Here is a 52,757-nt window from a genome sequence, read left to right as displayed (position 1 = left end):
GACCTACCGTTATTAGGTTTCAGTATATTGAATATAGTTCACCAACACTGAAATACAACACAGCCATACTTAATCAGTTGTATTGATCTGTATATTTTTAACATGTATAAAGTTAATTGAAATTCCTAATCAAGGAAATTGTATGAATCTTGATCCAAAAATTGAAGCCAATAAGGTATTTGAAACACTCTGGGCAAGTAATGATTTTCCTGTTGATCCTGTATCTATAGCACAACAAATGGGTTTACAGGTTTTAGACACGGATCTGCCTCCTAGTGTATCTGGCGCTTTAATAAAAGAAGTTGGTGAAGAGCCAATAATAGCATTACATCATACTGATCATAGTAACCGAAAAAGGTTTACGTGCGCACATGAGTTAGGTCACTACGTTTCACGTATTGAGTCCGAAGATGAAGGTATTGAGTATGAATATGTGGACTTAAGAGGGTTAAGTGCGTCGGCTGGCAGTGATCCTGAAGAAATTTTCGCAAATAAATTTGCGGCTAACTTGCTGATGCCTGAAAGAATAGTAAAAAAGTTATTTAAATCAAGAAAAACCCATTTTGATATGGCAATGTTTTTTGGGGTTTCTAATGAAGCTTTAAAGCATAGATTAAAAAGTTTAGGCCTTTTATAATGGCAGACGAGGAGAAGAAAGCTTTAGCGTCTTTAATTAAAACAAATCTACAAGATAAGAATAAAACGACTCCTACAGACCCTTTAGTGAGAGAAAAGGTCGAAGACTTTAAAGCAGATCGAGAATTAAAAAAATTTTATGCTAATTGGTTTATTAAAATACTGATAGCACAGTTGGTAGTAATGAATTTACTATTTTTTTGTGTCGGATTTCAATGTTTAGCTTTTGATGAATGGTCACTCAATTTATATATGGGTGGTACACTAGCTGAAGTTTTTGGTGTTATTTTTGTTATAACCAAGAACCTATTCCCAACTAAATAATTGGCAGTAGGGATTTTTAGCTTATTTCTTTAGATAAGCTAGTTGCTGGGATCTTACTTTACCAAGACCCCAGCATTTTTGTTTATTTATAAGTCAATCATTTCAATTTTAACCACAACATTTTTCAACCCTGCTTTTTCTAAGTCTTTTTTTAGGTTTTCAGCATTGGATTGCTCAATACTTGCAACACTGCGTTTACTGCGCTGGTTGCTTGGCAACGGGGTTTCGTCGCCAAAATATACATTACCAGCAAATTGACTTTCTGCAAAAAAGTGACCAGTTAACGTTGTTTTTTTAGGTCGTAAAACATTACTTAACTCATATTGCATGGTTGATAAATTTGTTTGCTCTATCATCCAAGGCCAATCCCACTTTTTATTTTCACCGGGAATATATCTATGCTCCCATTGATATTGGATGCTTTTTTCTTGACCTGCCCAACGGCCAATTACAAAGTTTGCATTCTCAGTTGGTCTGTTGTCAGGATGGCTTAATAAAGCATTCCCGCTCCAACGCATAAAACCATCGATTGATACATCATATGTAATATCAGCATCAAACTCATAAGGATAAGATATAGAAGATTTAAATAGGTCAACTTTTGCATTTAAGCTGGTATTAGCAGGAATGTTTGTTCTTGCTTGCACAACAACTCGTTCTCCCTGTGAGCCGCCGTTGCTTTCTCCCCACGCTTGATCTGCAGAAATTGTGACTGATAACGATGTATCTGAGCCTCCTGTGACAGACGGTGACTTCCAAGTGTTTGATAAAGTTACAGATTCAGAAATACTGTAATCATTTGTTTTTGACCAGTTAGTCGATGCATCATATTCGATAGTGACCACTGACATTTGATCTACTGAGGTATTATTAACCGCTGGTACTGTCAGTGTTCGAATAAGTTCTTTATCAGCAGAAACAATATCACCTGTGATTCTATATGATCCGGTATCCATTATATATTCAAAATTAGAAACGTAAATTGAGCTCTTCTCTTCACATCGATATCCTGAACAACTACCACCATTATAACCTTGAATTTTCCATCCAGCTCCTGATTTGGTTACTTCCATATCTTCACCAACGTAATTCGAGCGATTACCGCCTACCCATGCAAAGCCCATATAATGTGCAAGGTATGAAAGTGGTTTTATAAACTGTTCTTTTTTATTAACTAAATTCCATTCAATTTGGCTTTGACTACCGGGTGCAATTTTAAGGGCGCTTAGTGATGGGATTTCATTGATCGGATTTTTAGGATAACACCAAGAATTTGAGGCCGTCCCTTGCTTTATTTCGCCTGCATAGCCAGAGCCCATAATTACCCAGCCATCCGCCAATCCTGTTATTTGCCATTTCCCCATTTTATTAACAATGTCACTTCTATAAACTAGTGCTTCGGATTGGGTGATTAACCTATTGTCAGATGAGCAGATCCCAGCCCCTAAATTTTCATATTGTAACTGATCAGGATAAATTATTGCGGAATTGGCGCTAACGATATTTGTATACCCTAAGAATAAGATTGGTAATGTTTTTTTCATTTAAATTACTTCCTTTAAAAAATTATCTATAGATTGAGCCCATTTATTAATTTAAAAGTTATTTAACTTTGGACTAATTTTGATTTTAAATAGTTATGTATTTATTTATATAGACATAAATGAAAGTTGATTTTTCAAAAATGTTAGTCGCTACTGAAGTACCCATTGGTTAAGCTAATATCTATGCAATTCAAGCAATAAGTGATTAAGGTTGAGCTATATCTCAATTCCACTGAGTGAGAGTCCTAAGAAATCAATTAAATACCGCGTGCTTTTAGGTATTAATTTATCAGGCCAAATTAAGTTAACATCGCGTTTGATAGGCTCAAAGTGTTCTAAAATTTTAACTAAGCTGTTGTCTTTAAAATGAGGTAATAAGCAATACGTAGGTCCATAATAGACACCTCTACCTTCAATAGCGGATAAAGCACACATTTCAATGTCATTAGACACAAAATCTGCTTGGGGCTTAAAAATAACCTTTTCGCTGTTAGTCGCTATAAAAGACCAGTTTTCAAATGGAGAACACGATATATGAGGTAATTTAGCTAAATCTTCAAAGTTAGTTGGCAAGCCATATTTTTCGATTAAGTTTGGTGAACAGGCTAAAACAAAATTCATTTGATTGATTACTTTACATATATTTTGAGAACTCTCTAATTGTCCTATTCTGATAGCTAAATCAAACTCTGTTTTTTTTAAATCTAGACGTTCATCAGATAACATCATATGAATCTTAATATTAGGGTATAATGTTGTGAATTGGTTTATTACACCAGTAAAATACACACTTTTAATGAAGTTTTGTGGGGCTATCAGTTTGATTATACCTACTTTATCTTCGCTAACGTCCTTAAAATCACATAAAATACTTTGTAAATGTTCAACATGAATAAAGCAATGACTATAAAAACTTTTCCCTGGTTCTGTTAATCGCAAGCAGCCTTTTTCACGATAAAATAACGCTAAAGATAAATTGTCTTCTAATTTTTTTATTCTTCTGAGTAAGGTGGGTAAAGGAATATTTAGCTTCACAGACGCTTCATGAAATGTTTTATATTGATTAGTCTTAATAAAAAGTGCGACGATATCAAGCAAGATAAATCTCCTGTAAAAATTGAACGGCAGTGATAAACCGATTCTTATATTTGCAACTTTATTTTTTACAAAACTAGAGCATTAATTCAACATACGCAATAGTACTTTTTATAGCAACAAGTATATCTAAGTCACAATTAAGCATGTTGATATATTCAAAATAAATTTACAAACGGGTTATCTTAAAGGTGCGTTAGCTTGCTAAGAAGATAACATGAAGATAATGAATGTAGTTATCGGGGGCTCTGTATCGTTAGCCATTTGCTCAACAGTCGGCTAATGTTTTTTGACTAACCAGTATTTCTTCACGTGCAGCATTTTGTATATTTAAAAAAGCGCTAAGCATAACTCAGCGCTTAACCACACTAAAAATCACTTATGACGACCTTGCAAACATGCAACGACGTCTTGTAGCTCTAGACCTTGGCGCTGTAGCAATACGATTAAGTGATATATCAAATCAGCGGATTCATTGGTTAGCTCTTCGTTATCATATTTCATTGCAGCTAAAGCGACCTCAACGCCTTCTTCCCCCACTTTTTGACAGCTGCGGCTTAAATCTTTAGCAAACAAAGAGGCGGTGTAGCTTTTTTCAGGGTCGTCGTTTTTACGCGATACAATTACTTGCTCAAGCTGCGCTAAAAAGCTTAGGCTTGGTTTTGCAGCATCACCAAAACAACTTTGTGTGCCTAAGTGACACGTTGGCCCGAGTGGGTTAGCCAGCACTAAAATAGAGTCATAGTCGCAATCAGTATGAACAGACACCACTTCTAAGTAGTTCTCAGAGGTTTCGCCTTTGGTCCATAAACGATTTTTTGAACGCGAGTAAAACGTCACTTTTTGCTTTTCAAAGGTGGCTTCAAGCGATTCTTGATTCATAAAGCCTTGCATTAAAATAACCCCAGTACGGGCATCTTGCACGATAGCGGGGATCAATTCGCTTTTAGCAAAATCAACTTGGGTAAGGTTTTGTTTGGTTAGTTGCATAGTCGCGCCGCCACTTGGTTATCTATTAAATATTGTTTTAATTCGCCGATATTGATCACATTTTTGTGAAATACGCTGGCTGCCAGTGCGCCATCAACGTGGCTTTGTTTAAATACATCGACAAAATCTTGCATGGTGCCAGCACCGCCTGAGGCGATAAGTGGAATATCACACAAAGCACGCATTTTAGACAGCTGCTGGTTATCGTAGCCATTGCGTACGCCATCTTGGTTCATGCAGTTGAGTACGATTTCGCCTGCGCCTAAGTCTTGCACGCGTTTTACCCACTCTTGCGTTTTATAACGGGTGCGGCTTGACGCATTAGGATCGCCAGTAAGCTGATACACTAAATATTCGCCTGTTACTTCATCGTAAAAGCTATCAATGCCGACAACGACACATTGTTTACCAAACTCATCATGTAGTTCTTTGATAAGCTCAGGGCGGGCGATAGCTGGGCTGTTTATACTGATTTTATCAGCACCGCGTTCTAATACGCGCGCTGCATCAGCCACTGATTTAATACCACCTGCAACACAAAATGGAATATCAATATGACGTGCGATGCTCTCTACCCAGTTTACATCGAGTAGGCGTTTTTCAACACTGGCGCTAATTTCATAAAATACCAGTTCGTCAGCACCGGCTTCGCTATACGCTTTAGCCATTGTTAATATGTCGCCAACCACTTCGTGGCCTTTAAATTTAACGCCTTTGACTACTTGGCCGTCTTTAACGTCTAAACACGGGATTATGCGTTTTGATAACATGCCAACGCCTCCTCTACATTAAATGCGCCATCAAGCAGTGACTTACCTAAAATAACACCACCTACGCCAAGTTCTTTGAGCTTTTTAATATCATCAAGCGAGCTTACACCACCAGAGGCTTGCACTTTAATGTTGCTATTGTGTTTGGTTAAATCTTCATACAATACAAACGAAGGACCAGTCATGGTGCCGTCCTTACTGATGTCCGTGCATAGAAAATCAATTACACCCAGTGCTACATAAAAATCGACTAATTCAAATAAGCTGAATTCTGATTCACTTAGCCAACCGTGGGTGGCTGGGGCCCAGCCATTGTCGGTTTTATTAACGTCGAGGGCGATAACAAAGTGCTTGGCACCGAATTTTTCAATCCAGCTTTTTACTTCATCGCGTTTTTCAACCGCCATAGAGCCAATTACTACTTGGTTAGCACCGGCTTTAAGCCAGTCGCTTACGTCTTGTTCTGTACGAATACCGCCACCAACTTGATACGGTACGTTAAGTGCTTTGGTGGCTGCTTGAATGTGTTGCCATTGTTTTTTGCTTGGATCGCGTGCGCCTTCTAAATCAACAAGGTGTAATTTACCTGCGCCGCTTTGTGCGTACTCTTGTAAGCGCGCACCAAGCTCAAACGGGTAAAACTGTGCGGTATCGTATTTACCTTGATATAAGCGCACAATTTGATTTTGTAGTACATCTAATGCTGGAATAATCACGTGAATCCTCTTTATTAATTTGTGTTGGTACGCTTTATTTATAGCTGCCAGTCTAAAAAGTTCTGCAATAACCGAGTACCGACTTTAGCGCTACGCTCTGGGTGAAATTGCATCCCCGCGTAATTGTTGTTGGCAACAATCGCTGAGAAGGTTTGCCCGTATTCACCGCTAACCAGTGTGGCGTCGTTAATCGTGTGGGCAAAACTATGCACAAAATATACTTGCTTGTTTACATCAAGGCCTTTGGTTAATGCATGCTCGCGATTAAGGGTAAGGTTGTTCCAGCCCATATGGGGTGATGTTAAATTACCAACATCCAGCGCTTTAACGTGCCCAGGTATTTTACCAAGGCATTGCACATTACCTTCTTCAGTGCTGTCGCACAGTAACTGCATGCCTAAACAAATACCCATGAGCGGGCGTTGGTATTCATTAATCGCTTGTTGCCAACCACCTTCAACTAAGCGTCTCATAGCGACAGAGGCATGGCCAACACCTGGTAAAATGGCGCGTTCAAAGTTTTTAAGTTGCTCTGGCGAGGTGATCACTTCTGGCATTTGCCCTAAGCGCTCAAAAGCAAAGCGTACAGAGTTTATGTTGGCACAACCGGTGTTAATTATGGCAATCATAAACACCCCTTAGAGCTTGCTGTTTGTTGGCTGGCGTCAGCGGCAATGGCCATACGTAAAGCGCGAGAAAACGCTTTAAATAAACCTTCAACTTGGTGATGACAGTTACCGTCGCTAACCGACAATATTAAGCTGATCGCTGCATTGTCGCTTAAGCTTTTGAAAAAGTGTTCAACCATTTGTACGTCTAAATCACCGGCTTTTTCACGGCTAAAGTTAGCGTTTAATACAAACGAAGCACGACCTGACAAGTCAATTTGTGCCTCTGCTTTGCATTCATCCATCGGTAGCGCAAAACCATAGCGAGCAATTTGTGATTTAGTACCAAGGGCGTGTTTAAGCGCTAAACCAAGGGCAATGCCGATATCTTCAACTAAGTGGTGTTCATCAATGTGTAAGTCACCTTTAGCTTGAATATCGAGGCCGATGTTAGCGTGAGTGCGAATTTGATCAAGCATGTGATCAAAAAAGCCAAGGCCGGTGCTGATCTCGCCATTTTTACTTTGATCTAAATTGAGTTTTACATCAATTTGCGTTTCTTTAGTGTTGCGAGTCACGCGGCCTTGTCGATCAGCGGTGGTAAGTTTAGTGACAATTGCATTCCAATCACCGTCATACAAAATACCTTCGCAACACAAGTTTTGTGCAAGGCCAATATCTGTTTGGCGATCGCCAATCACAAATGAGCGTGCTAAATCGACTTTACCTGAGCGCATTAACTCGGTAAGCAACCCTGTTTTTGGCTTACGACAATCACAATTTTGCTCATTAAAGTGTGGGCAAATTAATACGTCGTCAAATTTAATACCTTGGCTTGATAAAATAGCCATCATCTTATCTTGGGCAATATCAAAATCAGCCGTTGGAAAGCTGTCAGTGCCTAAGCCATCTTGGTTTGACACCATCACTAAACAATAGCCTGCGCCTTGTAATTGCAAAAGAGCAGGGATCACGTTTGGTAAAAACGCTAACTTTTCAAGACTGTCTACTTGCTTGTCGGTGATTGGCTCTTCAATAATAGTGCCATCACGGTCGATAAATAAATACGGGTTGCTCATGATACTTCCTGCTCTTTAAAAGTGGCTGATTGGCTTAGGCCATCTAACCATATTTTTACTTGTTCTAGTTCTTGCTCACTGCCGATTGAAATACGTAGCCAATCGTTTTCGCCGTATAAAGTAAAAGCACGCATAACTAAGCCTTGCTCAAGTGCGATATTAAAGCTGTTTTTATCGGCGAGCTTTAGAGTGACAAAGTTTCCTTCGCCACTGAGCACTTGTAATACGGCAGGGGAGGCTTCAAGCCACTGCTTTAGCTTTGCCCTTAGTGCATTTAAAATACTTACTTGGCGACGCATTGAAGTAATGGCATCAGGGCTGAGTGCATTTGCAGCAATGCTTGCCACTACCGTTGATACCGGATACGGTGCAATCACTTTACGTATTGGCGCAAGTACCGACGCTTGTGCAAGAGTAAAGCCTGTACGTAGGCCTGCTAACGCAAACGCTTTTGAAAGTGTCCGCAGCACAACCACGTTGGCAAATTCATTGATGAGTTTGCTTGCACTGTGCTCTGGGCAAAATTCAATATAAGCTTCATCCACAACGACCAGTGCTTTATCTTCAAGTGCTGTTGCAATAGCCTTTATTTTTTCAAGCGGTGTTAAGCTGCCTGTTGGGTTATTTGGATTACAAATAAACACTAATTTGCTATTACCAACAGCGTTGACTATTTGATCAACAGTACCATCGACTAATAATGCTTGGCTTAAGCCATTTATTGCTACGTTGTGGGTGTCGGCGGTGACTTTGTACATGCCGTACGTAGGTAAAAATAAAGTAACCGAATCTTGCTCTGGTTGGCAATAGGTGCGTACCAGTAGCTCAATACCTTCATCCGCACCACGGGTCATAAGTACTTGTTCAGCAGTGAGTCCTGCGTAATCAGCATAGCGGTTAATAACATTCATAGGTTGCGGATCAGGGTAGCGATTTAAATCATTAATGCTGATATCGATACTTTTAACATACGGGCTTTCATTTGCATTAAGCCACGTTGTGCCGGTTAGTTTCTCACTTTTTGCCGAGCTATATGCTGCTAATGCATTAATATTGGCTGGTAATAAGGGATTATTACTCATTGTTCATTACCTCGATTTATGGCCTCTAAACGTACCTTTACAGCATTTGCGTGGGCATCAAGTCCTTCTGCATCAGCCAATGGTAAAATTGCTTTTGATAAGTTTTTTAAACCATTTTGAGTAATGGTTTGTACCGTATAAGTGCGAAAAAAATCAAGTAAGTTTAAGCTTGAATAAGTGGCACTGTAGCCATAGGTTGGTAATACGTGATTAGTACCCGAGGCGTAATCACCGGCTGACTCTGGCGTGTAGTCACCCACAAACACAGATCCAGCATTTTTTATTTTACCCAAATACGGGTTGGCATCAGCCAGTTGCAAAATTAAGTGTTCAGGGCCGTATTGTGCTGATACAGCAAATGCTTGCTCGATTGAATCAACCAAAATAAGCGATGAATTAGCCAATGCTTTTGCGGCAATATCTTGACGCGATAGTTTAGCTAATTGGCGTTCAATGGCTTGCTCGGTGCGGACAATCATACCTTCACTGTTACACAGTAGAATTACTTGCGAATCAGCGCCGTGCTCAGCTTGAGATAATAAATCAGCGGCAATAAATTCAGGGTTAGCGCGTTCATCGGCAATCACTAACAATTCAGATGGGCCCGCAGGCATATCGATCGCCATGCCTGGAATGGTCTGAGCGACTAGTTGTTTAGCCATAGTCACAAAGCTGTTACCAGGGCCAAAAATTTTATTCACCTTGGGCACAGAGTCTGTACCATAAGCCATTGCGGCGATTGCACCGGCGCCGCCACTTTCTACGATTGTTTTGATACCGCATAGTTTAGCCGCATATAAAATTGCTGGGTTTATCGGTAAATCACCTTGCACCGGTGTTGCTAACACTACGGTTGTCGCGCCACTTAGCTGCGCCAGTACACCTTGCATGATCACTGATGAAGGCAATGGGGCACTGCCACCTGGCACATATATTCCAACGGCTTCAATGGTTTGGTATTTTAGCTCACATAACACACCGGGCTGAGTCGACAATTTAATATCTTTGGGTAGCTGTGCTTGGTGAAAACGTTTTACATTAGCGTAGGCTGTGTCTATCGCATATTTAAGCTCAGCGCTTAACTGCTGCTCAGCGGCATTGATCTCACTTTGCGGCACTAATAAGCGCGGATTTTCGCGGTTATCATATTGCTTAGCCATGTCGAGTAAGGCTGTGTCGCCTTGCTCTTTTACGTTTGCCATAATAGCTTGGCAAATAGCTTCTACTTCCACACTTGCACTAACAGCAGGGCGCATTAGCGCCGCTGCTTGTGCATCTTTGGAAACCTCACTCCAGCGCAACATTGACTTACTCCATCATTTTTTCAATTGGCATAACGAGGATAGAGTTGGCGCCTAGCGCTTTTAATTGCTCCATTGTTTCCCAAAATAATGTTTCACTGCTCACCATGTGCAGGGCTACGTACTCATCAGAGCCAGCAAGCGCTAATACCGTTGGTTGACCAGAGCCTGGTAGAATATTGCAAATTTCATCCAGTTTATCTTTTGGCGCGTGCAGCATGATGTATTTGCTTTCTTTGGCTTGTCTCACGCCGCGTAAGCGTGGCATAAGTTTATTGATAAGCGCTAGTTTGTCAGCATCTTGTAAGTCTTTATTTTGGATAAGGCAGGCATTTGATTCTAAAATAGTATCACCTTGCATAAGGCCATTGGCTTCAAGTGTGGCACCGGTAGATACTAAATCACAAATTGCATCAGCCAGTCCTGCACGAGGTGCGACTTCTACAGAGCCTGTCAGCATGACTGTGCTGGCGTTTATGCTTTCGCGCTTTAAATACTGAGTTAAAATTTCAGGGTAGGTGGTAGCAATACGTTTGCCTTCAAACCAGCTTTTATCTTGTTTACCGAGTTCTTGTGGCCATGCAAGTGCTAGGCGACAGTAGCCAAAATCTAGTTTAGACAACTTAGTTATTTCGCTTTTCACGCCTTGGCGCTGGCGTTCAGCTTGTACTTCAACGAGTACGTTTTCACCTACTATGCCTAAGTCACATACGCCGTCCATTACCAGCCCTGGGATATCGTCATCGCGCACACGTAGTACATCAATTGGCATGTTAGTTGAGTGGGCGATTAAGCGTTGTTCACGTAAATTAAGCTTAACACCTAGCTGTTTTAGTAAGTCTTGGCAATCTTTAGAAAGGCGGCCACCTTTTTGAATGGCGATACGTAGACGGTTGCTATTACTCATTATTCATTTTTCCTTTAATTTAAAAACTAAAAACCCCGAGGGAACCTCAGGGCGAAAAATGAATCATAGTATGTTGACTCGCCAGAGGTTCCTTTTAGGAATAACCTCTCAGCGAAAGACCTGACAGGTTATTCCGGTGAATGGTGGTGATGTACTGTTGTCAGGTTTAAGCGCATTATACTATTTCCTAAGTAACTTCCGTTTTATCATTGTGTAATGTAAACAAAAGTGTTTAATCTGGTTAAGTAAATTTCACACATAGAAAAACACACTTGTAGGGAAGCTGGCAAGTTTTTTTTGCATAAATTAAAGAATAAGCTATAACGGCCGATGATAAGAGTAACCAAAGGAGGAACGTATGGATATTATGATCCCTTATTTAGGGCAGATCACTCGTTTGCAACTTGAATCCAAAGGCGCTTTTCATATTGCGGGTCTAAAAGATTCGAACGCGCAGCGAATTGAGCGTGAAAAGCGGCAAAAACGTCAGTTGGAACGCAAGGAACTACTCGCAAAAGAAAAGCTTGAAACAGCTAGAAAAGAGCGCGAAACAAATGAGGATGACGAAACTCATTTAGACACATGGGCGTAATACGTTTAGGAGCTTATACATAGAAAATGCGTAACTAATTCTAGCACCGTCAGCATTAGCTCACGGCGCCAGAAGTAAGTTTAAATGTTAGTTTTGTTGTTTGGCACTAATGCTACTGTGAATTAATGGCGAAATAGTGAGTCCTTGCACAATAATCGAAAATATCACCACAACGTAGGTAACAATAACAAGCAAGTTGTGTAAATCAGAGCCGCCTACAATTACCTGATCACGAGGAATTGCAGCAGCCATTGCTAAAGCAAGGCCACCGCGCAGGCCACCCCAAGTTAAAATTTTAACTGAGTGCTTGTCGTATTTTCTAAATTTCTTAAAGACTACAAACGGTGTGCCAACACTGATAAAGCGAGCAAGTAATACTACTGGCACCATCAGTAGGCCTAAACCAATTTCAGCTAGGCTGATAGGCATAGTGACAATTAGCATACCGATAATCAAAAATAACAATGCATTCAAAAAGCTATCGGTGGCGTGCCAAAAGTCTTTTACATAGCGAGTGTCTTCAGGCCCAGTGCGCTCTGTCGCTTTGGTGCGGGTTATATTTCCTAACAATATACCACTAGTTACCATGGCTAGGGCTCCTGATATTTCCCATATATTGGCAGCGGCAAATCCTGCTGTCGGTATAGTTAAAGTGAGTAACAAACGAATATTTACATCACGACTGTTGATGATCAAATAGTGACCCACTAACGCAATTACTAAACCAAATGCAATTCCTCCCAGTGCGTCGACAAAGAATAGCTCAGCAATACCTGCAACACTGGCTTCAGTGTCAAGAAAAGCCACGGCAAAAATCGTGGTAAAAATAACTAAGCCAATACCGTCATTAAATAATGATTCACCTTCAACTTGTACAGAAATACCTTCAGGGGCACGCATTTGTTTAATAATTGCAAGCACTGCAATTGGATCGGTTGGACTTATTAATGCACCAAACAATAAACAATAGATAAAAGGCACCGCAAAGCCTAACGCGGCAAATAAGTAAAAGCTTAAAAAGCCAATGATAAAGGTGGAGGCTAAGGTCGAAAATAACACCAGTACGGTAATTTCAAAACGTTGTTTTTTGAGTGCCGCAAGGTTAATTTCCAGTGCGCCTGCAAACAGTAAAAAGCCGAGCATGCCTTTGAGTAATAATTGATTAAAATCGATACTTGAGACTATCTGTGTGATCTCCAGTGCAGTTGAATCGCCCAATAACTTTACCGCGAGTATTAATAACAGTGAAATCACTACTGAGCCAGTTGTTATGGCAATAGTGGTTTGCATTTTGAGGATATACTGGTTAGCAAATGCGATAAAAATCGCTAATGCTGATAAAAAACAAATGAGGTACCAAGCATTCATTGTTTGACCTTAAATAATATATTGGAATGAGCAAAAAGGAATGTACTTTCGCGCGGGTATGTTACTCCTGAGGCTATGAAATGTCACCGCGATAATGCTAATAATCACACTTTTAATAAACTTATGTGTAACTCATGCAATATCAACAAAATTAGTTGATGGTTTTGTTTTAGGGTTCGTGGGCATTACTACTTTTAAACGGCAACGGCTTCTTTCTTAATTGTCAATATATTCAGTTTATTATCTATACTTACAGCTCTATATCGGCAATTAACATAATCACGGCAGTGCATCACGTCATAATTTTAGTTAAATTACATGTAATCAAATGTTAATTTAATGTAATTAATTATTTACAGTTTTTTTGGTGTTTTGTAGTTTTAAATTAACATCCTTTATTTAAGTTGTTGTTTTAAAAGGTATCTATTTTTATTTTTGTTGTTTGTTGTTAATTTTTTGTTTCATTTTTAATTTTAGTGAAAGCAGTCTAGGCTGAACATAAATCGGGACGGGTAGTGTCGGTTTAATACAAAAATATTAAATAACAATCTAAATGGAGCGTAAACGTGAATTTATCTAAAATCACATTAGCAACTCTTGCTGCTTTTGCGGTAACGCAAGCATCAAGTGCAATAGCTGCAAATAAACAATATCTTAATGAGCAAGCAGCCCTAACTACAACTTTACAAAATAGTGCGTCATCGGTACTTATGGCAAGCCCAATACAATTAGTTGGTTTGGATGCAGGTAATGAGTTAGTCGTATTAAAAGAAGTAAAAAGTAACAATGGTGATACGACTCGCCGTTATCAACAACAGTATCAAGGATTACCAGTCATTGGTGATACTGTGAGTTTAACGTTTGATAATAACGGCCAATTAAAACGCGCTCATGGTGCTGCTGTATATGATATTAGTAGTGATATAAGCTCGGTGATACCAAAACTCAGTAAAAAAATGGCTATTACACAGGGATTAAAAAACTCCCCCGCAGCGGTTAAATCAGTAAGCTTTAAAAAACACAATGAACAATCGCGTTTGGCAATTTGGCTTGATGCGCAACATGTCGCACATTTAGTGTATGAAGTATCGTATGTTACTTATGGCGCTAACCCTTCTCGACCTTATCAGATCATTGATGCGAATTCTGGTGAGGTTTTACATAGCTTTGATAACCTTCAACATGCCAATGCTACAGGCCCTGGTGGAAATTTAAAAACAGGAAAGTACATTTACGGGACTGATTTTAGTAGTTTAGATGTGTCGCAGTCAGGCAACACTTGCACCATGAATAACGCAAATGTTAAAACCATTAATTTAAATGGCGGTACGAGTGGCTCTTCAGCGTATTCCTTTACTTGCCCGGAAAACACCTTTAAAGAAATAAATGGCGCTTACTCACCATTAAATGACGCCCACTACTTTGGTAATGTCATTTTTAATATGTATAACGACTGGATTGGTACGCCTCCGCTGTCTTTTCAATTGAAAATGCGTGTTCATTACGGCAGTAATTATGAAAATGCTTTTTGGGACGGATCTGCAATGACCTTTGGTGATGGTCAAAATACTTTTTATCCATTAGTTAGTTTAGATGTTTCTGCTCATGAAGTTAGCCATGGTTTTACGGAGCAAAACTCAGGGCTAATATACAGTGGTAAATCGGGTGGCTTGAACGAAGCGTTTTCTGATATGGCTGGTGAAGCTGCCGAGTTTTATATGCTAGGCACTAATGATTGGTTAGTTGGCCAAGAAATTTTTAAAGGCAATGGTGCGTTGCGCTACATGAATAACCCAACCCAAGATGGTAGTTCAATTGATAACCAATCAAGCTATTATTCAGGTATGGATGTACATTATAGCTCCGGTGTATTTAATAAAGCATTCTATAATTTAGCAACCAAAGCTGGTTGGGATACTAGAAAAGCTTTTGAAGTCATGGCGCGGGCAAATCAATTATATTGGACAGCTAGTACCAACTGGGACTTAGCAGGTAATGGTGTAATGGATGCGGCATGTGATTTGGATTACAGCCCTGATGATGTACAAAGCGCACTTGCGGCAGTGGGGGTAACCTCAAATTTAAGCCCTGGCAGTAGTTGTGGAGGAGTAGAACCACCAATTGACGAGCCACTTAGCAATGGCGTGCCACGCACTGGGATCAGTGGTACAGAAAAACAGCAACTGTTCTTTACCTTAGAAGTACCAGCTAATGCCACCAACTTGCAGTTTAACACGGTAGGTGGAAGTGGTGATGCAGACTTGTATGTAAAATTTGCGCAAAGGCCAACCCTAAATAGCTTTGACTGTAATAGCACGACTTCAACAAGCACAGAAAGCTGTGCTATCAGTAATGTTCAAGCGGGTACTTACTATGTAATGGTTGAAGCCTGGAACCAAATATCGGGCGTTTCACTCACGGGTAGTTTTGATGGTGGAGATACAGGTACTACACCAATAAACCGTACTGAAACCAATGTAAGTGTTAGCTCGGGTGGCTGGACTCGTTTCAGTCAAGAGCTAAGCGCGGGCTATTCAACATTGAATGTTGCTATAGCGGGTGGTTCTGGTGATGCAGACTTGTATGTTAATTTTGGTTCGCCATCATCAAAATCATCTTATCAATGTCGACCATATAAAAATGGTAACAACGAAAGTTGCGAAGTTATTGCTCCACAAGCGGGTACTTGGTTTATTGATTTACAAGGCTACAGTGCTGCAAGTGGCGTAACGTTAACCATAACGGCTAACTAATCCCTCACCTAAGGGAGCATTCGCTCCCTTTTTTACCCTTATATTTTCAAAGTCTGGATTTGGGTAAACACAAATAAAAAGGAAACTGTTATGAATATCTTTGCACCAAGCGTACTGTTTGGCATTGTGTCATTATTGGTAAGTCAGCAAGTAATAGCACAAGAGCCTGATAGCATTTGGGTGAGTATTGACCCTGTAGCAGCTAAACATTACAAATTAAATCAAACAGCTCATAAACACAGTACAGAACTCCTCGCGCCACAAGCATCCAGCTTATCTTCTGTTAACTTTATGCGTATTAAACAGTCTGAAGTTGCTAATTTAAGTGAATTTATGCACGATAACTATCATCGTTGTGGTGGTTTTGTTGCACATGAGTCATTGCTAGAGGCGCAGCTTTATACTGAGCAATTAGCTAAAGTACATAATCAGTCAATTAATAGTTCGGCTATTAACTACACAATAGATAACGCGCAAACGGTACAGACGCTTATCAATAACATTAGCCCTAATGATCTAACTAATACCGTTAATTCATTGAGTGCTTTTAATAATCGCTATTATTCAGTACAAAGTGGGGTTGATGCATCACAATGGTTAAAAGATTATTGGCAACAGTTAGCAAGCAACCGGGCTGATATAAGTGTTGATTATTTTAACCATAGTTGGTCGCAATCATCTGTCATTGTGACTATTCAAGGCAGTGAAAAAGCGGATGAAATAGTGATTGTTGGTGGTCATTTAGATTCAATAAATCAATCGAATCCTAGTAATGGTAGGGCACCCGGTGCGGATGATAATGCTTCCGGTATTGCGGTTTTGTCGGAAGTGCTTCGGGCAATCGTAGATAATAACTATCAACCACAAAGAACAATCCAAATTATGGGGTTTGCAGCCGAAGAAGTGGGGCTACGGGGTTCAAAAGCGATTGCAACGGCGTATAAATCACAGGGCAAAAACGTGGTAGGCATGGTGCAATTTGATATGACCGGTAATCATGGCAGTAGTGATGATATTGTGATGATGACAGATTATACAAACAGCGCCCAAAACCAGTTTTTGGGGCAATTGATCGACACTTATTTACCCAGCTTAAGTTATGGTTTTGACCAATGTGGCTATGGCTGTTCTGATCATGCTTCGTGGTATCAGCAGGGCTTTGCCGCCTCAATGCCATTTGAGTCGCGCATGGCTGATATTAACCCGCTTATCCATACTGTAAACGACCGTAACTTTGATGCTGATCATGCGAGTAAATTTGCCAAGCTTGCAGTGAGCTACTTAGCAGAAATGGCTAAAAATGCTGGTTATGAAGTGCCGCCCACTGACAATGAACTAGAAAATGGTGTCACAGTGTCTGGAATTAATGCACTTGCTAAAGAGCAAGTTTTTTATACCTTAGCAGTCCCTGCAGGAAGTAGTAATTTAAACTTTACTACAACAGGTGGCAGTGGCGATGCTGATCTATACGTTAAGTTTGGCGCACCGCCTACTTTGCAAGACTTTGACTGTAACAGCACTAATTCAAACAGTAATGAAGCATGCGCTATTAGTAATATACAATCAGGTACATACCATGTCATGGTTGAAGCATGGAGCGCTATTTCCGGTATTTCCTTAACGGGGAGTTATGATGGTGACAATAATGTACCGACACCAATTAATCGTACCGAGACGAATGTCAGTGTAACAACAAGAGGTTGGACTCGCTTTAGTCAAAATATCAGTGCGGGTTATTCGTCGTTAAATATTTCTATTTCAGGTGGTAGCGGGGATGCTGATTTATATGTGAACTTTGGTTCGCCATCATCAACGTCAACATATCAATGTCGACCTTATAAAAATGGTAATAATGAAAGCTGTACTATTAGCAATCCCCAAGCTGGTGCTTGGTATATTGATTTACAAGGTTACACTGCGGCAAGTGGTATTACTTTAACGATCAACGCACAATAATAACAATAGCAAAGGGGCATTGCTCCTTTGCTATTTGCTTTGCGTATTCACTTGCCCTTGGGGCTATGCTTACGTAAAATCCCGCTATTATTTTTAGCAAAGCGATCGTTATTATCAAACAGCTTTTTAGTGCAGCAGGCCCGTTAGCGCAATCTCTAGATGGTTATACGCCTCGCCAACCGCAGATTGATATGGCGGTTGCGGTGAGTGATGCATTAAAAAACCGCTCGCAATTAGTGGTTGAAGCGGGCACAGGTACAGGTAAAACCTACGCTTATTTAGCCCCCGCGCTAAAGTCTAAAGGTAAAACAATAATTTCAACCGGCACGAAAGCGCTGCAAGAACAATTATACCACCGTGATTTACCACAATTAGTCAAAGCGCTTAGTGCGAGTAAAAAAACCGCGCTGCTAAAAGGGCGCAGTAACTATTTATGTACTTACCGGCTTAATCAACATGTAGCGCATGTACCGACCGATGATTCTGATGTGATGCATCAATTGGCCATGGTGGCTAAATTTGCCAGTGAAACACACACCGGTGATCTGGCTGATTGTATTGGTATCGAAGAAGATGCCAAAGTATTACCTTATGTAAGCTCCACTGCGGATAACTGCTTAGGTAAAGAGTGTCCTGATTTTCAAGATTGCTATATTCGCAAAGCCCGCTTAAAAGCGATGGATGCCGATATAGTAGTGGTTAACCATCATTTGTTTTTTGCAGACATGGCGGTAAAAGATACCGGCTTTGCTGAACTCATTCCCACAGCTGATGCCTATATATTTGATGAAGCACACCAATTAAGTGAAATTGCCAGTGATTACTTTGGTGAGAGTATCAGCACTAAAAAGCTGGTGGACTTAATTAATGATTTACGAGCAATTTATCGCTCTGACATTCCGGATATGCTGCAACTTGGTAAAACCTTAAATAAGCTTGAAACCAGTGTTGCCGACTTGCGCTTACAATTTGGCTTAGATGGTAGCCGAGGTGATTGGCGACAAATGCTGGCAAGTAAAGAAATTTGCGCCGCGTTACATAGGGTGATCAGCGATTTAGACTTTTTGTATCAAGTACTCAAACATTGTTTAGACCGTAGCGATAAAATAGAACACCCATTTGAGCGTACCTTAGCTTTTAAAGGGCAATTAGAGCGGGTGTTTGATATAAGCCAAACAGGTAACAGTTATTGGTATGAAACAACACGCCGCTATTTAACCGTACATATAACTCCGCTTAACGTATCGGTTAAATTTGCGCAAATGATGGCAGACACCGGGGCTGGCTTTGTATTCACCTCAGCGACTCTATCTGTCGATAATGCACTTGATCATTTTAACGCAAGCCTTGGCCTTAAACCCGCCAAAAGTATGATGGTTGATAGCCCGTTTGATTATTATCAGCAAGCCTTATTGTGTTTACCGCGTTATTTACCTGAAACACATGCAGTGAATATGCCTCATGCGATTGTTAAACTTACCCTCGATTTAATTAAAGCAGCAAAAGGGCGCTGCTTTGTCTTGTTTACCAGCTATCGGATGATGCATTTAGTCGCCGAAGGGCTAAGTACTCAGATTGATTATCCCATTTATATGCAAGGGCAAATGTCTAAACGTATTATTTTAGAAAAATTTACCCGCCATGGTAATGCCGTATTATTAGGTACGGCGTCGTTTTGGGAAGGAGTAGATGTCAGAGGTAGCACACTCAGTTGTGTTATTATTGATAAGTTACCCTTTGCAGCACCCGATGATCCACTGCTCCAAGCTAAAATGCAAGATGCGCAATTACAAGGACATGATCCCTTTGCTTATATTCAATTGCCACAAGCGGTGATTGCACTAAAACAAGGCGTTGGACGACTGATCCGCGATAGTAAGGATAAAGGGGTGTTGGTGATTTGCGATAACCGTTTAGTGACACGCCAATACGGCCAAGTCTTTTTAAAAAGCTTGCCGCCGATGCGCCGCACACGTAGCCTTCAAGTGGCCAGTGAATTTTTAGAACACATTAACTAGAGAAATAATTACCATGAATAACGCAATCAGTACGAGTGATATTAATCTATTAGCATTTGACGCTTCTACCGAAGCATTGTCTTTAGTGCTCAATTATAATGGTCAGTTATTTCACCATTTTGAAGTATGCCCGCAACAGCATAGTCAAAAAATCTTACCGTTGGTTGATCAGTTGTTAGCTAAGGCAAATTGCCGTTTAGCTGATTTAGATGTTATTGGTTTTGGGCAAGGCCCAGGTAGTTTCACTGGCGTGCGTATTAGTGTTGCTATTGCGCAAGGCTTAGCTTATGCATGTAAACTGCCACTAGTTGGTGTGTCAACGCTACAAATGATGGCGCAGCAAGCTTATCAACAAACCGGTGAAAAAAGTGTATTTAGTGCTATTGATGCGCGTATGGGAGAAATATATTTTGCCCATTATAGACTCAGTGATAATGGTGTGATGACCTTACAAGGTGACGAACAAGTATTAAAACCCGCATTATTATCTCTTGCAGACGAACCAGGGATTGCAGTGGGTACTGGCTGGCAAACATACCCAGAGGCACTGGCAGATAAGCCACAAATTGCTATCAATAACGATATCATATTACCTGATGCCGGTTTTATGTTGGCTACAATTAGCGATGATTTCAGTGCGCAACGTACGGTCAGTGCTGCGCAAGCTCAACCTAAATATGTACGTGATACAGTAACCTGGAAAAAACTACCTGGACGCGAATAAACTGATTAATAAAGCAACTTGCAAGGTTATTAAATTTGGCACATAATTTAATAACCTAAGTAACGAGACGCAGCTTTGAATCTACCTATTGGCTCAGGGTTTTACTCGGGAGACATACTCGGTAAAATTACCTCAAGACAGATAAACACGAATAAACCTCAGGGTTTATTAGGGCAATCTGCTGCTGATAATACACAGTCTGCGGAGTTTGTTAAATCAAGCCAAGCAGGTATTGCGCTGGCTGATAAGTTACAAAGTGATACTGCCCAACCTAGTTATCAACAAACGATTTATGACCAACCGACAGCCAAAGTAAGTCGTGCTATTTCAACCTACACCGAGTTTGCTAATTTAGAACGCCGAGCTGAAGTACAAAACTTAATTGGTGTGGACATTTACGCTTAACAATTAGACAGTAATTTAACATCTGTCGATGTGCCAGTATTTGGCAAAAGTTTACCTCCAGCTGTGATTAAAAAAGCCCAGATACATTATGACTGGGCTTTATATAATTAACCTTTAATGTTGCAGTTATCTGCTACGCTCAGAAAGCAACATGCTAGTTAAACGTTACTGCTGTTCAATAAAGCCGATCAGTTTATCGGCAATATCAGTATTGTTTTGTGAGCCGATAAATTTATCAGCACCTTTACCATAGGCAAATACTTGTACATCAATAGCAGTATGACCGCCGGTAGTCCAACCGGTGAAGCTGGCTCTACTGATAATATCTTTGATGGCAAGATTAAGTGGTTTATCACCTAATTTTTTTGCTTGTTCAAGCTTGATCTGGTTTTCGGGAGTGTATTCTATATTCGTGTTAGCAGTCCAAATGGCTTTTAAATCATCAGACTCAGACATTAGTTTAGTTAATTTAACGGCTGTAGCTTTCACACCTTTTACTACCTCGGTTTCCCATTTATATTGACCATGCGCACCCAATGTTAAACCACCTGTAGAGTGATCTGCGGTGATCACCAATAAGGTATCTGGGTTTTTATCAATGTAGGCTTTTGCTTGCTCGATTGATTTAGCAAAATCATCCATTTCCGCCATTGCACAGGCAATATCATTCGCATGACCACACCAATCAATTTGGCTGCCTTCGATCATCACGAAAAAGCCATTTTTCTTATTTTCATTAAGTAACTCAAGCGCTTTATTGGTCATTTGTGCTAAGCGTGTTGGGTTATTATCTAACGCAAAGTCAAGCCCAACTGGAGCAAATAAACCTAAAGCAGGAATTTGCTTGATATCTTTTAACGCACTAAAGTCATCGCTGTATTGATAGCCCGCTTGCTTAAATTCTGCAACTAAATTACGGTCTTCGCGGATGTAATATTTAGTACCGCCACCAAGCATTAAGTCAACGGGAAGTTTACCGGCAATTTTATTATCAATGTAGTCATTGGCAATTTCATCGTAGTTACGACGAGATTCATTATGTGCAGCGAAGCTCGCGGGCGTGGCATGATTGATTTGTGAGGTAGCAACTAATGCGGTGATCATGCCTTTTTGTTTGGCAATTTCGAGCATTGTTTTTACTGGCCTTTTATTAGTATCGACCGCAATTGCACCATTATAGCTTTTATGACCTGAGCTCAAAGCTGTTGCGCCAGCGGCACTGTCGGTTACATAAGTATGGTCGTCAGGGTAAGTATGTGCCATTCCCTTAAGGATTGTATCAAACACCGTACCTTCAATTTCTTTGGTCGACGGATCATCTTTAAAGTAGCGATATGCTGTAGTATAAGCGGGGCCCATGCCATCACCAATCATATAAATAATGTTTTTTGGTGCTTGCTCTGCGTATGCACTTGCCGAGCATAATAATGCCAAGAGGCTTATTTGTTTCTTCATCTTTGTACCCTGTTTATTATGTAGTGCCATTGTATACGCAATGTAGTATAAATAAATGTCTTTTACGTTAAACAAACTAAAAACAAAGGGGAATTACGCAGTGCATCCATTTTCAGTTCAAAGTGGCGCATTAACACTTCATGGCCTAACATTTGGGCAAGGAACAGAGGTTGTCATTGCATTACATGGTTGGCTTGATAATTGTCATAGTTTTTTACCCATGTTAGAACATAACACCTTAACTGCAACCTGGTATTGTGTGGATTTTCCTGGACATGGTTTATCAGATTGGCGTGGTAGCGATGCGCACTATTATTTCATCGATTATATTGATGATATTTATAACTTGATCGAACAACTGGGAGTTAAGAAAGTACATTTAGTTGGCCATTCTATGGGCGCAATGGCCGCTGGACTTTTTGCCAGCTGCTTTCCTGATAAAGTAAATACAGTTACTATGATAGAAGGACTGGGAGTTGTCACAACACCTAGTGAAAAAGTGGTTGAGCAGCTTAGAAATGCAATTTTGAATCGACGGCGTGTAAATCAAAAAGCACCCCGACAGTACGAGTCAAAACAAATAATACACCAAGCACGAGCGGCACAAAGTGACTTACCTTTGGATTTAATAGCACTTTTGATGGACAGAAATATACGAGCAACCGAACAAGGATGGCTGCTAAGAACTGATCAAAAGCTCAAAAATCATTCAGGCTTTAGGTTTGATGAGCAACAATGCATAGCGGTAATAAGCGAAATAAATGTGCCTTGCCTACTAATTATAGGTAGTAAAGGGTATCCATTTATTAGTGATAATTTAAATAAATATGCTAATTATTACAAAAGCTTAATAGTAAATGAAGTTGAAGGAGGCCACCACTGTCATATGCAAAGCCCTGAACAATGTTTACAGCAGATTCATGCATTTATGCTACAAACGGGTGCATGTTAATTGTATATTGGCACAAAATGTGGGAATATTTGCGGATTAGAGTGATTGCTCAATTGTGGAATTACCTTACTTAGTTTAAGGTTTAATAAAAATAAATTATAAATAGAACAGGAGCTAAGAGTGGAAAAAATTTGGCTGAAGCGCTACCCAGAGGGTATGCCTGAAACAATCGATCCTGAGCACTACAACTCGTTGTTAGAAGTGTTTGAAAAAAGCTTCACTGACTACAAAGATTTGCCTGCTTTTACCAATATGGGTAAAACATTAAGTTATGATGAAATAGACCAAGCAACAAAACGTGTTGCTGCGTATATTCAACATGATTTGGGATTAAAAAAAGGCGATAAAGTGGCTGTAATGATGCCAAATTTATTGCAAACACCGGTTTCTATACTCGGTATTTTACGTGCCGGTTGTGTGGTAGTTAATGTTAACCCGCTTTACACTGTGCGTGAGCTTGAACATCAATTAAATGATTCAGAAACATCAGCAATTTTTATACTGGCTAACTTTGCAGACACGCTCGAAAAAGCATTGCCGCATACTAAAGTAAAGCACATCGTTGTTACCCAAGTGGGTGATATGATGGGGGGATTGAAAAAGCATCTAGTTAACTTTGTTGTTAAGCATATTAAAAAAATGGTGCCAAGCTATTCACTGCCTAACCCTATAAAGTTTGAAGCTTTACTTGCGACTAACGAAAACAATTACACTAAACCTGAAGTGTGTTTATCTGATATTGCTTTTTTGCAATATACCGGTGGTACAACAGGTGTTTCTAAAGGTGCAATGCTGACCCATGGTAACATGGTGGGTAACTTAGAGCAGGTTTCTGGTTGCTTAGATAAAGTGTTAGAACGCGGTAAAGAAGTTGTTGTCACTGCTTTACCGCTTTATCATATCTTTGCACTGACAGCGAACTGCTTAACGTTTATGAAGTATGGCGGATTAAATTTATTGATCACCAATCCGCGTGATATGAAAGGCTTTGTGAAAGAATTAGGCCAACATAAATTCACTGCGATCACCGGCGTAAATACATTATTTAATGGTTTGTTGAATACACCAGGGTTTGCCGAGCTTGATTTTTCAAGTTTGAAAATGTCACTCGGTGGCGGTATGGCTGTACAGCGCCCTGTTGCTGAAAAGTGGCAAAAGATCACCAGTAGCAAATTAATGGAAGGGTATGGTTTAACTGAGTGTTCCCCATTAGTTACTGTTAGTCCTTATGATTTAAACGCATATAATGGATCGATTGGTTTACCTGCACCTAATACTGAGATCAAGTTGATGTTAGATAATGGTGAAGAAGCAGCTAAAGGTGAGCCAGGCGAATTATGGGTTAAAGGTCCACAAGTGATGGTTGGTTATTATAACCGTCCTGATGCAACGGCTGAGTGCCTGCAAGATGGTTGGTTTGCCACAGGGGATATAGCCACTTATGACGATGAGGGATTCTTTTATATTGTTGACCGTAAAAAAGATATGATCATCGTATCTGGCTTTAATGTGTTCCCAAATGAGATCGAAGAAGTGATTGCAATGCATGAAGGTGTTTTAGAAGCAGCAGCAATTGGTATCCCTCATGATGTGAGCGGCGAACAAGTTAAAGTTTTTATTGTTAAAAAAGACCCATCTTTGACTGAAAAAGATATAATAAAACACTGTCGTGATAATTTAACTAATTACAAGGTCCCAAAACTGGTTGAGTTTAGGGATGAATTGCCAAAAACAAACGTTGGCAAAATACTCAGACGAGCCTTGAAAGATTAGCAAGCTAAAAAAGCCGACTTATGTCGGCTTTTTTATTGTAGGAGATTAAGTGCAATATCAATTGATCCAAACCCAAAATCAATTAAATGAGTTTGTAGAGCAGATCCGTAACAAACCCATCTTAGCAATTGATACAGAATTTATGCGTCGTCGTACTTTGTATCCTGAAGTTGCCCTTATTCAAGTTTATGACGGCGAACATTTAGCATTAATCGATCCGCTAGCCGAGCTATCATTGTTTGATTTTTGGCAGATTTTACGTGATCCTGCGGTGTTAAAAGTCTTGCATTCACCGTCGGAAGATATTGAAGTATTTCAAAAATACGCAGGCTTCGTACCAGCCCCCTTATTTGATAGCCAGTTTGCTTTGCAATTATTAGGCAATGGTAACTGCATGGGCTTTGCTCATATGGTAAAAAATTTACTCGATATTGAAATTGACAAAAGCGAATCACGGACCAATTGGTTACAGCGTCCGCTAACAATTAAACAACTCGATTACGCTGCAGCTGATGTATTTCATTTATTACCGTGCTTTAAAATTATTATTGAACAAATCAACGACGCTGGTTTCTTTGATATTGTGATCAATGAAAGTGAGTTGATTGCACAAAAACGCTCTTATCAAACACCGGATGAACATCTGTATCGAGACATTAAAAATGCTTGGCAATTAAAACCTGCGGATCTTGCTGTATTAAGAGAGCTTGCGGCTTGGCGTCGTAACAAAGCGATACGCAAAAATTTAGCGCTTAACTTTGTATTAAAAGAGCACTGCTTGGTTGAATTGGCAAAACGCAAACCAACGAGTTTAACTGCAATGCGTAATGTGCCAGAAGTCGATAGCATCGAAGTTAACCGCTCGGGCGTTGAAATCTTAAAGTGTATTGAAAAAGCTAAAGTGATCCCTGTTGCAGATTTTCCTGAGCCACTAAGACGACTTATTGACTTTCCAAGTTATAAAAAAGTAGCCAAAGAAATTAAACAAAAAATCACTGCAGTTGCTAAAAAGCAGGCCATTCCAGAAGATGTATTTGCATCTAAAAAGCAAATCAACCAGTTGATCAGTTGGAATTGGAAGTTAACCAGCGCTGAGCGTGAACAGACTCCAAAGCCCGATTTACTTAACTCATGGCGTTATGAATATTTAAAAGACACACTCAAAGAGTGGGATGTATAATTATTAAGAGTTCATAGGGACTAAGATAGTTAATGTACTATTGTTAGTCCCTACTGTTTGTGTCAGAGGGGGGAGAAAGTTATTTTATTCGCCCATTTTAGCGAGGATCTTATCTAAATTAACTTTAGATTTAGCCACGCTTTGCATTGGTGTTAACCCATTCGGGTATTCTTCTTGTTCTACGACCAGCCACTGAGTGGCGCCATCAACAATCAATGTTTTTATTATTTTTTGCCATGGATAATCATTTTCACCTAATATAGGACTTAAGCTATCGTTAGGATGGGTGCGAACTTTTAAGTGGGTTGCCAGGGTTCGTCCTGGGTATTTTTTAATGAAATATTCAGGATCTTTTCCTGCATAATGTACCCAACCTATATCAAGCTGCAGTGGCAGGGTATTTGGCGTATTACCGGCAATAGCGTCCCAGTATGTCGCGTTTTGGAATTGATTAAACTCCTTATTATGGTTGTGAAAACCGATGTGCATAGCATAGCGCTGAGCGATTTCATTAACCTGAGTGAGTTGCTCGGTCAAAGAGGTAATTCCTTGTGGCTGCCAAGCTCGTTCATCCCAAGGTACAAATAAAATCGAGACACCAAGGGTTTTATAAAACAATAATGTGTCTGCTAAGGTGTCATCCGTTAAGGAGCCAAAGCCGATATGTGCGCTACTAGCGACTAAATTTAGCTTAGCGAGTTTGTCCTTCAGTGCACTTGGATTGTTCTTATAAGGCCCAAAGTCACCTGCAAATTCCACACCTTGAAAGCCCATATCAGCAATAGATGAAAGGGTGCCATCAAAATCCGCTTTTAAGGCAGCTTTAACAGACCAAAGCTGAACACTAACGGGGAGTAGTTGTTTGCTTGTTTTTGCATAGATAGACAGCGAGTTTAAAACACAAAAAATAAACAGAATTGAAATAACATAATTAAATGATGATTTGATTTTGAACATAAAAAACACCTACGAGGAAAAGCAGGGAAGTGCTCCCTGCTTAGGGCTGGGCTAGCTAAAAAATAACTTAGCGTTAACTGGCAACTGAATCTTGATAAGCATACTCGGTCAAACCCAGTTCAGCTAAAACGCTATCTAAATGGGCTTTGGCTTCGTCAGTAGGTCCTGGGTAATCACCTGCAATAGGTACATTGCCTAAATAGCCAATATCTTTACAACCTTGCGGTGTACAAAAGTAGGCACCAAGTACGAGGTTTTTAAAGCGTAAAAAAGCATTACCAATGCGTTGAAACTGCGCAGGGGTTTCATCATCAAAATAAGCAATATCATTTAAGATGGCTGTTTGTTGCTCTTTTTTCAATGCGACGAATGGTGCTTTATAACGCAGCACTGCCTCATCATCGATCCATGCTAAGCCGTGTAAAATAGTAACGCGGTCTTTTTGTTGACCGTTATAAGGTGAGCTTACCCACTCATCAATCACACTCGGTACATTTACCTCTGTTGCACTTGGGTTGTTACCTTCGCTAGGCACGATATAATCGGTTAACACCGCAACTAAATTTAATTGTGTTTGAGTTAATGTCAATGGCCAAGGTGATTGTGGTGGCATAACCATATTGGGATCAGTGCCATAACCTTTAGCTGTTATAGGTTTTAAATCTAAGTCAGGCCAATGTCCTTTATCACTAATTGTCTCTTCTAGCGCTTTACTACACCCTGCTGAAAGTGATACTGCGGAACCTGCGGCTAATAAACCAAGCCACTTTAACGATTCACGGCGTGTCATGCCGGAAATATATTTGTATGAGTCAACACGATCTTCATTATGCATGTTACAGCGCTCCTTGTTCTATTTGTTTGGCTATCCAGGTTGAATTACGCATTGCCAATGTCATGATGGTTAATGTGCAATTTTTATGTGGATTAGAGGCAAATACCCCTGCATCCATCACAAATAAGTTGTCGCAATCCCATGTTTGGCCCCATTGATTGGTCACTGAATCCTTTGCAGAGCTGCCCATGCGAGTGGTGCCTACTTCATGAATGATCTCACCACCTTTTGAAATTGCTTTTTCAGCAGCAGGTAATTTGCCCACAGTAGCCCCTAGATTTTCAAGGATCTGTTTCGCTGTTTTTAAGCCGTGTTCAATTTGTTTTAGCTCACGATCAGACCATTTGAAATGAAATTTAGAAACCGGAATACCCCATTTATCTTTAACACTTTCATCAATTTCCATGTAGGTATCATCGTTGGGGAGCATTTCTCCGCGCAGCGCAAAGCCAACATAAGCTCCGTAGGCATCACGAACTTGTTGTTTTAGTTTAATACCATAACCACGTTTATCGCCAGAGACTCCAGATCCAGGTTGATTAAAACCGCTACTGATCTCAAAGTGATAACCACGGGGAAAATCAAGCTCACCTTTGGCGTGCGCTTTGTGTCCCCACCAAGGAATAAATAAATGATTTCCAGTGTGGCCATCTTCGTTATAACGTGGACGACCTTTTAATGCTGGAACTTGCGCACCAAGCCAAGCCCCGGTTGAATCCATTAAGTTACGACCTACTTGGCCACTTGAGTTAGCTAAACCTTTGGGATGATGAGCGTGTTTTGAATTTAGCAAAATACGTGCGGATTCGCAGGCACTAGCGGCAAGGATCACGATATCTGCGTTGAGATGCTTTTCAGCTGCGGTTTGCTTATCTATATAAGTAACACCCGTTACTTTTCCGTCATCATTAACAGTCACTGATTTAACCATTGCATCGGTAATTATTTCTAAATTCCCAGTTGCTTTTGCCATAGGTAATAATGAGGTTGTAGTTTGAAACGCCGCGCCGATAGAGCAACCATGGCCGCAAGGTGTTGCATAAAAGCACGCCATACGATCATCTTTGGGCCGAGTTAATACTGCTCTGTGCATAGGCACAGCAGCGATACCCAATTTTTTCGCACTGGCAGCAATCAGTAACTCAGGAATTCGCGGCGTTGGTGGTGGCTGTAATACCCCTGGTGCAGATGGCGGCATATCATCAAGGCCGGTATTGGTGCCGCAAATACCCACTAGTTCTTCCGTGATGTCGTACCATGGCGCGATATCATCATAAGTGAAAGGCCAATCTGCACCGTTGCCATCTTGGCTTTTTCCTTTAAAATCATGTTCACTAAAGCGTAATGAGTAACGTCCCCAGTGATTAGTTCTTCCACCTAACATGCGTGCACGCCACCAGTAAAAATCAGTGCCTTTGGCGTTAGTGTAAGGCTCATCAGGAACTTGCCAGCCACCATCGACGGTTGCATCGTAAAAGCCAAAGTTTTTGTCTTTATTTCCTGCGCCCATTAAAGGGGCTTCACTGTTACGGCGAAACATTGGGCTTTCTTTTTTTGGATCGTAATCACGCCCCGCTTCAAGTAATAATACTTTATGGCCTAGTTTAGTTAAGGTATAAGCGGCCATTGCGCCACCTGCGCCGGAGCCAACAACCAGTACTTTATGATCAAATGTAGACATGCTTATAGTTCCTTAATTTTTATATTTTTAAACCACACTTTGTCACCATGATCCTGTAAACCTATGCGACCTTCCTTTGCTGTTGCGAAGTTAGACCAAGTCGCAAATTTACTGTTTTTAACCAAGGTATTCCAAGTACTACTGCCCACAACAATGCTGGCAGTGCTGACATCATTTTGCCAAACTTGTAAATGGTCATTAAGCATCCTAATACGCACCGTGTTCCACTCAGTTGCAGGTTTGTGAGCTGAAGTAGGTGGTGTAAATAAATCATAAATAGAGCCAGATAAATGAGAGTCTATTTTCGTATCTGAATGGCGTTCGTTATCTATAATTTGGATTTCAGGGGCGTGCGAGTAAATATATTTCCCTTGCTCATCGGCAAGAACAAAAATACCACTGTTGCCGACTTTGCTAATTTTCCAATCTAGTTTTAAGTCAAAGTTGCGATAGGCTTTTTTCGTGAGTATGTCGCCACCGCCTTTAGTGAGTAACATTGCGCCATTGTCTATAGTCCATTTTGAGCTGAGTGTCTCACTTTTGAAATTGCGCCAGTGCGACATATTTTTGCCATTGAACAGTAATTGCCAGCCAGCTAATTGTTCTTCTTTAGAAAGTTGGTTATCTGGTGTCTTAGCAAAAGCAGTACTACTAAAAGCCAGTGCAACTGACAACATCAAGATTGATTTAAGCATATAATACCCCTTGTTTTTGTGTGTTTCTTATTGCTATTAAACGTATTTTTCAACGTTTTTATTTTTTGTTATAAACAGATGAAGACCAATAAATACAATGATCAGTACAATCGGAAAAACCAGTAGATTTTGCAATACAGCTTGTCCTGCGAGCACTTCAACTTGTTCTACACTGACACTCGTTGTTTGTGCTTGTGTTCGCGCATTATCAATCCAATGGCCTATGACGGGGTTCCAGATGCTCATTGCAAACATGCCAGCTCCACCAATTAACGACATGCCAAGTGCACCTGTTTTTGGGGCATACTCAGCGACACAACCGATCATGGTTGGCCAAAAATAAGTAACGCCAATGGCAAACATTGCTGCGGCAAGGTAGATGGTATTACCTTGCGCTTGGCTCATTAAAAATATCCCTAGTGTTGAAAAAACAGCCGATCCCAGTAGGACACCCGATGGACTAAAGCGGTGCACAATCGGGCCCGCAAAAAAACGACCTAATGCCATTAACCCAGTGATCAAAGCTAAAATAACCATAGGCGAAGCGCCTGACGAACCAAGGATTTGCTCAATCCATTGCTGTGTACCAAATTCGGTTACGGCTGTCAGTGTCATGCAAATAATGAGAAACAAATACAGCGGCGAGAGTAAGTGTTTTAAGTTGCTGGTGGTCGAATTTTGCTGTGTATCAAACTGTGGGAATTGCGTTTTAAGCATCATCGCACCATAAATAATGGTAGGCACAAGGATCAGCGAAACTTGCCATTGCCAGCTGAAGCCAACGGATGTCATTGCATTTGAAGCTAATGCACCAATTACGATCCCACCAGGAAACCAAACATGAAAGCGGTTTAACATAGTGGTGGTGTTTTTAGGAAACATTTTGGCGATCAGTGGATTACAACCGGCTTCAACCGATCCATTGGCAAAGCCAATTAAAAATGTCGAGATCAATAATCCCCAAAAACCATCTGCAGTGATAGTTAAAATAAGTCCGCCTAGGTGGCACATAAACGCTAATGCAACCAACTTTTTAGCACCAATCGCGTTATAAATGATGCCCCCGAGCATGGTTGCAACCGGAAAGCCTAAAAATGCCATGGCGTTTACCCAGCCAAGTTGTGTACCAGTGAGTCCGAACTGCTCGCCTAGTTGTCCTAAAATGCCGGCCCTTATTGCGAAAGTCATTGATGTGACAATTAATGCAATGCAGCAAAGCCGAAAAATAATACAATTATTGTTGTTATTCATTGTGTGTGATCCTGTTTATTAAATACCTAATATCCGCTTATTTCGCTGACCATTTGTGTCCATTGCGCTAAAGTCATCAAATGCTTTAGCCGTAGGGCGGATCAAATGCTCTTTTATAAATTGTGCGCCTTCTTTCGCCCCATCTTCAGGATGTTTAATGCAACACTCCCACTCTAGAACTGCCCAGCCATCAAAACCATATTGCGTTAATTTGCTGAAGATACTTTTGAAATCAATTTGTCCATCACCTAAGGAGCGAAACCGACCAGGGCGGTCTTGCCAATCTTGATAACCACCATAAATACCGCTGCGACCATTTGGATTAAACTCTGCATCTTTGACGTGAAATGCTTTAATTCGATGGTGATAAATATCAATAAATGATAAGTAATCAAGTTGTTGTAAAATAAAATGGCTGGGATCATAAAGAATATTTACCCGTGGATGATTATTTGTCGCAGCTAAAAAGCGCTCAAACGTTACGCCATCATGTAAATCTTCCCCTGGGTGAAGTTCATAGCAAACATCCACACCCATTTCATCAAAGTAGTCGAGGATTGGCAGCCAGCGTTTCGCAAGTTCTTGGAACCCTTGCTCTACAAGTCCTTTTGGACGCTGCGGCCAAGGATAAAAAGTTTGCCACAGTAGCGCTCCTGAAAAAGTCACATGGCTTTTCAAGCCCAAATTTTTACTGGCTTTAGCGGCCATCATTAACTGATTGATGGCCCATTTTGTTCTGGCTATAGGATCACCGCGTAGTGCTTGAGGGGCAAAATTGTCAAACATGTCATCATACGCTGGATGAACGGCTACAAGCTGCCCTTGTAAATGTGTTGATAGCTCTGAAATTGTAAGCCCTGCCTGCGCAGCAATACTAGTCACTTCATCGCAATAATCTTGGCTTTGGGCTGCTTTTTCTAAATCGAAAATACGAGAATTTACAGTCGGTAGCTGAATCGCTTTATAGCCTAAATTTGCTGCCCACTGACAAATAGTGGTAAAGCTGTTGAAAGGAGCTTCATCGCTGATGAATTGTGCTAAGAAGATCGCTGGACCTTTAATTTGTTTCATTTTTTATCCAATTTTAAATGGTTGCCACTTAGTGTCTTTTCTCGACGCTGCTACAGCATTTTCTATAAATGCCATTCCGCGAATTGCCTCTTTAATACCAGGCACGTCAAAGTCATGGTTGGATGCTGAGTATCCGGCTTTTTTTGCATGAATTTGTTTTGCAAAATTGACATAGATATTGGCAAATGCTTCAAGGTATCCTTCTGGATGACCTGCAGGTGTTCGCAGTGAATTTTGTGCCGCAGTACTTTTTAGGCCAACACCTGCACGTAATAGGGTGGTTGGCGTGTTATGACTTTTGAGCCACAAACTATTTGGTTCCATTTGTGACCACTCAAGACTTGCTTGGTCGCCATAAATACGTAAATTAAGATTGTTTTCTTCTCCTAATGCAACTTGGCTGGCAAGAAGTACTCCCTTAGAGTCGTTGTTAAAACGCAGTAACACAGTGCCATCGTCATCGAGTGTTCTGCCTGCAACAACATGATTTAAGTCAGCGCATAGTGCGGTTATTTCTAGGCCGCTCACGTATTCAGCTAGATTTGCAGCATGCACTCCTATATCAGCTATACAACAACTAATACCGGCCTTATCAGCATCTAAACGCCATTTGGCTTGTTTGGCATTTTCATCTTCGCTGGTGGCAAGCCAACCTTGACTGTACTCAACAATAATTTTACGAATAGCGCCCAGCTCGCCATCAGTAATACGTTGGCGCGCTTCTTTGATCATCGGGTAACCAGTGTAGGTATGAGTTAATCCATATAAACAATCACTGGCTTGCAGAGTTTTTTCTAATAACAGCGCTTGGTCTAAATTTAGGGTGGCTGGCTTATCTGATAAAACGTGAAAACCAGCTTCAATCGCACACTTTGCAATTGGGAAATGCAAATGATTTGGCGTCACTATTGCCACAAAATCAATTCGTTGATCGGCAGGTAACTTAGCTTCTTCGCTAAACATTTGTTGGTAGCTGTCATAGCAACGAGATGGATTTATTCCTAGCATTGCCGCAGTAGCTTGGCTGCGGGTTGGATCTGAACTAAAGGAGCCTGCGGCTAACTCAATTAAGCCATCTAAGCGTGCAGCAATGCGATGGATTGCACCGATAAATGCACCTTGTGCACCACCGACCATCCCCATGCGGATTTTGGCATTATTCATGAAAAAAGCTCCATGTCAGTAATCGTCTACTGAGTTTAGTTAATATCATGTTATTGATAATAGGGAATGAACAGCGTAAGGGATAATAAAAATTCGGTTGACAATGCAATAAAATCGGCGTTTTATATATTATTATAAATTCATATTTATAGAATATATTATTATGAAAGTGCAAGGGATCATAAATAAAGCGGGCGTAAATCAACTGATCTCGGCATTTGATTTATTACCCGATATTTTGTTTTGGGTTAAGGATTCTGAGAGTCGAATTCTTTACGCGAATCAACATTTTATTGAACATCAAGGGTATAAGTTATTAGAGCAAATTTTACTGAAAACTGATTTTGACTTTTCATCTAAACACTTAGCATTTCAATACGTCAATGACGATAAACGTGTAATGAATGGCTATGTAGTTACTGATCGTTTGGAGCTAAACCAAACCTCAAATGGTGAATTAGCCTGGTTTTCAACGTCCAAAAAAGCAATTTTAGCTGACGATGGTCAAATACTGGGCACTTATGGCGTTACACGGCATTTACAAAAAACATCAAAGGCTTTGTCGCATGTAAGAGCGATTGAAGGGCCAGTAAATTATATACGTGAACACTATCATCGCAATATCTGTATTGAAGAACTTGCCGAGCTTGCTCATTTATCGGTAAGTGCGTTAGAGCGGCGATTTAAAAAACATTTAGCAAAAACACCTAATCAATTTATTAACGAAATACGTTTAGAAAATGCACGTAAGCTACTAGTTGAAACTCGTTTACCAATTTCACAAATAGCCTATCAATGCGGTTTTTCAGAGCCTAGCTATTTTAGTAAACAATTCAGACGCTTATTTGGTGAGATCCCCTCACAAATGCGCTCCCAAATTGAGCCCTAAGCCAGCCGTTTAGCTAATTGAATAGCGCCTTGCTCGGGCAGGTAGTGCGCATCACAAAGATAACCTTGTGCTTTGGTTGATAACCAAGGAGTAATTTTCTCGGCTGTGCCTCCCATTAATGTAATGTTGTGATAGCCGTGGCTAACTAAATGGTCGATATAACGGGTAATATAGCGCGCTGCTTGCTCTAAAATAATAATGGCCCAAGGATCATCTTGCATTGCGAAAACTAAAGGCGCAAAACCTGCAAAAAAAGCGGGTTTGGCATTGAGTGCTAATTCTGTCAGCTGGTTACTTGTATCACAACTAAGCTGTGCCAATAAGGTATTTATTAATGAGCTTGAGGGGGATAAGCCATCTAAAACCTCTAGCGCATAACGAAATAAAGTTAAACCAATCCAGCCTCCGCTTGCGCCATCACTTAATAATAATCCATGGCCTCCTAATTCAATAACGTTACCGTTTTTTATTGCTCCTGCACAAAAGCCAGTACCTAAAATAATAATTGCACCTCCGTTATCACCATGGGCACCTTGACAGGCTATGTGTAAGTCAGTTGAAAAGTTAAATTGTGCAAATGGATGCTGCCACTGTGCCATCTTATTATTTGCACCGGCAATGCCAGCGCCAGCGAGTCCTGCATAGGCATAAATTGCCCCGAGTTTTGATAGCCCTAAACCAGCCTGATGTAATGCGTGTGTTGTTGCATCAATAATGGATTGCTGCGCCACTTCAACGGAGGTTGCAATATTTGCTGCACCGCTTACTGCCTCAGCAAGTAGGGTGCCTTGTGCGTTTTCAAGCCTGACTCGGCATTTTGTACCGCCGCCATCAATACCTAAATACAGGTGAGGTTGAGAGTCGTTAGTCATTTTTAGCTTGCTCGTTAGTTCGTTGATTTAAAATTGCGTTAATTAATAACGGATCCACCCAGCCATCCTTGTTGTGTACACCAGAGTAGGCATGTAGTGACACTAAATTATTGTTGGCAAGTTGCCAAAGTGTACTTGCATTATCAGTGGTTACGCCACCACCAATAACAATTTCTATATGATCATTGGCGTGGCTAATGATTGTTTGTAAATGATTAAGACCTTGCATAACGTCTTTATCATCAGTCCATTTAGTGCCGTTTGTGAGGATACGATCAATGCCCAGTTCAGTTAATAGACCAATTGCCTTTTCGCTGTCTTCTATACAATCAAAGGCGCGATGAAATGTCGTTGCTAAATTATATTTATGTGCACAGGCAATGAGCGCTGTGGTAGCTGCGACATCAACGCCATTGGCGTTTAGCGCACCAAATACAACACCGGTAGCACCTGCGTGCGCCGCGTGTGCTATTTGTGTAAGCATTTGCTTCAGTATTGTTGCATCAACAATAAATTGATTCGCAACAGGTCGTATCATGATAAGCAACTCGCCTTCTGAGGGCATTGCATGAGCTGCGATAGTCATTGCTGTTGCACTAGGAGTGAGACCTTCAAGTTGCATTGTATTGCAAAGCTCAATTCTAGCGGCGCCAGCTGTAAATGCGGTTTTTACATTATCAGCTAACTGAATATGATCATCGGCGTTTAAACAGACTTCTAAATTTTTACGCATTGTTTCGTTCCAAAATACTAGCGATATTGTTAATAATAAAATATTTAATAATGGTTGATACTATTAGAATAAATATAACTTTGTTATAAATCAGTTGCTTATTTTTATTTTTTACTTTTTAATGAATATGCAAAGTGTTTTTATATGCCATTAATTTAAGTTGATGACTATAAACTAGCTCAGCACCGATTGGATCTTTTTTTAACCTTAACGCCGATTTTGTCCTAGCGGCAACCGAATTTCTATTATCACTTTCTTCGACAGAACCCTATTCTTGAAAAGCAGTTTAACAAGCTATTAACCCAGTTCGAAATGCCTTAAGGTTTACCCACAGGGATTATCATGGGTTTTAAAGTGCTTTAACACAACTAACCACACACAATAATACTGGAGATAAACATGACCAATAATAAGAACAGTCGTGAATCGGCGGATCTTGCACGGCGGTTTAAGAAATCTGCGCTGCTGCTAGCGTTGATGGCAAACTGTCATGGCGTATACGCACAAGAAGAACAAAAAGCACCAGAAAACGACCTAGAAGTAATTGAAGTTAGGGGCATTCGCGCCTCGGCAGCTGAAAACTTAGCGATTAAGCGGTTGTCTAACGCAACCGTTGACGCCATTACCGCAGAAGATATTGGTAAGTTCCCAGATAAGAATGTGGCAGACTCATTGCAGCGTGTGCCTGGGGTAATTATACAACGGAATGGCGGTGAGGGGGCTTCCGTAAGTATTCGTGGTTTATCATCGGACTTAACCTTCACCCAATTAAATGGCAACTTTATAGCTTCGTCCCCCGGTGAACCATCGCGTTCATTTTCATACGCATTATTACCTGCAACGATGATCCAACGCGTTGAAGTATATAAATCTTCAGAAGCTCGCCTTGATGAGGGCGGAATTGGCGGTACGGTTTTGTTGTATAGCCGCAAGCCTCTTGATATGGATAAAAATTCTGGGATCATTAATTTTGAAACCAGTAATTCTGATATCACCGATAAGTACGAACCTCAGTTTAGTGGTATTTATTCATGGAAGAATGATGATGAAGACTTTGGGGTTTTAGTGGGTTATACAAAACAAGACCGCACTAATCGCTCACAAAGCTCGCGTATTAATATCATGAATAAAAATTATTTTTATTCTGAAATGAAAGATAATCAAATGGTTGAAGGCGGGGCACAAGGTTACGCTGCACAAAGTATGGTTCAGGAAGTCTTAAATGAAGAGCGAAATCGAACTGGGATCCAGTTTACTACTCAATGGCGACCAACCAGTAACTTAGAGCTTGGCTTTAATTATTTTAATTTTAAATTGGGCCAAGATTCAATTTTAAATCAATTAGAATACCCAGAATGGAACAATAACGATAATTTCTGGACCGATGTCCGTGTTGATGAAGAGTCTCAGTTTGTTACAGGTATAGACTACTCTGTTGGTGCATCTGGCACTCAGGCTGTTTCTTCTATCCCACGTATTAATGGTGAATATACGATTGAAGAGTCCAGCTCTGATACATATGATTTTTATGCTAAATACGAAGGTGATAATTACAACGTTAAAGTAGTGCTGGGTCATACTGAAGCGGAAGGTGGCCCTTCCCAAAAGTATCGTGCCGCTTATTATGCAAATGAATCCTCGCTTTACTATGGGTACGATTTTTCTGATGGGCGCATGACCACTTATATGGATCCAAGTATGATCAGTAACTTGGCTGCAGGCATTGGTGGCGATCCTGACGTAACAGCCACCGATTCAAGTTTTGTGACCGGTACTCAAGAAGAAGATTACGGACAGATTGATTTTGACTATTTTGTGGATTATGGCGTAATTGAAACGTTGCATTTTGGTGCGAAATATCGCAAAGGTAAAATTCATCGCGATACTCGCAACAGCTTTTATCTCTCCCAAGATTTTGATATAGCAAAAGGTGAAGCTGAAGGCACCATTGATTTGGACGATGATTATTCTAAAAATGGCGGCATACCGGATATTGCAGATTTAATTTATTCAGATTCATTAGGTAACTTATCTGATGTTATTAATACGAACTTATTCCCAGCTGTAAACTGGCATAAATACCAAGATCATTTGAATGAAAACTTTGTTCATTATACGCGTATTGAGCCTAACTACGTTTATAGTGTTGAAGAAGAAATTACAGCGGCTTATATGCAAGCTGATTATCGTTTTTCACAAGTACGGGGTAATTTGGGTGTACGCGTAGTGCGCACCAAAACGACCACCGGATCATCAGATAAAATCACCTACCGATTAGATTGGAAAGACGACAATGGCAATGAATTACCAATCGACCAACAACGTGTAGAAGATTTTGTTTTTATTGAAAAAGAGAGTACAGAAACGAAGATACTGCCCAGCTTTAATATAGTCTGGGATATCGATGACAACTGGGTACTTCGTGGAGCAGCATCACAAACCATGGCGCGTCCTGGTTATGATGATTTAGGCCAGTTTCAGACTTTAACGTACACGTCGAATGAATACTCAACGGATCGCTCATCGGCAGACAATTTTGATGCAATTATTGATGGCGAAGGGTGGACGGGATCCGGTGGTAATAACCAGCTAGCGCCATTTGAGTCAACCCAATTTGATATGTCTTTAGAATACTACTACGGAGCTGGCTCTGGCTTTGGTATTGCGCTATTTAAAAAAGATGTTGATAACTTTGTTGTGCCTTTAATAATTGATGTTACCCGCAGTGCACCGGACATTTCATTTAATTTACCCAACGCAGGTGATGAGCAAGTAAATGTCAGTGGCGACAATTTTGCAGTTAGGGATTTTAGTACTGTTGCTAATGGGACGAATGCTTCTTCTGAAGGGGCTGAATTTTTTATCCAACACTTCTTTGATAATGGCTTTGGTCTTTATGCTAATTATACCCGCAATAACACTAATCAAGCCAATGTAGAGCTTGATGGCGAAAAGGTGGGAGAGTCACCTTTGATCGGCAGTTCTAAATACCAAATGAATTTATCGGTATTTTATGAAGATGACTTATTCAGTGTTCGCGCCTCATACAATAAGCGCGGTCCAACGGTTCAAGGCTACAACGCCTCATGGGAAATGAACTATTACAATGAAGCCTATGATCAGGTAGACGTCAATGCAAGTTATAACTTGACTGATGCTCTCGTGTTATCTGCTTCCGTTATTAACCTCACTCAGTCAGATACTTACATGCATCTAGGTGATGATACTAAAAACCGCTTTATTCAAAATGCATACAGTGGTCGTCGTTTTTACGCAGGTGCAACTTACCGCTTTTAATAGCGCAAGGTGAGACGGAACAAATAACCAAGAATCGTATAGAGGAATAAACATGAATAAGCCCAAACTTAGTAAAATATCTAGCATTATGCTGGTAGCAATGATCGGCCTATCAGGGTGTGGTGGAGCTGATGATCCGGATCCGACTGATATCCCAGCAAAAATTGATATTACCTCTGCTGATATTGCCGGTAGTGCAGTGAAAGGGACATTAGGTTTCGCAACGGTCACTGTAAAGCAAATGAATGGCTCAGATATTAAGGTGACGTCTAATAGTCAAACCGATGCTGCTGGTATGGTAAATCTGAGCATAGAAAGTCAACAAGGCTTTGGTATTAACGGTATGTTTAAGATGACTGTTAATGCGGATGCTAACTCAACGATGATCTGTGATGCGCCCAGCTGTGCTCAACACCTAATCGGTGAACAGATCAGTGGCACTGAGATTGCTGATCTGCAGTTAGCGACTTTAACATATGTTGATGTGCCTTTCGCATCTACAAGTGATGGCGTAGCAGACGCTAATTTTCAAGTAAATGCTTTAACTACAACCGCCACTCATTTAGTTGAGCAAGGTATTGCCAATGGTTTAAATGTTGCTGTGCGTGAGTTATATGAATTAGCTTTATCGGATAACTCGCGTTTAGTACTAAAAGCACTGGGGATCGACAGTAAAGCCAATGTATTTAAAACCCAATTGATCAGTGCCGAAAGCTACGATAATTTTGTAGTAGACCAAGATTGCGATAGTGAAGGTAATTGTATTGACCAATTGGCCGACATTAATATTATTAAACTTTCTTTAGCTAACGCAGTATTTGCAAGTCTTAATAAAGATGAAACTGTCGCGGGTGTTATTAACGAACTCATTAGTGCGATTAACTTAGCTAGTGACGGCGATGTTGTGGCTTTACAGCCATTACGTGAGCGTATGTTAAACACCATTGCTGGTTTTCCTTACCTAGATAAATTAGCGCTATCAGCTGAGGATGTCATTGATGTTGCGCTACCTTTTCTTGAAAGTGCCGCATCTAGTGGTCCTGTTAAAGAAATTACCAATGCCGAAAATCTTGCTACAGCAACGATCACAGCGCGTAATCGTATAAGTGACAACGAAGCTGAAAGTAAAGCATTCGACGGTGACCCTAATACCAAGTGGCTTGATCATAATGATTGGACTAGTGCACCAAGTGAGCAAGATCCATCTTGGCTCCAAGTTGATTTTGCTGAAAAACACGCTGTAAATAGTGTCTTCATTACAAGTGCTAACGATGCTGAGTCTCGAGACCCGCAAAACTTTAATATTCAAGGGTCAGTCGATGGTGAAAACTGGCTAACCTTGGGGAAGTTCATCGGTGAGAACTTTGATGAACGCTTTCAGCGACGTGAATTTCGTTTTGACAACGGCTTAGAGTTTTACTCGTATCGTTTAAATATCACTAAAAATAGAGGTGATGATGGTTTAATGCAGTTATCAGAGATTGCTTTTGTGGGGCCCATAAATGCAAGTATTGATCATGCTGAACCAATTGATAGTGTCGTAATATCGGCAAGTGCAGGTGACAGTTATGCACAGGCATTTGATAATAATGATGACACAAGTTGGAATTCAGATGTGCCTTCAACTGAAGTACCAGTAACAATTACAGCTACGCTCGCTCAAGCCGCTGCCGTTGATAAGTTAGTACTGATCTCAGATGCTCAAAACGCAGAGGGTGATCCCGCTACATTTTCACTTACTGCAAGTAATGATAATGGGCAAACATGGGTTCATTTAGCTGATTATTCAGATGAAACATTTGAACGTCGTGGTGAAAGGTTATCGTTTGCGACCAATAATACACTGGCATTTTCTAGCTATCGTTTGAGCATAACTAAAACATCTGCAGGCGCTGGGGTCAAAATTGCTGAGATTGCCTTGGTAGGACCTAAAGTGGCAGATTTAAATCATGCGTTATCAGCCGATGCAATAATTACCGTTCGTAATCAGATTGGTGATGGTGAGGCGGGTGTTAAAGCGTTCGATGGTAATGTTGATAGCAAATGGTTGGATCATAATGATTGGTCTGGTGCACCAAGCGCCGAGAATCCATCTTGGGCAATGGTACAGTTCAGTAATACGACAGCAGTTAATAAGTTGGCATTAACAAGTGCAAATGATGCTGATTCACGTGATCCGCAAAACTTTAACTTAGCAGCGTCAAATGACGGTGAAAATTGGATCACACTTGGTGCTTGGTTAGGTGAGAACTTTGAGCAGCGTTTTCAGCGTCGTGTTTTCACTTTTAGTAACGATTTAGGTTTTAGTTTTTATCGCTTCAATATAACTAAAAACCGTGGCGACGATACGCTGATGCAAATAGCAGAGATCGAGCTAATAGGTCCTCAGGTTGCTTCAGTTGATCATTCTGCAACTGCGTCATCAGTCCTTGCAGGTGCTGGTGAGCAAGAGGGAGTGGTAGAAAATAATGCCACAGATGATGATATAGCGACGGTATGGACGACAGCCGCTGAGGCCATGCCCGTGTGGCTTGATGTTGCATTACCTCAAGCACAGATTGTTACTAATATCTCAATCACGAATGGCAGTGATAGTAACAACAAAGATCCGAAAAACTTCACCTTACAAGGCTCAAATGATGGTGGTAAAACATGGCTAGAAATAGCGAGCTTTAAAGACGAGGAATTTGAACAATTAAACCAACGACGCCTCTTTACAATAGGCAATGGCTTTGCGTTTAGCTTATATCGCTTAAGTATTAGTGCTAACAATGGTGATGCTCAGCAAGTTCACGTTTCTGAACTTGAACTAATAGGCCCACTGCAACCATTTTAGTTTTGATTGTTTGGTAGCTTGTGGGTGCTAAATAGCGCTTCAAGCTACCTATTTTTAGGTGAAACGGTAAATAATATGTTGTTTAAGAATAAACTTTCGCGATTAAATAGGTGCTCGGCCATTTTAATAAGCCTTTTATTATGCAGTTTTTATGTGTCTGCTGGATCTGCAGCCGGATCTCAACAGCGTGGGCTGCATATTTTTTATTACAGTTGGTATGGCAACTTAAAAGTTGATGGTCAATGGGCGCACTGGGATCATCAGGTATTACCTTACGGTGATCAACCTATTGTGGGGCGTAAAGGCTACCCTGGTGGCGATGACATTGGTGCTAATTTCTACCCTAAATTAGGTACTTACAGTGCAAACGACGAAGCACTTATGGATACCCATTTAGCGATGATGAAACAAGCAGGAGTTAGCGTAATTATATTAAGCTGGTGGGGCGATAGCGATTTTGGTAGCAGTTCAGTGCCCGTTTTTATGGATAAAGCCGCTAAAATTGGCCTTAAAGTTAACTTCCATATTGAACCTATCTATCACAGTGCGGCTGAATTTTTACAAGTAGTAAAACAGCTAGATCAGCGTTTTGGCCAACACCCCGCTTTATATCATTACCAAGGCAAGCCATTATATTATGTTTATGACTCATACAAAATGCCAATCAGTGAATGGCAGAAAGTGTTGCTACCAAAAGGCGAATTAACAGTCAGAGGTAAAACGTATGATGCTAACTTTATAGGGCTGTGGGTTGATAAAGGTGAAGAGTCATTCTTTTTAAACAGTGGTATGGATGGCTTTTATAGCTACTTTGCTGTTGATGGATTTGTTTATGGCAGTACCACTAAAAACTGGCCATACCTAGCTAAGTGGGCAAAGCAACATAATAAACTATTTATTCCAAGTGTCGGTCCTGGGTATGCTGACGATAGAATTCGTCCGTGGAACAAAAAAAACTTCAGGGCACGCGAATCTGGAAAGTATTACGACACGATGTTTAAAAAAGCAATTGCAGTGGCTCCAACCTTTATCGGAGTGACCTCATTTAATGAATGGCACGAAGGGACTCAGATCGAGCCTGCGATTGAGAAGCAAGTGGGTGACTATAAGTACCTTGATTACAGCCCTTTAGCTGCTGATTACTATTTAAAACGAACTCATTATTGGAGTGAGCGTTTTCAACAGTCTTTAAATATACGTTCAGTTAAAGATTAAACAGATACACCAACCCTGTATGCAAGTGGTGGTTAAATTGAATCGCTTGCTTTTGATTTACAGCCGATGTTCGCAAATTTATTAAGGAACAATAATGATCACTAACAGACGTGACTTTTTAAAGTTATCAGCTATTTCAAGTGCTGTTGCATTAATACCATTTAAGACAGTAGCTAAAAGTAAAGTGGATAAACCTATCGTCGTCTCTACATGGCAACATGGTATAGCGGCTAATAAGGCCGCATGGCAAGTGCTTGCAGAGGATGGTAAAGCCATTGACGCTGTGGAAGCTGGTGTGCGAATTCCTGAAGCAGACCCAAATGTGATGACAGTTGGCTATGGTGGTTATCCAGATAGAGAAGGGACTGTTACTCTCGATGCCTGCATTATGGATGAAAATCAAAACTGTGGCGCAGTGGCCTATCTTCAGAATATTAAACACCCAATTTCAGTTGCCAGATTGGTGATGGATACCACCCCTCATGTGATGCTGGTGGGCGAAGGTGCGCTGCAATTTGCTAAATCACAAGGGTTTTTAGAAGAAAACTTATTAACCCCGCAAGCTAAAAAGGCCTGGCAAGATTGGCTGGTGGAATCAAAATATGCGCCCGTGATCAATATTGAAAATCACGACACAATTGGCATGTTAGCATTGGATAGTAATGGCGATTTATCTGGGGCGTGTACCACTAGCGGCGCGGCCTTTAAAATGTCAGGCAGAGTAGGGGATTCGCCCATTATAGGTGCCGGTTTGTACGTTGATAATGAAGTCGGTGCTGCAACGGCAACGGGCATGGGCGAGTTGATGATAAAAACGGTAGGCTGTCATTTAGTGGTCGAAATGATGCGCCAAGGTATGACACCTACGCAAGCGTGTAAGGGCGCAGTTGAGCGAATTGCCCATAAGCTGGGTGATTATAAACAGTTTCAAGTTGGTTTTCTAGCCTTGAGTAAATCTGGTGAATATGGATCTTATTGTATTCAACCTGGTTTTAATTATGCAATTACCTCAAAGGCAGGAAGTAAATTACTTGATGCGGCGAGTATTTTGTGAAGTATTTAGTAACCTACGGCATTTTTAATTGTTATTTTTATTGAATACTTGTATATAAATTAAAGGGTGAATATTTACCGTTTAAATTGTATTTTATTGTGGTTTACGCCGATTTTATACTGATTCACACCGAAAATATATTATCACTTTATATACAGTAACCTTATCCTAACTGTGACCTTTACAATTTATTAACCGCATAAGTTAGTGGCTGTAAAGATATAATAAATCACTCGACGTAACTAGAAATTTACTGAGTGAAATATAACACACACAATGATGGAGATTGGTATGGCTGATTATAGTAACATTAATAAATCAACTGAACTTTCACGACAATTTAATAGATCAGTATTATTTTTAGCATTAATGACTGCCTGCAATGTCGCGTATGCAGATCAAAAAGATAATCAAAATAACGATGACTTTGAAGTGATTGAAGTGAGAGGTATTCGTTCTTCAACTGCTGAAAATTTAGCTATAAAACGACTCTCTAATGCAACGGTTGATGCGATAACAGCTGAAGATATTGGTAAATTTCCAGATAAAAATGTTGCTGATTCATTGCAACGAGTTTCAGGTGTACTTATTGGTCGCGACGGTGGCGAAGGCAGTCGAGTCAGTATTCGTGGCACATCACCAGATTGGACCCTCACACAGTTAAATGGCAATTATATTGCTTCTTCTGGGGCTGGTGTGCCCACTCGAAGTTTTAATTATACGTTGTTGCCATCCAGTATGATTAGTAGTGTGGAAGTATTTAAAAGTGCAGAAGCGCGTATAGATGAAGGAGGGATTGGTGGGACTGTTATTTTAAATACTCGCAAGCCTCTTGAGATGGATCAAAATTCAGGCGCTTTAAGTGTTGAAGCAACTTACGATGATGTTTCTGAGGACTTACAACCTCAACTTAATATACTTTATTCATGGAAGAATGATGATGAAAGTTTCGGTATTTTAGCCGGTTATACACGACAAGATAGAACTGTTACAACAGTCTCTAATGTAGCGTCGGGTTGGCGTTTTTACTCAGATACAGTTGAAGGTGCAGATCAGTCAGCAATTGTCGATCAAGCAACAGGTGAGGTTTATAACAATGTGTGGGCACCATCGGGTATGCATGTAAAAAATGCTAACCAAGATCGAACACGAGATGGTTATCAGCTTGCTATCCAATGGATGCCAACAGATAGGTTAGACCTAAATTTTAACTATTTTGGCGCTAAGCTTGGTTATGATCAAACTGGACAAGAAGTGTTTTTCGCTGAATGGAATGATAATCACAATCCATATTTTGGGGTTAAGCTAGATGGAGACACTGTTGTTGCTTATGGAAATGCAGATAATGGTCTATTAAATGATAATAATTTTGGGGATGCTGATGTTAACGATGGTGTTCCAGTAAGGCGTGGGCTTTTATCACCTCAATTGACTGCAAGAGAACGTTTTGGTGAATCAAAATCAAACTCTTTTGATTTTGATGCGACTTATTATGGAAATGGTTATTCACTTTCAGTCCAAGTTGGTCATACCGAAGCTAAAGGTGGTACATCAAAAGAAACTTACGCAAACATAGATGCTCGCCAAGGTTCAGTTAACAGTTGGTTTTTTAATATAGAAAATGGTGAGCCTCGCTACGAAGTTTCCACAGATTTATCAAAAGATAAACAAGCATACCAATACTATGATTGGTTTGATTCTTATTCATCAGAAAATAAAGACTCTGAAGATTACATTCAATCGGATCTTAAAATAGATTTTGATGGTGATTTTTTTACCAGTTTTTTTGTCGGAGCAAAGTATCGACAACATGAAATTAAAGGTATAAGAAATGATTTTCGTTGGGATGATGGCATCGCTGATAACGGTGGTTACCGAGGTTATTTATCTGGTAATGAATGGTTTCACAATCCTGACTTTCATCCAGACGCAGAAAGTTTAGTAAGTGATACCATTATTGATAACAGTGCCGGAAACACTGGTGCTTTTGATTTCCTTGCCTTTGATTTCGCTGCTTTAGAACAGTATCTTTTAAATAACTTTAGCCCAACTGTAGTTCCAACATTATCTGGAACGTATACCTTAGAGGAAAACATTTGGTCGGTCTATGCACAAAGTAATTTTCAATGGCGTGATTTGAGGGGGAACTTTGGCGTTCGTTACGTTAATACTGAACTAAGTACATTAACTTATGATGATGTAATAGGCCAAGATAGTAATGATACGGCCCCTAATGAGCGCTCAAGTGACGATGGGGAGTGGCTCCCTAGCTTTAACCTTGCATGGGATGCGAATGAAGATGTTGTTGTTCGATTTGCTGCTGCCAGAACGATGTCTCGTGTAAGCTATTCTGACCTGAGCCAAGCTGAGTCGTATGGGCCACCGGTTAATATAAACTCACCAGACTCTTGGACAGGGCGTGGTAGAGGCACTTCGGTTAATACAGGCCTAGATCCAATGATTTCTGATCAGTTCGATCTAGGCATCGAATGGTATTACGGGGAAGGCTCAGCACTAGGTGCGACATACTTTACTAAAGATATTGCTAATTTGCCCATTTCTGCTGTTGAAATAGTTCAACGAGAGCATGATTGTTGTAATGGCCCCATAGAAGTTGAAATGAATACTAAAGTTGGCGGTGGTGACGCTCAATCACAAGGGGTTGAGTTGTTTTTCCAACACTCTTTCGAGAGTGGCTTTGGGGTGTTAGCTAACTATACTTTTACAGATACAAGCACCAGCCAAGTGTCAACGAATGGTCAAAAAACAGAGGCTGAAATCCCAGGAACAGCCAAACATCAATATAATCTTTCAGTGTATTTTGAAAATGATGATTTTAGTGTAAGGGCATCTTATAACTGGAAAGATGATCGTGCAAATGGTATCCATAAAGGTTACAACATGTATACGAAAGATTATGGCCAGTTAGATGTTAATGCGGCTTATAGTTTGACTGAGCAGTTGTCATTAACAGCCTCAGTGGTTAACTTAACTGAGGAAGTTGAAGAAGGTTATTGGAAACAAAGTAATCGCTTTACTTATAACCAGTATTCAGGACGACGCTTTTATTTAGGTGCTAATTATAGTTTCTAAAGATTATAATTTATAATATAAAATTAAAGGGTATTCTTTAGTTGAGATGCCCATTTTATTTAAATTTCAAGGTTTATTAATCAGACTTTAATTAAATAATAAAGCCAAGTAGTAAAATAAACATTAGATTTTTTATGCTATTAAAATGTGAAAAGGGCGCTGTAATAGCGCCCTTTTAGTTATTTCTTTTCTTTCTCTTCGTCAGGTAAAGTGACGTTGAGTTCTAATACCGCTAAGTCATCTTCGTTTTGATCGAATTGGACTTGAACCGCGTCATTACTGATGTTGACGTATTTACGGATAACATCAAGAATATCCTGTTTCAATTGTGGCAAGTAATCAGGTGTACCACGCTGTGAGCGCTCATGCGCAACAATGATCTGCAATCGCTCTTTTGCTAGTGACGCTGTATTTTTCTTTTCTGAGCGGAAGTAGTCAAGTAGTGACACGTTAACCTCCAAATATCCGTTTGAACAAACCTTTCTTTTCTACATCTAAGAAGCGAAATTCGACTGTTTCACCTAATAAGCGATTAATTGCATCGGCATAAGCTTGCCCAGCATCAGACTCTGTATCTAATATAACTGGCTGGCCTGAGTTTGATGCACTTAATACCGCTTGTGATTCAGGGATAACCCCAAGTAATGGAATAGAAAGAATATCTTGCACATCTTCAACTGACAGCATTTCACCTTTAGCTACTCGCTCCGGGTTATAGCGAGTCAGTAATAAATGTTCTTTTATGTTTTCAAGCCCTTCTTCAGCACGTTTAGATTTGCTATGCAAAATACCTAAAATGCGGTCTGAATCGCGAACTGATGATACTTCAGGGTTCGTTGTTACAATTGCTTCATCAGCAAAGTACATTGCCATCATAGCGCCGGCTTCAATCCCTGCTGGCGAATCACAGACGATATAATCAAAGTCTTTTTTCAGCTCGTTTAATACGCGTTCAACACCTTCGCGAGTTAAAGCATCTTTATCACGAGTTTGTGAGGCAGGTAATAAAAATAATTTATCTACCCGTTTATCTTTGATAAGTGCTTGATTTAAATTTGCTTCACCGTTTATAACGTTAACAAAGTCATAGACAACGCGACGTTCACAGCCCATGATCAAATCAAGGTTACGTAAACCGATATCAAAATCTATAATGACTGTTTTATAGCCCTTAAGTGCTAAACCTGTGCCAATTGCAGCACTTGATGTAGTTTTACCTACACCACCTTTACCTGACGTAACGACAATGACTTTTGCCATAAGATTTATCCTTTAACCAAAGCTGAAATTTCTAAAGATTCATTTTTTTGTTGGATTTGTGCAGCGTTGCCCCAGAACTCACCTTGCAGAGAATCGCTGATCCAGTAGTTGCCATTGATAGAAACAAGCTCTGCTTCTAATTTTTGGCAAAAAATACGTGCTTCGTTGTAACCTTGTGCGCCTGCTATTGCACGACCACGTAATGTGCCATAAATATGTACATTGCCATCAGCAATGACTTCTGCACCATGGCTTACCGCACCAATGACGATTAGGTCACGGTCTTTAGCATACACTTGTTGACCAGAGCGCACTGTGCCATTGATGACTTGGGCAGGTAAGTAAACTGTTTTCTCAACAATTGAAGTATTACTCTGCTTTGTAACAGGTTCACTCTTAACGTCTTGTGAATAATTTAAAACTGAGAGCCCAGCGGCTTTGGCTTGCGTATGTTGCTCATCAGAGCCATTACAGACTCCAACAGCATTAAAGTTCATTCGTTCTAATAAAGACTTTAGATGAACAAAATCAACAAGGTTATTTTTTATCTCAATTAAATTAACAACAATAGGCGCACCCTCAAAAAAACGAGGGGCTTGGGCAATTTTTATATACAGTTGCTCAGCTAACAGGTTTATATCAGTACTATAAAGATGTAAAACTGATAACGTAAAAAGATTCCCTTTTAGCTCAAAAGTTTGGTCCGACATACACGCTCAATTGAATTGTGTGATCAGAAATCAATTTTAGATAAACGCAGGCTGAATAAGGCCTGCGTTTATATAGATAAGGTGAAATTTCTAATCTAATTTTTCTAACTTATTATGACTCTCATGTTATAGTGTGCAGCACTGTTAAGCAAGATTTTATAGGCTCATAATGCTGACTGCGGTATATAAAAGTAAGAAAAAAGTGGATACCTTCCTTTTTGTTGAAAAAAGAGATGATTTTAGCAAGGTACCGGAACCTTTAATGGCTATGTTCGGTCAACCACATTACGTAATGTTAATTAATTTAGCAAAACGAACGCATTTAGGCGGGGCTGATTTAAGTTTGGTTGAGAAATCATTAACTGATGTCGGGTTTTATCTTCAGTTACCGCCACCTGAAGCTAACTTACTAGCTGAGCATAGAAAACAAAATGGAGTTGATAGTGACTAAACATATAATGACTAAATTGGCTGCAATTTTATGTAGTGCCTGTATTAGTACATCGGCACTGGCCAAGACCCAAGCACAATTTGATGAATATGTTGCAGGTTTAAAACAAGAAGCAGCACAAAAAGGCTACGATAGTCAATTAATTGAAGATGCCTTCGCTACAGCACACTTTAAAGAAAAGGTAATTTCTGCTGATAAAAATCAGCCTGAAGTTAAAGAAACCTTAGAGACTTACTTACCAAAGCGTGTGCCACAATGGAAAATTGACCGCGCACGTAAACTATACGCTGAAAATAAAGATATTTTAGAACAAATTGCAGCCGAGTACGGCGTGCAAGCACGCTTTATTGTTGCGTTATGGGGCCTTGAAAGTAACTTTGGTAAAATCCAAGGTGGTCACAACGTTATTTCATCGGTAGTCACGCTGGCTTTTGATGGCCGTCGCGAAACTATGTATAAAAACCAATTATGGGCCGCGCTTGATATTTTAAAGGAAGGGCACATTACTTTAGATAAATTCAATGGTTCATGGGCAGGTGCAATGGGGCAAACGCAATTTATGCCAAGCTCATTTAATGCCTACGCGGTAGATTATGATAAAGATGGTCGAAAAGATATTTGGACCACCCAAGTTGATGCCTTTGCATCAATAGCTAACTATTTAAAGCAAGCAGGCTGGAATAGTGATCTTACTTGGGGTCGTCAAATTAAGTTACCACAAAGCTTCGAACCTAGCTATGTATTGCAACGTGGAACTAAAACACGTACTCAATGGTTAGAGTTTTGGGCTGATTCAGAGCGTTCGTTAGCTGATTGGCAAGCTTTAGGTGTACGTAGAATGGATGGTACTGATTTACCAGCCGTAGATGTAACGGCTGCATTGGTTATGCCTGATGATATGAATGGCCGTATGTATTTAGCTTATGATAATTACAAAGCGTTAATGCATTGGAATCGCTCATATTACTTTGCCACCAGTGTTGGTTACTTGTCTGATCGCATTGGTTACCCAGCGATTTAATAAGTAATTAGGCTCTAGGTAACTAGATGCTAGGTGCATTTGTTGTAGGCGCGAGTTTATCTCGCGCTTAATTGGTTGGTACATTATTATAAATAAATCTCGGTGTAAAAGACCTTTCAGTGATTCATTCACAAAAAGGTCTAGAGGCGCAGCGCTTAAGAAAAAACATTAAAATTTATGAGTAACAAGGAAAAAATAAATTCGTTAATGCCCTTATAGCGGTGTTAGTGATTTTGATGTCAGAAGATAAGATCTGATACAGCTATGCTTGTATTAAGCGATAACTACGCAACAGCTTCCGAACGTAGTGATTTCTGCAAAGAGACGTTGCAGTATGACCTTGTTAAACACTGATAACACTGATGATTTCATCACCGTATTTTTGTAAAAAACTTCTAAGCTCCTCCCTAACTATTACTAATTTAAGGCCATTATTCCAAACATTGGGGTTCATTGTGATTCGTTCTTTCCATATCAGCATAGCTCGGTCAGAATCATTTTCATCAAAATTAGAAATATCAAAAGTTAGTAATTTATGGCTAATACCTCGGGTAGACCAAGCAGCTAAAACAGGCCCATTTGCAGATAATTTCTTCGCCTTACTTAGGAGCGTTTTTGCTCTTGGATAGTCATATAATTCAACATATTCATTACAAGTCATTTGAAGTAAGATTTGGGAGCCAAATGCGTCTACTGCAACTCTAGCATCAGAGTTTAATAACCAGTATGTTGGTATTAAATTTATACTAGGATTGTCACCTTTAAAATCTGAGACTGGATCGAAATGGCGTAGATAAGATTCACAAATTTTCAAATATCTTTGAGAGTTATCTAATTTAGATGAGAGAAGTATGTAACCATGAATTGTATAATCATCGGATTCAGCCTCCCCATCCAATAAAAAGTCTCGCGCGGGTGTATTTATTGACTTCTCTTCTAGGTTGTTGTTCCTGCAGGATAATAATAATACTATTAGAGCGAAAACAAAGAAAAGGTTGATTCTATACTTGTTAATCATTATCTCTATCCTTAGGGTTTGAGTAGAACATTTTTGCTATTGCGCTTGTTACCCCAGTACAAACAATTATCACTAAAGCTACGGCACCATTGTTTAACGGACTAAGCCAATAGATTATAACCATCGCAAATAACAATCCAACTACTCCAGCAATTGTTAAACTTTTCACTTTCAACTCCTTGATGGTTCGAGGGTTTAACGAGCATGTCAAATAATTCGTTTTAATCTATTTTTTATTTATTAACCATAGCCGAGTTCTTATTTTTATTCAATTGACTACTTCGATTTCATGTTATATATAAAAAGAGGGTCCGCTGTTGCTTTAATTGGCGTTTTGCAAGGTATTAGGTATTACAGGTGTTTGAGTGGGAGAGGGCTCAAAAACAAAAACAAAAGGAATTAACATGGCGCTAGACAATGACTATT

45 protein-coding genes are annotated in these 52,757 nt (G+C 40.2%); 19 read left to right on the top strand and 26 right to left on the bottom strand.

The features are described from left to right. Nucleotides 1-142 precede the first annotated feature (142 nt). Together J7338_RS18505 and J7338_RS18500 are read left to right on the top strand one after the other, a co-directional pair. On the top strand, nucleotides 143-637 hold the full coding sequence (locus tag J7338_RS18505; protein WP_210798461.1) for an ImmA/IrrE family metallo-endopeptidase: 495 nt from the start codon (nucleotides 143-145) through the stop codon (nucleotides 635-637). After that, nucleotides 637-960 (top strand): hypothetical protein, encoded by a 324-nt coding sequence (locus J7338_RS18500; RefSeq protein ID WP_210798460.1) that lies wholly within the window; start codon nucleotides 637-639, stop codon nucleotides 958-960. The genes J7338_RS18505 and J7338_RS18500 overlap by 1 nt, the downstream gene beginning before the upstream one ends. Before the next feature lie 86 nt (nucleotides 961-1,046). On the opposite strand, the gene J7338_RS18495 is transcribed toward J7338_RS18500, so the two are convergent. The 10 genes from J7338_RS18495 to hisG form a co-directional block, all read right to left on the bottom strand. Beyond that, entirely contained in the window at nucleotides 1,047-2,504 is a 1,458-nt protein-coding gene (locus J7338_RS18495) for an aerolysin family beta-barrel pore-forming toxin (protein WP_210798459.1), read from the bottom strand. 216 nt (nucleotides 2,505-2,720) lie between these two features. Further along, the gene (locus J7338_RS18490) at nucleotides 2,721-3,602 is read right to left on the bottom strand and encodes a LysR family transcriptional regulator (protein WP_210798458.1); all 882 of its coding nucleotides are present in this window, start codon (nucleotides 3,600-3,602) and stop codon (nucleotides 2,721-2,723) included. A gap of 372 nt (nucleotides 3,603-3,974) precedes the next feature. After that, nucleotides 3,975-4,589, bottom strand: a complete 615-nt coding sequence (gene hisIE, locus J7338_RS18485; protein ID WP_210798457.1) for a bifunctional phosphoribosyl-AMP cyclohydrolase/phosphoribosyl-ATP diphosphatase HisIE — start codon at nucleotides 4,587-4,589, stop codon at nucleotides 3,975-3,977. Beyond that, nucleotides 4,580-5,359, bottom strand: a complete 780-nt coding sequence (gene hisF / locus J7338_RS18480) for an imidazole glycerol phosphate synthase subunit HisF (protein ID WP_182740262.1) — start codon at nucleotides 5,357-5,359, stop codon at nucleotides 4,580-4,582. Before hisF ends, hisIE begins: the two co-directional genes overlap by 10 nt. Continuing rightward, nucleotides 5,341-6,075 (bottom strand): 1-(5-phosphoribosyl)-5-[(5-phosphoribosylamino)methylideneamino] imidazole-4-carboxamide isomerase, encoded by a 735-nt coding sequence (locus tag J7338_RS18475; RefSeq protein WP_210798456.1) that lies wholly within the window; start codon nucleotides 6,073-6,075, stop codon nucleotides 5,341-5,343. Before J7338_RS18475 ends, hisF begins: the two co-directional genes overlap by 19 nt. 38 nt (nucleotides 6,076-6,113) lie before the next feature. Beyond that, nucleotides 6,114-6,704 (bottom strand): imidazole glycerol phosphate synthase subunit HisH, encoded by a 591-nt coding sequence (gene hisH / locus J7338_RS18470; RefSeq protein WP_210798455.1) that lies wholly within the window; start codon nucleotides 6,702-6,704, stop codon nucleotides 6,114-6,116. Further along, nucleotides 6,701-7,762 (bottom strand): bifunctional histidinol-phosphatase/imidazoleglycerol-phosphate dehydratase HisB, encoded by a 1,062-nt coding sequence (gene hisB / locus J7338_RS18465; protein WP_210798454.1) that lies wholly within the window; start codon nucleotides 7,760-7,762, stop codon nucleotides 6,701-6,703. The genes hisH and hisB overlap by 4 nt, the downstream gene beginning before the upstream one ends. Then, on the bottom strand, nucleotides 7,759-8,844 hold the full coding sequence (gene hisC, locus J7338_RS18460; RefSeq protein ID WP_210798453.1) for a histidinol-phosphate transaminase: 1,086 nt from the start codon (nucleotides 8,842-8,844) through the stop codon (nucleotides 7,759-7,761). Before hisC ends, hisB begins: the two co-directional genes overlap by 4 nt. Continuing rightward, nucleotides 8,841-10,148, bottom strand: a complete 1,308-nt coding sequence (gene hisD, locus J7338_RS18455) for a histidinol dehydrogenase (protein WP_210798449.1) — start codon at nucleotides 10,146-10,148, stop codon at nucleotides 8,841-8,843. The genes hisC and hisD overlap by 4 nt, the downstream gene beginning before the upstream one ends. Before the next feature lie 4 nt (nucleotides 10,149-10,152). After that, nucleotides 10,153-11,052 carry an ATP phosphoribosyltransferase gene (hisG, locus tag J7338_RS18450; RefSeq protein ID WP_210798448.1) on the bottom strand — a complete coding sequence of 300 codons (900 nt, stop codon included), beginning with the start codon at nucleotides 11,050-11,052 and terminating at the stop codon, nucleotides 10,153-10,155. A 358-nt stretch (nucleotides 11,053-11,410) separates the two neighbouring features. On the opposite strand from hisG, the gene J7338_RS18445 reads away from it, so the two are divergent. Beyond that, nucleotides 11,411-11,644, top strand: coding sequence for a hypothetical protein (locus tag J7338_RS18445; RefSeq protein WP_210798447.1), 234 nt, complete (start codon nucleotides 11,411-11,413; stop codon nucleotides 11,642-11,644). A gap of 87 nt (nucleotides 11,645-11,731) precedes the next feature. Here the strand turns inward: J7338_RS18445 and J7338_RS18440 are convergent, their stop codons facing one another. Further along, nucleotides 11,732-13,012, bottom strand: a complete 1,281-nt coding sequence (locus J7338_RS18440) for a cation:proton antiporter (RefSeq protein WP_210798446.1) — start codon at nucleotides 13,010-13,012, stop codon at nucleotides 11,732-11,734. A gap of 566 nt (nucleotides 13,013-13,578) precedes the next feature. Here J7338_RS18440 and J7338_RS18435 point away from each other — a divergent pair. The 5 genes from J7338_RS18435 (at nucleotide 13,579) to J7338_RS18415 (ending at nucleotide 20,868) form a co-directional block, all read left to right on the top strand. Beyond that, the gene (locus J7338_RS18435; RefSeq protein WP_210798444.1) at nucleotides 13,579-15,765 is read left to right on the top strand and encodes a M4 family metallopeptidase; all 2,187 of its coding nucleotides are present in this window, start codon (nucleotides 13,579-13,581) and stop codon (nucleotides 15,763-15,765) included. Between the two features lie 90 nt (nucleotides 15,766-15,855). Next, nucleotides 15,856-17,721 (top strand): M28 family metallopeptidase, encoded by a 1,866-nt coding sequence (locus J7338_RS18430; protein ID WP_210798441.1) that lies wholly within the window; start codon nucleotides 15,856-15,858, stop codon nucleotides 17,719-17,721. Between the two features lie 104 nt (nucleotides 17,722-17,825). Continuing rightward, nucleotides 17,826-19,739 (top strand): DNA repair helicase YoaA, encoded by a 1,914-nt coding sequence (locus J7338_RS18425; RefSeq protein WP_210798463.1) that lies wholly within the window; start codon nucleotides 17,826-17,828, stop codon nucleotides 19,737-19,739. 13 nt (nucleotides 19,740-19,752) lie between these two features. Further along, a complete protein-coding gene (gene tsaB, locus J7338_RS18420) occupies nucleotides 19,753-20,463 on the top strand; it encodes a tRNA (adenosine(37)-N6)-threonylcarbamoyltransferase complex dimerization subunit type 1 TsaB (RefSeq protein WP_210798439.1) in 711 nt (236 codons plus the stop codon). A gap of 75 nt (nucleotides 20,464-20,538) precedes the next feature. Next, nucleotides 20,539-20,868, top strand: a complete 330-nt coding sequence (locus tag J7338_RS18415) for a hypothetical protein (protein ID WP_210798436.1) — start codon at nucleotides 20,539-20,541, stop codon at nucleotides 20,866-20,868. A gap of 165 nt (nucleotides 20,869-21,033) precedes the next feature. Here the strand turns inward: J7338_RS18415 and J7338_RS18410 are convergent, their stop codons facing one another. Then, nucleotides 21,034-22,323 carry an alkaline phosphatase gene (locus J7338_RS18410; RefSeq protein WP_210798434.1) on the bottom strand — a complete coding sequence of 430 codons (1,290 nt, stop codon included), beginning with the start codon at nucleotides 22,321-22,323 and terminating at the stop codon, nucleotides 21,034-21,036. 100 nt (nucleotides 22,324-22,423) lie between these two features. Between J7338_RS18410 and J7338_RS18405 the strand changes: the two genes are divergently transcribed. The 3 genes from J7338_RS18405 (at nucleotide 22,424) to rnd (ending at nucleotide 26,228) form a co-directional block, all read left to right on the top strand. Further along, nucleotides 22,424-23,275 carry an alpha/beta fold hydrolase gene (locus J7338_RS18405; RefSeq protein WP_210798431.1) on the top strand — a complete coding sequence of 284 codons (852 nt, stop codon included), beginning with the start codon at nucleotides 22,424-22,426 and terminating at the stop codon, nucleotides 23,273-23,275. Nucleotides 23,276-23,395: 120 nt separating this feature from the next. Further along, nucleotides 23,396-25,048, top strand: a complete 1,653-nt coding sequence (fadD, locus tag J7338_RS18400) for a long-chain-fatty-acid--CoA ligase FadD (protein WP_210798429.1) — start codon at nucleotides 23,396-23,398, stop codon at nucleotides 25,046-25,048. Between the two features lie 49 nt (nucleotides 25,049-25,097). Continuing rightward, nucleotides 25,098-26,228: a ribonuclease D gene (rnd, locus tag J7338_RS18395; protein ID WP_210798427.1), complete on the top strand. Its 1,131-nt coding sequence runs from the start codon at nucleotides 25,098-25,100 to the stop codon at nucleotides 26,226-26,228. 84 nt (nucleotides 26,229-26,312) lie between these two features. On the opposite strand, the gene J7338_RS18390 is transcribed toward rnd, so the two are convergent. From J7338_RS18390 to J7338_RS18360, 7 genes are all read right to left on the bottom strand, one after another. Further along, on the bottom strand, nucleotides 26,313-27,185 hold the full coding sequence (locus tag J7338_RS18390; RefSeq protein ID WP_210798425.1) for a sugar phosphate isomerase/epimerase family protein: 873 nt from the start codon (nucleotides 27,183-27,185) through the stop codon (nucleotides 26,313-26,315). A gap of 73 nt (nucleotides 27,186-27,258) precedes the next feature. Continuing rightward, nucleotides 27,259-28,020 (bottom strand): gluconate 2-dehydrogenase subunit 3 family protein, encoded by a 762-nt coding sequence (locus J7338_RS18385; RefSeq protein ID WP_210798423.1) that lies wholly within the window; start codon nucleotides 28,018-28,020, stop codon nucleotides 27,259-27,261. A 1-nt stretch (nucleotide 28,021) separates the two neighbouring features. After that, nucleotides 28,022-29,701: a GMC family oxidoreductase gene (locus tag J7338_RS18380; protein ID WP_210798420.1), complete on the bottom strand. Its 1,680-nt coding sequence runs from the start codon at nucleotides 29,699-29,701 to the stop codon at nucleotides 28,022-28,024. Between the two features lie 2 nt (nucleotides 29,702-29,703). After that, nucleotides 29,704-30,396, bottom strand: a complete 693-nt coding sequence (locus J7338_RS18375) for a 3-keto-disaccharide hydrolase (protein ID WP_210798418.1) — start codon at nucleotides 30,394-30,396, stop codon at nucleotides 29,704-29,706. Nucleotides 30,397-30,432: 36 nt separating this feature from the next. Beyond that, nucleotides 30,433-31,647, bottom strand: coding sequence for an MFS transporter (locus tag J7338_RS18370; RefSeq protein WP_210798416.1), 1,215 nt, complete (start codon nucleotides 31,645-31,647; stop codon nucleotides 30,433-30,435). A gap of 18 nt (nucleotides 31,648-31,665) precedes the next feature. Next, a complete protein-coding gene (locus J7338_RS18365) occupies nucleotides 31,666-32,718 on the bottom strand; it encodes a sugar phosphate isomerase/epimerase family protein (RefSeq protein WP_210798414.1) in 1,053 nt (350 codons plus the stop codon). 3 nt (nucleotides 32,719-32,721) lie between these two features. Beyond that, complete coding sequence (locus J7338_RS18360; protein WP_210798412.1) at nucleotides 32,722-33,882, bottom strand: Gfo/Idh/MocA family protein; 1,161 nt, start codon at nucleotides 33,880-33,882, stop codon at nucleotides 32,722-32,724. A gap of 163 nt (nucleotides 33,883-34,045) precedes the next feature. Between J7338_RS18360 and J7338_RS18355 the strand changes: the two genes are divergently transcribed. Continuing rightward, nucleotides 34,046-34,771 carry an AraC family transcriptional regulator gene (locus tag J7338_RS18355; protein WP_210798410.1) on the top strand — a complete coding sequence of 242 codons (726 nt, stop codon included), beginning with the start codon at nucleotides 34,046-34,048 and terminating at the stop codon, nucleotides 34,769-34,771. On the opposite strand, the gene J7338_RS18350 is transcribed toward J7338_RS18355, so the two are convergent. Further along, nucleotides 34,768-35,643: a glucosamine kinase nucleotide-binding domain-containing protein gene (locus J7338_RS18350; RefSeq protein ID WP_210798409.1), complete on the bottom strand. Its 876-nt coding sequence runs from the start codon at nucleotides 35,641-35,643 to the stop codon at nucleotides 34,768-34,770. The genes J7338_RS18355 and J7338_RS18350 overlap by 4 nt on opposite strands. Beyond that, nucleotides 35,636-36,376 carry a copper homeostasis protein CutC gene (locus J7338_RS18345; RefSeq protein WP_210798407.1) on the bottom strand — a complete coding sequence of 247 codons (741 nt, stop codon included), beginning with the start codon at nucleotides 36,374-36,376 and terminating at the stop codon, nucleotides 35,636-35,638. Before J7338_RS18345 ends, J7338_RS18350 begins: the two co-directional genes overlap by 8 nt. Before the next feature lie 399 nt (nucleotides 36,377-36,775). Here J7338_RS18345 and J7338_RS18340 point away from each other — a divergent pair, with 399 nt between their 5' ends. The 5 genes from J7338_RS18340 to J7338_RS18320 all read left to right on the top strand — a co-directional run bounded on the left by J7338_RS18340 (nucleotide 36,776) and on the right by J7338_RS18320 (nucleotide 47,871). Continuing rightward, nucleotides 36,776-39,673, top strand: coding sequence for a TonB-dependent receptor (locus J7338_RS18340; RefSeq protein WP_210798405.1), 2,898 nt, complete (start codon nucleotides 36,776-36,778; stop codon nucleotides 39,671-39,673). Nucleotides 39,674-39,725: 52 nt separating this feature from the next. Continuing rightward, complete coding sequence (locus tag J7338_RS18335; protein ID WP_210798404.1) at nucleotides 39,726-42,509, top strand: discoidin domain-containing protein; 2,784 nt, start codon at nucleotides 39,726-39,728, stop codon at nucleotides 42,507-42,509. Nucleotides 42,510-42,662: 153 nt separating this feature from the next. Further along, on the top strand, nucleotides 42,663-43,724 hold the full coding sequence (locus J7338_RS18330; protein ID WP_275074580.1) for a glycoside hydrolase family 71/99 protein: 1,062 nt from the start codon (nucleotides 42,663-42,665) through the stop codon (nucleotides 43,722-43,724). Nucleotides 43,725-43,818: 94 nt separating this feature from the next. Then, complete coding sequence (locus J7338_RS18325) at nucleotides 43,819-44,778, top strand: isoaspartyl peptidase/L-asparaginase family protein (protein WP_210798399.1); 960 nt, start codon at nucleotides 43,819-43,821, stop codon at nucleotides 44,776-44,778. A gap of 291 nt (nucleotides 44,779-45,069) precedes the next feature. Further along, complete coding sequence (locus tag J7338_RS18320) at nucleotides 45,070-47,871, top strand: TonB-dependent receptor (protein WP_210798396.1); 2,802 nt, start codon at nucleotides 45,070-45,072, stop codon at nucleotides 47,869-47,871. 179 nt (nucleotides 47,872-48,050) lie between these two features. Here J7338_RS18320 and minE read toward each other — a convergent pair whose 3' ends face one another. Genes minE through minC form a run of 3 tightly spaced genes read right to left on the bottom strand, consistent with a single transcriptional unit; the run spans nucleotide 48,051 to nucleotide 49,841 of the window. Further along, the gene (minE, locus tag J7338_RS18315) at nucleotides 48,051-48,320 is read right to left on the bottom strand and encodes a cell division topological specificity factor MinE (RefSeq protein ID WP_145235646.1); all 270 of its coding nucleotides are present in this window, start codon (nucleotides 48,318-48,320) and stop codon (nucleotides 48,051-48,053) included. Nucleotide 48,321: 1 nt separating this feature from the next. Further along, nucleotides 48,322-49,131, bottom strand: coding sequence for a septum site-determining protein MinD (minD, locus tag J7338_RS18310; RefSeq protein ID WP_210798391.1), 810 nt, complete (start codon nucleotides 49,129-49,131; stop codon nucleotides 48,322-48,324). A gap of 5 nt (nucleotides 49,132-49,136) precedes the next feature. After that, nucleotides 49,137-49,841, bottom strand: coding sequence for a septum site-determining protein MinC (gene minC / locus J7338_RS18305; RefSeq protein WP_145235640.1), 705 nt, complete (start codon nucleotides 49,839-49,841; stop codon nucleotides 49,137-49,139). Between the two features lie 169 nt (nucleotides 49,842-50,010). Here minC and J7338_RS18300 point away from each other — a divergent pair, with 169 nt between their 5' ends. Both J7338_RS18300 and J7338_RS18295 read left to right on the top strand, forming a co-directional pair. Continuing rightward, entirely contained in the window at nucleotides 50,011-50,292 is a 282-nt protein-coding gene (locus J7338_RS18300; RefSeq protein ID WP_210798390.1) for a YcgL domain-containing protein, read from the top strand. 4 nt (nucleotides 50,293-50,296) lie between these two features. Continuing rightward, nucleotides 50,297-51,313, top strand: a complete 1,017-nt coding sequence (locus J7338_RS18295; protein ID WP_210798462.1) for a lytic murein transglycosylase — start codon at nucleotides 50,297-50,299, stop codon at nucleotides 51,311-51,313. A gap of 343 nt (nucleotides 51,314-51,656) precedes the next feature. Here J7338_RS18295 and J7338_RS18290 read toward each other — a convergent pair whose 3' ends face one another. Next, a complete protein-coding gene (locus J7338_RS18290) occupies nucleotides 51,657-52,331 on the bottom strand; it encodes a hypothetical protein (protein ID WP_210798389.1) in 675 nt (224 codons plus the stop codon). Next, nucleotides 52,324-52,500, bottom strand: a complete 177-nt coding sequence (locus tag J7338_RS18285; RefSeq protein ID WP_210798388.1) for a hypothetical protein — start codon at nucleotides 52,498-52,500, stop codon at nucleotides 52,324-52,326. The genes J7338_RS18290 and J7338_RS18285 overlap by 8 nt, the downstream gene beginning before the upstream one ends. Nucleotides 52,501-52,757: the final 257 nt, after the last annotated feature.

It is taken from the genome of Pseudoalteromonas ostreae (assembly GCF_018069805.1).
GTDB lineage: Bacteria > Pseudomonadota > Gammaproteobacteria > Enterobacterales > Alteromonadaceae > Pseudoalteromonas > Pseudoalteromonas ostreae.
Note: the sequence above shows the minus strand (reverse complement) of the source record. Positions and strands in the feature narration are given on the sequence as shown.

Excerpts from the sequence above, each read along its gene's own strand:
- J7338_RS18505 (WP_210798461.1), top strand. The coding sequence starts at position 143 with ATGAATCTTGATCCAAAAATTGAAGCCAATAAGGTATTTGAAACACTC.
- J7338_RS18500 (WP_210798460.1), top strand. The coding sequence starts at position 637 with ATGGCAGACGAGGAGAAGAAAGCTTTAGCGTCTTTAATTAAAACAAAT.
- J7338_RS18495 (WP_210798459.1), bottom strand. The coding sequence starts at position 2,504 with ATGAAAAAAACATTACCAATCTTATTCTTAGGGTATACAAATATCGTT.
- hisIE (WP_210798457.1), bottom strand. The coding sequence starts at position 4,589 with ATGCAACTAACCAAACAAAACCTTACCCAAGTTGATTTTGCTAAAAGC.
- hisF (WP_182740262.1), bottom strand. The coding sequence starts at position 5,359 with ATGTTATCAAAACGCATAATCCCGTGTTTAGACGTTAAAGACGGCCAA.
- hisH (WP_210798455.1), bottom strand. The coding sequence starts at position 6,704 with ATGATTGCCATAATTAACACCGGTTGTGCCAACATAAACTCTGTACGC.
- hisB (WP_210798454.1), bottom strand. The coding sequence starts at position 7,762 with ATGAGCAACCCGTATTTATTTATCGACCGTGATGGCACTATTATTGAA.
- hisC (WP_210798453.1), bottom strand. The coding sequence starts at position 8,844 with ATGAGTAATAATCCCTTATTACCAGCCAATATTAATGCATTAGCAGCA.
- hisD (WP_210798449.1), bottom strand. The coding sequence starts at position 10,148 with ATGTTGCGCTGGAGTGAGGTTTCCAAAGATGCACAAGCAGCGGCGCTA.
- hisG (WP_210798448.1), bottom strand. The coding sequence starts at position 11,052 with ATGAGTAATAGCAACCGTCTACGTATCGCCATTCAAAAAGGTGGCCGC.
- J7338_RS18445 (WP_210798447.1), top strand. The coding sequence starts at position 11,411 with ATGGATATTATGATCCCTTATTTAGGGCAGATCACTCGTTTGCAACTT.
- J7338_RS18440 (WP_210798446.1), bottom strand. The coding sequence starts at position 13,012 with ATGAATGCTTGGTACCTCATTTGTTTTTTATCAGCATTAGCGATTTTT.
- J7338_RS18430 (WP_210798441.1), top strand. The coding sequence starts at position 15,856 with ATGAATATCTTTGCACCAAGCGTACTGTTTGGCATTGTGTCATTATTG.
- tsaB (WP_210798439.1), top strand. The coding sequence starts at position 19,753 with ATGAATAACGCAATCAGTACGAGTGATATTAATCTATTAGCATTTGAC.
- J7338_RS18410 (WP_210798434.1), bottom strand. The coding sequence starts at position 22,323 with ATGAAGAAACAAATAAGCCTCTTGGCATTATTATGCTCGGCAAGTGCA.
- J7338_RS18390 (WP_210798425.1), bottom strand. The coding sequence starts at position 27,185 with ATGTTCAAAATCAAATCATCATTTAATTATGTTATTTCAATTCTGTTT.
- J7338_RS18385 (WP_210798423.1), bottom strand. The coding sequence starts at position 28,020 with ATGCATAATGAAGATCGTGTTGACTCATACAAATATATTTCCGGCATG.
- J7338_RS18380 (WP_210798420.1), bottom strand. The coding sequence starts at position 29,701 with ATGTCTACATTTGATCATAAAGTACTGGTTGTTGGCTCCGGCGCAGGT.
- J7338_RS18375 (WP_210798418.1), bottom strand. The coding sequence starts at position 30,396 with ATGCTTAAATCAATCTTGATGTTGTCAGTTGCACTGGCTTTTAGTAGT.
- J7338_RS18370 (WP_210798416.1), bottom strand. The coding sequence starts at position 31,647 with ATGAATAACAACAATAATTGTATTATTTTTCGGCTTTGCTGCATTGCA.
- J7338_RS18365 (WP_210798414.1), bottom strand. The coding sequence starts at position 32,718 with ATGAAACAAATTAAAGGTCCAGCGATCTTCTTAGCACAATTCATCAGC.
- J7338_RS18360 (WP_210798412.1), bottom strand. The coding sequence starts at position 33,882 with ATGAATAATGCCAAAATCCGCATGGGGATGGTCGGTGGTGCACAAGGT.
- J7338_RS18355 (WP_210798410.1), top strand. The coding sequence starts at position 34,046 with ATGAAAGTGCAAGGGATCATAAATAAAGCGGGCGTAAATCAACTGATC.
- J7338_RS18350 (WP_210798409.1), bottom strand. The coding sequence starts at position 35,643 with ATGACTAACGACTCTCAACCTCACCTGTATTTAGGTATTGATGGCGGC.
- J7338_RS18345 (WP_210798407.1), bottom strand. The coding sequence starts at position 36,376 with ATGCGTAAAAATTTAGAAGTCTGTTTAAACGCCGATGATCATATTCAG.
- J7338_RS18340 (WP_210798405.1), top strand. The coding sequence starts at position 36,776 with ATGACCAATAATAAGAACAGTCGTGAATCGGCGGATCTTGCACGGCGG.
- J7338_RS18335 (WP_210798404.1), top strand. The coding sequence starts at position 39,726 with ATGAATAAGCCCAAACTTAGTAAAATATCTAGCATTATGCTGGTAGCA.
- J7338_RS18325 (WP_210798399.1), top strand. The coding sequence starts at position 43,819 with ATGATCACTAACAGACGTGACTTTTTAAAGTTATCAGCTATTTCAAGT.
- J7338_RS18320 (WP_210798396.1), top strand. The coding sequence starts at position 45,070 with ATGGCTGATTATAGTAACATTAATAAATCAACTGAACTTTCACGACAA.
- minD (WP_210798391.1), bottom strand. The coding sequence starts at position 49,131 with ATGGCAAAAGTCATTGTCGTTACGTCAGGTAAAGGTGGTGTAGGTAAA.
- minC (WP_145235640.1), bottom strand. The coding sequence starts at position 49,841 with ATGTCGGACCAAACTTTTGAGCTAAAAGGGAATCTTTTTACGTTATCA.
- J7338_RS18300 (WP_210798390.1), top strand. The coding sequence starts at position 50,011 with ATGCTGACTGCGGTATATAAAAGTAAGAAAAAAGTGGATACCTTCCTT.
- J7338_RS18290 (WP_210798389.1), bottom strand. The coding sequence starts at position 52,331 with ATGATTAACAAGTATAGAATCAACCTTTTCTTTGTTTTCGCTCTAATA.